Raw genomic sequence first — 57,671 nt, 5'->3', positions numbered from 1 at the left:
CTCTGTTCGACAGAGTCACGCTCTGAAGCGAGTAAACTAATAAGCGGATTCGCCCCGTAATTCCCTACAACATCCATGTACGAAGATATTCTGCTTCCGTTCGATGGAACCGAGGGATCGGCGGAAGTACTCCATCACGCCAGCGAAATTGCACACTGGAGCGATGCGACAATACACGTTCTCTACGTAGCTGACACCACTCGTGACAGCATCACTGTCGTCGAAGGCCATCCTGTGGATGCACTTGTTCAAGTAGGGCAAGCCATCGTCGAAGAGGCTAAAGAAACCCTTCGCACACTTGGTGTCGACTACGACTCCGACGTCGTCCAAGGAAATCCAGCGCCAACGATCGTCGAGTACGCTGAGCGCTACAATCACGATTTGATCGTGATGCCGACCCACGGCAGAGAGGGTGTCTCCAGATATCTCATCGGGAGCGTGTCCGAGAAGGTCGTGCGCCTGTCTTCGGTGCCCGTTCTCACGGCTCGGATGCAACCCGACGAACAGTTCGCGTTCCCTTATGAGAACATCCTCATCCCAACAGACGGCAGTACAAGCGCTACTTATGCCGCCCAGCACGGGATTTCACTCGCGGCAGCCCTCGATGCAACTGTACATGTCCTGTCCGTCGTTGACGACACGTCGCTCGGTCCGGACATTCGATCGGCTATCTCGAACCAGGAGACTGAGCAGGCAACGACCAAATTTGTGGACGACCTCCTTTCGGAGGCGGAGTCACACGGCATTACGAACACCGTTCGACACGTCGAATACGGGTCACCCATTTCGAAAATCCTAGGCTGTATCGAGACGAACGACGTCCACGCCGTCGTGATGGGCACGAAAGGAAGACGTGGAACCGACCGCATCTTGCTCGGCAGCGTCGCCGAAAAGACTGTACGCTCTGCACCAGTCCCCGTTATCACGGTTAGAAAAACAGAGTAGCGATACAGTGAGAAGATGTTTTACGGACGATAGTATATCTCTTACTACATACCACGGATTGCCGTTACTATTGCCGATGAGGCTACGATATCTGGTGCTACGTTCTCGTCTCATCTCGGTCGAATCACCAGAAAAGTGCCCGCTCTCGCCTTTGCTGACGAGAGATGAGAGCTATCCGGGGAGGAAAATGTTGATGAGTGCAACGACGATACCGGCGATTCCCATCCGAATCCCGGCGACATACCACCGCTGACGCGATATCGACGCCATGTACGCGCCAAAGGCGAACAGAACGCCGCACGCGATTGCAACCGAGAGAATGGTTGCGTGGAGCAATGAGAGTGCTGCGCCCTGAAACAGAAACGGAACGAGCGGCACCACGAGCCCACATAACGGGCCGAGACCGCTCATGAGGGCATTGATGACCTGGTTGCTGGTCTTATCGCGCTCAATCCGCGTGTCGCTCAGGTCGGTGAGCATTGCATCCTCCAAATCGTGTAGTTCTGCGCGCATCTCGGCGCGTTCGATCTCCCAAACGCTCCAGACACCTGAGGTCGTCAGTCCGACAGCGCCACCGAGTCCGATCGCAATGACCTGAAACCCATCCGAGACACCGGAGAGATACGCGCTGACGGTAACACCGACGCCAGTCAGAGCGCCGTCAAATCCATTCGAGACGAAGTATCGTCTCGCGATGGGTCCAATCCTATCATCGATACGTTCCAAAAGGGACGTCGAGTTTTCCGCCCCCATCAGTCCTGAGGCGTGGGTGCATCTTCGACGAGGTGCTCTCCACAAACGACCTGATCGACCGAGTGGATCGTTCCTCCTGCATCTTTGACAGACGTTCTGACATCGTCGTACACGATTCCATCGCCTTCGAGCGTAAGTTTCAAATTTTTAACTTCTTGGTCAAGTTCGATGAGTGTCGCGTTGACAGCAGCGACGTTGCTCGTCCCAGCGATGTGTTGAGCGAATTCGATTGTCGGCGGTTCGTGCGGTTTCAGTACATCGATAACCAGTCGCTTTACAGGTGCCATCATACTATCTTACAATGCACAGTTTAAAGTTCATTTGGTGGACGAACATCGGAAAAATTGGATGTGAATCGATACTTCAGGATAATTCGGCACTATTAGCGTTCTGTGTGAGATCAGTGAGACAGGGATGTTAAGCAAGGCTACGTTCGAGATATTCCATCGCAAGGAGGCGATTTCCATCGAGGTCCACATAGGAGAACGCGTCAGTACCAGCGGCGACATGTGCACTCGTAGGGATCCCCATAGCACTTTCGAGCAGACAACCGATCATGAGGTCTATATTTGCACCTTGAGCAATAGCGATAATATCCGCAGCAGTGAGCGATCCTGACTTACCTATTTTTATATTTGTGATATCTGGGTCATACTGGACTTCGACTTGGATTGCATCTTGTGGCGTAAAGTCACTCCCGTCAGCAGCGATGGGAACATTGACTGCCTCTCGAAACAATCTCTTGACTCTGCCCTCGTGGAGCTATTGCACCTCGTAGGTTAGAACCGCGAAAACATCGCCGAGTTTCTGCATGCTAGCCAGTTTCAGAGGCGGAGTGGTAATCTCACGCGGTAATAGTGGTGCACCTGAACCGAGCGTGACGGGAGCAACACTGAGAATGATCTCGTCGAGTAGATCGTGATCATAGAATTGCCCGACAAGTTCACCCCCACCGACAAGCCAAATATTCTTGCCGTCTGCGGCTTTCACCATATCCGCATGGACGGGTGCAACATCTCCCTGCACGAAGTGAATGTCTGCGCCATCGACCTTCGGTAAGTTCCGACTGCTGAATACCCACGCTGGAATCTCATACGGCCACTTTTCCGGGTCCTCGCGTACGTTTTCATGCTCGATGATCCACTCGTATGTCGTCGAGCCCATAGCCAAGGCACCAACCTGCTCTACGAACTGTGAGAAGTCCTCATCCACGCCGTCGATTTCCTCTATTTCTCCAAATTGGAACAGCCAGTCGAGTGAGTTATCCTCATCGGCGAGATACCCGTCGATGCTTGTTGATGTATAGTATTGGGTCTTCATCGCTTCAATCGCCGTTTAGAAAGCGATCTGGCAACATAAAGACTACCTACCATCAGCCAACCACGTATCATCTTACATCACCATGAGTGTCACACTGACGGAACGGCATCTGCGGTCAGCTAACCGAAATCACTTTTGCCACTTCATGTGGTCTTTTTGCTGTCTACGGCAGCCAATCGGCATAGCACGGAAGATTAGATCTGGTTAGAGTCCCGTTAATCGATTACCCTCGATCAATCGATGGCTCAAGCGAGATTGACGGCGTGGACCTCGTGGGTTGACGCACCGTATAGAACTCTCATCCAAAAACCGATCCACTACGATTCTTCTAGTGTATCTATCCAACTAATACTAAAAAAGAGCAGTCGGAATATTCTGCTGTATTATAAACTTATTTATCCCATCTCGAAAGAACTCGACTATGTCCCTCAATCATTCGATTGGCGCGCTTCTGGTTCGCTTGGCGGTTGGCAGTATTATGGTCGTCCACGGTGCTGGAAAAATGTTCTCGGCCGGTCCAGCCGCGATGCCGATGACTCAGTTTACGGGATTTCTCGCCAATCTCGGTATTCCTGCACCATCTGTCGTCGCATGGGTCGTTGCACTCGTTGAACTCGTCGGCGGTCTCTGTATTCTGGTGGGCTTTCTCACGCGGTTTGCCGCACTCGCGGTTGCGATCAATATGTTCGTTGCGACGTTCCTCGTCCATCTTCCGGAAGGATTCTCCGACTCAGAACTCACGATCGTGCTATGTTTGGTTTCGTTGGCTCTCATGTCGATTGGGGCGGGTAACCTATCGGTAGACGAAACCGTGGTCGATGACCGGTCGACTTCGATGTTACCGATCGGTGAATAACTGATCGATTAGTCTCTTTTACCGGATTCTGTACGCCGAATCCCATTTCTAGTGGCTCGAATTGCTAAGGCCACAACCCCCGTGCTTCGTGAGCTTCGGCGATTCGTGAGAGGGCGACAATATAGGCTGCATCGCGCCACGTGACATCACGCTGTTCGAACTCCGATCGAACCGCATTCCAGGCAGCTTCCATTTCCGCTGCGAGTTCGTCGTTCACCCGTTCAAGCGACCATGCTCGGCGATTGATGTCCTGAAGCCACTCGAAGTAGCTCACCGTGACTCCGCCAGCATTGGCGAGAATATCGGGCACAACTGCGACGTCGCGCTCGGCGAGAATCGAATCGGCCGTGGACGTCGTCGGACCGTTCGCACCCTCGACGACGAAATCCGCGGCGATCGCTTCCGCGTTCTCCTTCGTGATCACGTTTCCAAGCGCGGCTGGAATGAGTACGTCGACGTCGAGGGTGAGCAACTCGTCGTTCGAAATGACGTCGTCCGCGTATTTGGTGACGGCCTCTGGCTCTTCGTCGTGAGAGGGAACCGAAGCCGTATCGATTCCCTCTGGGTCGTACATCGCACCGTTCACGTCACTGACTGCGACGACAGTCGCTCCCCAGTCGTCGAGTAGTCGTGCAGCATTCGCACCGACACTCCCGTAACCCTGAATCGCGACTGTCGTTTCATCGAGTTGGCGGTCGTAGTGCTCGCAAACCAGTTGCGTGATGATCGCCACACTCCGTCCCGGAGCTTCTTCACGGCCTTCACTGCCACCGACGACTGGTGGCTTGCCGGTGACGACACCCGGTGTCGTTTCGCCTTCCTGCATCGAGTAGGCGTCCATCAACCACGCCATCGTTTGGGGATCCGTCCCCATGTCTGGGGCTGGGATATCCTGGTTGGGGCCGATAACGTCCCGAAGTTCCTGTGCGAACCGTCTGGTGAGTCGCTCTTTCTCCGCCGAACTCAGCTCCTTGGGGTTAACGGCAACACCACCCTTGGCACCACCGAACGGGAGATCCATGACAGCGCACTTCCAGGTCATCCACATGCCGAGTCCGACACACTCGTCCCGGGTCACTTCGGGATGGTATCGGAGCCCACCTTTGAATGGCCCTCTGACACTGTCGTGTTGTGCTCGATAGCCGGTGAACACCTCAACAGTTCCGTCGTCTCGTTTGATCGGAACCGTTACTTCGTGAACCTTTTTTGGAAACTTGAGTCGTTCGACGATACTGGGATCGATATCGAGATAATTAGCAGCATGATACAGCTGTCGACGGGCCGTTTCGAGTGCGGATTCGGATGTGGATGACCCTGACGGCGTCTCTCCGGACTCGTCGTGGCTGCTATTGGATGTCGATGCCATCGTTATTCAAGGGGTGTCTGTCGATTTCGCATCGGTCCGCTGCAGTCTGGGCACGAGACTGGGTTGCTATCAACAATGATGATATTCCCACATTCGAAGCACTCGTACGGACGTTCCGCGTCTGGATTGGTTTCGACATCTCTCATAGTAGATCAAGAGCACCGACAGGCGTTCTGGGGCACTCTACAAGAGCGTAATAAGTGTATGAGGGAATATTCGGGTGTTAATTACCAAACTCTCCACAGAGGGAGTGGTTTGTTATTTAACCTGCCCTGAAGAGGGCGTGACGGCGAGGTTATTCTCTTCGAAGAGTGTCGTAAACAGTTTGCGCTGAACTGTGCGTGCATGCGTATAGAAGGCAGGTGGAGAGATTCCAAGTGTTCTCGCGATATCCTCTCCCGTGCTTTCGCGTGGCGACTCGAAGAAGCCACTGTAGTAAGCTGTCTGAATCACCTCGAGCTGTCGCTCGGTCAGCTTTTCGAGAAACTTCGAGTAGAGGTCGTGTTCGATCGCTTGGTCGAGAGTCCGCTTGGAGAGGAGTTCGACACTGGAGAATGACTCACGGACGAGTCGTGTGATCGTTCTGACGTCGATACTATCCGGGATATCGATGACGAGCGTTGTGGTGGTCGAACCGGCAGTCGCCTCTCGGAAGACAGCACCGTGATCGGCTAATTCTAAGGCGAGAAACGGCTGTGTGAGCCGCAACCGAAGGACGCCACCCGTACCATCTGCACTGATTTGCTGTACGTCGTCGATTGCGACCAGCTGTGATGCGGCTTTAGCGACATCCTCCGGAGACGCATCTTCGACCGTGACGAACACGTAACTTCCCTCGGTGGATTGCTGAACACCACCTTGATACGAGAGAGTGCACGCCGTGTCCTTCGCAAGTCGTGAAAGGATGAACGTCGAGTCGTCGATGGCGAACTCGACGCGGGTCATCGACGTCGTGAGCAGTGCGTTCTTCCGTTCGATCGCACTGAGTGCCGACGCGATGGTTTCGCCGAGCTCGGCTAGGACGGCCTTTGCGGTGTCGTCGAACGCCTCTTGTGTCGGTGCATAGACCGTCAATACGCCGTGTCTGAGCTCGTTGTATACGAGCGGGATACTCAACACCGAGAGATAGTCGCGGGTGAGTGCGTCCTTTCGCCATGCTTCGTCGCGAAGGCCAGCAGCGACGTTAGATATCATCGTCACGTCGCCGGCAGCCGCGGTTTGTCCGGCGGGGTCCGTCCCTGAGGCTGCGACAGTGAATCGCTGGCTATCCAGATACCCCTGATTGACCCCTGCCCAGGCTCGAGGGTCGACGGTGTCGGTCGTTGGATCGACCGTCCCGATCCAGGCGAACCTGAATCGATCGTCGGCGGTCAGCAGCTCACAGACGGTATGGTCGATTTCTTCGCGTGTTTCAGCCTGTACGAGGGCTTGATCGATCTCTCGAATCGTCTCGTTGATGCGATTCAAGGCAGTCAGTTGTTCGTTTTGTGTCTGGAGTGTCCGGTCTTGCTCCCGGAGCCGTGATTCCCGCGTGATGCGGTCGAGGGCTGCTTCAGCAGTCGCCGCGATCAAATCCGCCAATTCTCTGGTCACATCGTCAAAGATCCCGACTTCGTTCGAGCCCGCGATGAACACACCGTGGTTCCCAAGTGGAATGTAAACCGCACTTCGGAGGTCTGTCGCCCGATTTTCGAGCCGGTCAGCGTCGTGGACGTCGTCGAAGAATAGCGACTCGTCCTCGACGAAACTGTAACTCGGGAGGGTTTCGCTGTTGGTATGTATGGTTGGGAGCGGTCCATACAGTTCTTTCATCCGCGCGGAACGTGCTGCAGGTCTGAGCTCGTTGGCATCAGCATCGAAGAGATAGACGGCACTCGCATCGAAATTGAGCACACCGGGCGTGTCATCGATAACGTGCTGGGCGATTTCCTGGTGGGTTTCGGCATACAGAAAATCCCGGGCAGTCTCGTGGAGTGTTGCAAGTGCCTCCTCCCGTTGCTTGCGCTTTGTGATGTCTCGACAGCTAATGAGGAGGGTTCCGTCCTGAATCGAGACTTCGCGAACGTTGACCAAAAGCGTGTGTTCACGACCGGCTTTGTCCGTCGCCGTCGTTTCGATATTCTTGAGGACGCCTTTCTTTGCGAGTTCGTCGCGGTCGAAAAGGTCCTCGCCGAGGAGTTCGTCGATGGGGCCTAGTTCACGAATCTCTGCAGCCGTGTACCCGAAGATGAAGTGAACGTTGGGACAGACGTAGGTGTATTCCCCGACTTCGTCCGTAATGAGGACGGTATCGGTCATGTTGTTGAGCGTTACTCGGTGGAGTTCCTCGGATTGACGGAGGTCCCGCTCGAGATCGACGCGATCCGTGATATCGACGCCTTCAACGACGATTGAGACGAGATTGCCGCGTTCGTTCTCAACCGGACGAACGGAGAGATCGATCACGCGCGAGTCGTCGATATAGGGCGGCTGAGAGACGACGACATTACCGAATGTACCGTCACGTGCGTTTTCTACAATCTGTCGGACTTCCACTTCTGTCGCGTCGGTCTGTGACCACCATGGAAGTGTCCAGAATGGCTCGCCGACGATGGTTTCGACGTCCTCATTTATCATTTCCCGTGCCGTCTGGTTCACCCGGGTGAGGGCGCCATCCGTATCGAGCACCCACGTCGCCGTCCGCGAATCGCTGAAGATCGCATCGAACTGTCTGGCGCGTTCCCGTAAGGTGGCCGATCGCTGTGCGGATCGGACTGCCCGTTCGGTTCGATCGAATAGCTCGTCAACCATCTGTTCGGTTGAATCCGTCCGTGCGATGTAGTCAGTGACCCTGGCCCCGATAGCCTCGCTAGCGATGGCCTCACTTCCGGACGTCGTGCCGAGGATCACTGGGAGTGCGGTGGTCTCCTTACGGATCGCTCTGAGGAGTTCGATGCCGGTCGTCTCTTTTAGCGTGTATTCGCTGATGAGGCAGTCGATGGTCTGCGACTGGAAGACCGCAAGCGCCTTCGATTTGGTCTGAACTCGTTGCGTAGTTGCATCGGTTCGTGTTTTGAGCAACGTAGCGAATCGTGTGATCCACTCGCTCGTTCCGACGAGCAAGACGTCCGATGAATCGAGGATGGTTGTGGAAGATGGCACTATTCGGTACCCACGTGTCTGCGGAAGGACGGTCGGATGCCGGTTCGGACCCAGCTTTGCTGTTTAGAAACGAGATACATATTCGACGCTTGTTAACTATCTAACCTCCCAAAGACAAAGACGTTTATTATACCCTCTGATGTGATTTCTCGCGATTGGCAACGATCGATCGGCTTTGAAGTTCGAAATCATCCTTAGGAGTATGCAATCGTTCCTTCGGAGATAATCGACGGATATGCATTGGACGGGATTTTTAACGTTTCGAGGTAGCACCTATGTTACCAGCAGACAGTTTCCAGTGGACGTTGTAATTCGCTGAAACGAAGTGAGTGGTGAGAACTAGTTTCATCTACATCGAAAGTAGCAGCTTACATTCTAAATACGCTTCAAAGACACTCTGTACCTGGCGTGATGTACTGCTAGTTTAGGATGTTTGCTCCCGTATAGGGGGTCAATATGACCACGAGTACCACCGAACGATCGGCGCAGACCGATGCTCGAATGAAAGCCGTCGTGGCCACTAAATACGGGTCCCCCGATGTACTTCGAGTTACAGAGGTCGCAAAACCGACACCCAAAGACGACGAGATACTGATTCGGATCAATGCAACGACGGTTAGCCCATCGGATTCCGCCTTTCGGCAAGGCAAGCCGTTTCTAGTGCGGTTCTTCAGTGGCCTCAGCAAACCGGACTCCATCCTGGGTGATGTACTAGCTGGGGAGGTCGAAGCAGTAGGTAGTGACGTCACACGATTTGCTGAAGGCGATCGGGTGTTTGGAACAGCTGCTCCCGACAGTGGTGCGCACGCTGAATACATTTGTCTCCCCGAAGACGGGGCGCTTGCAGCATTGCCGTCTAATATGAGTGATGGCGAAGCTGCCGCCGTCTGTGATGGAGCACTCACGGCAATGGGGTTTCTTCGAGATACGGCTGATATTCACCGTGGTCAATCGATCCTCATCAACGGGGCATCCGGATCGATCGGAACCTTTGCGATCCAGCTTGCCAAGCACTTCGGGGCGGAGGTCACGGGCGTCTGTAGTACGAGAAACAATGAGTTGGTCAAATCGCTCGGTGCCGATACGGTCATTGACTATACACAGACGGATTTCACGACGATGGGTGAAAAATATGATATCATATTCGACGCAGTAGGCAAGAGTTCGTATTCGCGGTGCAAAGAGTCGCTCACACGAGACGGAATGTACCTGACGACGGTTCCGTCATCTGCAATCCTGTTCCGGATGGGATGGACAAAGCTATTCGGCAGCAAACGGGCGGTCTTCACCGCTACCGGGTTGAAATCACCGGACGAAAAGGCCGCTCATCTTCGGTTCCTGAGAAAACTCATCGAGGCGGGAGAACTCCATTCCGTGATCGATAGACAGTATTCGTTGGACGATATCGCCGACGCTCACCGATATGTCGATACAGGGCACAAACGAGGGAACGTCGTCATTTCAGTTGGTGAGTAAGATATCAAATATGGATTCCGGAATCTAAAGAGTGGATCTGTACGCAGTACATACTCCAGAATATGATCCCCCTCAGGTAGTCGGGTGTCGATGCGAGAATTTTGGTTCCAAGGCTATGTTTTCTTCACTCTCGATCTTTCTGATCACCATCTGCGCGCAATTTATTTCAAAAATAAAAAATTTAAAATTAGTAAAAATTTGATGAATTAATCTATAGGGCGTTAATTCTGGATTCAAACGTCTGAATATAAGGTGTTAGCGCTATTCGAAATTTGTAATCCTCTTCCGATACTCGTCTCATACTAATCGATTAGTTCTCCACATATGGGTTATTATTAATAATATAGTTTCCACCATGCCCAAATATTTGGGAAGCTCTATTACATTTTAAATTTCTCGTTCTCACATATTGTAAACGGAGTTTTGATCTATATTCCATCTCAAATTCGCAATTTTCCATCGTAACGTTTCTTTTCGTCTACATTCATTGATTCACAAATTGTAAATACTGTGTATTGGTATCGTTTCCCTATGGTCTCTAGTTCTTCCCCAAGCCGACCGCTAAAAACGATTGAAACTGCTGTTGATATTGTTGACACGATTCAACGAAGGGAAGGTGCAGACATCCAAGAACTCGCTCAGGAGTTTAGCTTAGCACAGAGTACGATTCACGGGTATGTGAAGACACTCGAAAATCGTGGATACCTTACCTATGAAGATGGTGCGTACCACGTTGGTTTGGAATTTCTAAATAAAGGTGGACATGCTCGCAAACGAAAGCGTGAATATGACTTTATAATCAACAAGTTAGAGGATTTAGCTGAGCGAACAGGTGAACGGGTTCAATTTATCGTCGAGGAAAATGGTCGAGGATATTATATCCATACATCTATTGGTGAAAATGCTGTCCATGTCGATGCTCACATCGGAAAGAAAATTCATCTTCATGCAAGTTCAGCAGGTAAAGCAATTCTTGCACATCTACCTAAAGAACGAGTTCATCAAATTCTTGATCGCTGGGGAATGCCTGACTATACTCAACAAACGATCACGAATCGAGATGAATTACTGACCGAACTTCGGTCAATTCGCGATACTGGATATGCGACGAGCGAACAAGAATCAATAACGGGACTTCGTGCGGTTGGTACGCCAATTCAGCCACATGAAGACGAACCGATCGGAGCGATTAGTTTCTCAGGACCCGCACATCGTCTGACCGGGGATTGGTTTGATGAAGAAATTCCTAATATTGTGCTCGGTGTTGCAAACGAAATTGAGCTAGATCTAAAGTATCAGTAGCTCTTTTACGATATCCGAATTTTTATTATGTAAACATGTGTCTCAGTATGGGAAATCTTTAAACGTTAGTTCTCAATTGACCGTGGGTGTTGATGACTGGTACCAAGTACCCACTCTCACGGCGAAAATTTTTGGCCGGAACGGTAGCAAGCAGTACCTTCCTCGCAGGATGCTCAGGAAGTACTGGGAATTCGGAATTCCCGAGTAAAGACATGAACTATATTGTGCCATTCAGTCAAGGTGGTGGCACTGATACCTATGCTCGAAAAGTAGTCCCCGAAATCGGCAACGAACTCGGTGTTGGCATCGCAATCGAGAACGTCCCTGGGGCAGCCTCCCTAAAGGGATCCGGGGAAATTCTCAAATCAAAACCAAACGGTTACACGTTCGGTGGTTTTAATCCCCCCTCGACACCGATTTCGTATCTCGTTCACGATCCGAGTTGGGATATCACGAATCTCGTTCCAGTTGCAACGTACGCTCGGACTCCTTACGCGATTTTTGCACGTCCCGAACTCGAGATAGAGGGGTTGAAGGATTTAGCAAATCGGTATAAATCCGGTGACCTTTCCAAGTTTTCCGGGCTCGCTCGTGGTGGGATTGTTCATATTGCAGCCAATGTGATGCAACAAGAGTATAATCTGAACTACGAGAAGTATATCGGGTATGATGGTGGAGGTCCAGCCATCAAAGCCGCCATTTCTGGTGAAGTGCCTGTCGTAGCAACGACGGATACTGCTGCGATGAGTGCTGTCGAATCTGGCGATCTGGAACCGATCTCGATTTTGTCGAGTGAGGGAAGTAACGTCTTCAAGAATGCACCATCGCCATCGGACGAGGGGCTGCCGAGCATTGATTATATTGGTCAATTGACCCGCTGTATGTTCCTTCCGAAAGGGACTGATACAAAAAAGCGAGATACGATTGAAAACGCTGTAAAATCAGCCCTGCAGAGTGATTCGGTACAAAAATGGTCGGAAAACACTGGCAACGTAATCGAATTTGGTGATCATAAGGCGGCGAAGAAAGCACTCACGGAATCTATTGAAATCATTCCAAAGAAAGTGAACATCAACAAGGTAGCAAATGAATAACAAGATGAAACAAAATACTCCCACAAAAGATTACGATGTCGTTGTCGTTGGAAGCGGAACTGCTGGACTTGTTGCCGGACTTCGTGCAGCTGAACTGGATCACTCTGTTGCAGTGTTAGAAAAGGCGCCTGAGAAACACCAAGGTGGCCATACACGGTTTAGTGAATCTTTTCGAGTTCCATCCGTCGGGACGAAGCTGGAACAATACGGCTATGAATTCGCCGTTGACGATTACACGAAAGAGGATTTCTACCGTGATATCATGAACCAGACCAATGGAAAGGCAGATGATGAGTTGGCGACTGTCCTCGTCGAGAATGCTGGTGAGACCGTAGAGTGGCTAACTGCCGCAGGTGTCGATTGGCGAATGGAGCCACTTGCAGTGGGCTACACTGCTGCTCGAACGTGGTTTGATGGTGAAAAATATGTCGCGACACTCACCGAGGCTGCTGAAAATGAAGGAGCTGATTTCTGGTTTGAAACGGAAGCAGTAGCGCTTCATCGCTCATCAAGTGGGGAGGTCGTTGGGGTTACTGCACGGGGACCTGATGGCAAAATTAGATTCAACAGTAATGCGGTCATCTTAGCAGCAGGTGACTATGGCTCAAGCGATGAAAAACGCGTCCGCTATTATGGTCGTGGTTACGATGAAATGAATGTCAGGGGCAGCCGGTATAACACGGGAGAAGCCTTAATGATGGCAGAGTCGGCGGGTGCAAATCTCGTTGGCCAGTGGGGTGGTGCTCATATGGCACTCATTGATGCAGCATCTCCGGATGTAGAAGGTGGTGCTAATCGTGTTGACGGCTATCAATATGGTGTCATCCTCAATGATCATGGTGAGCGGTTTGTGGATGAAGGTGAAGACGCCCGAGCACACACGTACGCGAAATTTGGTCGTCTCATCTTCGAACAGCCGAATCATGTCGCTTACATCGTACTTGACTCGAAAATCCATGATCTAGTACGAGCAACCGGCCCATCAAATCCGATTCGTGCAGATACCTTCGAAGAGCTTCTCGAAGCCACTGGATGTAGCGATCCGAGAACCGGTGTCGAAACGATACGCGAGTTTAACGATTCGTGTAACCCTGACGAGTTCGAGCCAAAGACGCTTGACGGAAACAGTACCACTGGACTTTCGCCGGAAAAGTCGAACTGGGCAATCCCAATCGATGAGCCACCATATTATGCGTATGCCGTAACTGGAGGTATCACCTTCAGCTTCGGCGGTGTGAAAATCGATACTGACGGGACCGTTATCGACACTGCCGATCGATCTATCCTCGGCCTGTATGCTGCAGGAAATAGCACTGGTGAATTGTTCTATGACAACTACCCCGGTGGGACAGCGCAAACGAATGCAGCAGTCTACGGAAAGATCGCTGCAGAATCAGCAAGCCAGTACATACAGTCATGAGCAACGAAGAAAATACAAAAATAATCGAACGCAACCCGGTGACACCTATCGTAGATGTAATCCAGGCGATTGATGGCGAACCAGTGTTCTTCTGGTTGCTCATTGGTACTGCTGGATACATGTTCGTCGCTGCTGGGGATTTTTCCGCTTCAGCGCGTCTATTTCCACGTCTAACGGCCGGAACAATACTCATTGCAGGCGTACTGAAACTGGTGGTGACTCATCTCGGCATTGGCCTGAAGCGGAGTGAAAAAGTAGTGCTCAGTGGAGGCCATTCCGAATCGGAATCCGATGAGGAGATATCTATCGAATCGATGGTTGTCCTCGGCCTCTTGATCGGAGGCTATGTGCTTGGTGGATTCGTTGTAGGATTGTTTTGGATGACGCCACTCTTCGTCTTCCTATACCTCCTGTACAATAAACAACCTCTCTGGAAGGTAATCGCCCTTACAGCAATCATGACCAGCGTCGCTTACGGATTCATGATCATAATGAATCTAGACCTCATGACGGGAGGATTCTGATGGCTGATATTGGTCTTCTCGCCGATGCGACGAGAATGGTCTTTAGCTGGCCAAATATCATGCTCATTCTGCTGGGCGTTCTCATCGGGATACTCGGTGGTGCGCTACCGGGCGTTGGTGGCGCACTGACCGTTGCTATCGCGATGCCATTTACGCTGCAGATGCAGAGTACGAGTGCAATCATCTTCCTCATGGCGATCTATAACGGGGTAATGTATGGGGGCAGTATCTCGTCGATCCTGTTCAACGTCCCTGGTGACTCGTCGGCGGCTGCAACGACGCTTGAGGGTTATCCGATGACAAAACAAGGGCGTGCAATCGACGCGCTCACGATCTCGGCGCTCTCATCTGGGCTTGGAGACCTCTTTGGTGCGATTGTGATCATTCTGCTGATGCCAGTGATGGTCACCTTGGTGTTGATGTTCGGAACACCGGAGTACTTCTTGGTCGCAATATTCGGGCTGTCACTCATCATCGTCGTCTCTGATGGATCGTTCCTCAAGGACATGATGGCGGGTGGATTCGGCGCCTTGATAGCCACCGTCGGTGTTGCACCGATGTCGGTGACCGAACGATACACCTTCGGAATGCTCGGTCTCTATGATGGCGTCAATTTCGTCGCCGCACTCATCGGTATTTTTGCCATTTCCGAGATGCTCCGCCTCAGTCTTCGAGATGGCAGTATCTCTCGGGAGGGTGATGTCGATGTCAGCGGAAGCGTGAAATCAGGTGTCAAAAAAGTGATTTCACATCCAATTACGCTACTCAAATCGTCCAGTATTGGGCTATTGGTTGGTGCAATTCCTGGTTCCGGTGGCTCTGTTTCGACGTTCATCGCGTATGGTGAAGCAAAACGGGCTAGCAAGGATCCGGACGAGTTCGGAAGCGGTGCCGAAGACGGCGTCATTGCCACGGAGTCAGCCAACAACGCAACCGTGAGTGGCGCATTGATACCAACTCTGACGTTTGGAATCCCTGGGAGTACGACAACCGCGGTACTCATTGGGGCGCTCATGTTACATGGGTTGCGTCCAGGGCCCGCGCTGTTCGACGAACAAATTGGACTTACCTATTCAATCTTCACGACGCTCATCCTCTGCGGTTTCGTGATTATCGTCTTCGGACTTCTCGTGGTACGATGGGCAGGATACATCACGACGATCAACACCGATCTGATCATTCCGATTATCGTTTGTCTGTCGCTTTTGGGCACCTACTCCCTTCATTCGAACTACATCGACGTCTTTGTCGTCTTGATAATGGGCGTTGTCGGATATCTGATGGAGTCCTATGATTACTCACTCGTAGCATTCCTCTTAGGGCTCATCCTCGGGCCAATCGCCGAGGAAAACCTGTATCGGTCACTCCAACTGAGTGGAGGAAGCTTTGAAATTTTCTTAGCAACCCCGCTCAGAATCGCGCTCGTCGTAATGATTTTGCTCGTAATCGCTGGGCCCTATGTGCGACCCTTATTCGATCAATTGCATCGGCAAACAACTAATCAGTAATTCAACAATAAATCCTCTTTCGAACGATAATAACAATGTCTCAAGAGACAATTCGCTGTGCGTTGGTACGGGGCGGTACAAGTAAGGGAGTCTTGGTCTCTAGTCGTGAACTTCCCACGACGAACCACGATGAGGCGATACTCTCGCTCTTCGGGAGCCATGAACCACGACAAGTCGATGGTCTCGGTGGTGCTACTTCCACGACATCGAAACTGATGATCGTTTCCCCGAGTTCACGGCCTACTGTGGACGTCGACTACACCTTCGGGCAAGTCGGTGTTACGGAGCCACTGATCGATTACGGAGGCAACTGTGGCAATATGACGACAGCAGTCGGGCCGTTTGCGTACGACGAAGGGCTCATCGAAGCAGTTCCCGACGATGATGGGCGTGTATCGCTCTCGCTCTACAATACGAACACAGAGACGGCACTCGAACAGTCGTTTCCAGTTCACGACTCAAAAACAGTATCGTCCGGTTCGTTCTCTATCGAGGGTGTTCCCGGAAACGGTGCCCGTGTCGATACGACGTTTCTCGATCCAGGTGGATCGAAAACAGGATCGCTCTTTCCACTTGGAGGGCCGACGGTACCGATCGAAACCGCATTCGAACGAATCGAAGCAACGGTACTAGATGTGACGACGCCCGTCGTTTTCCTTCAGGCGTCTGACCTCAATCTGAGTGGAACCGAAGCGCCAGAACAAGTGGACAACGATCAGCAGCTTCTCGAACGAATCGAACGGATTCGGGCCCACGTTTGTGCTGAGCTTGGACTCGTCGCTGACCCCGACGACGCAACACAGGAATCCCCTGGTTTTCCGAAGCTTGCATTCGTTTCTGAACCTCAATCGTATGAAACAGAATCTGGACGCGTTGTCGACGATCAAATCGACGTTAGCGCCCGTATCATGAGCATGCAATATCTCCACCCAATCTATGCAGTGACTGGTGCGGCATGTACGGCAGCAGCAACGTTGCTTCCTGGAACAATTCCGAATACAGTTGCGACACCAGCAGGAAGCGAAGTGGTACTCGGTCATCCACAAGGGACTATGTCCGTCTCAGCCACTGTTGAAAACGGAACAGTTCGGTCAGTAACTATATCGCGGACACAACGACGTCTTATGGAGGGGACAGCGTTCTATACGGTCAGAAAGTAATTTTCACACGCTGTGATGGTCGTTTGCTAATACGATAGCCATCGCTTTTGTCCGTACAGCCGTGGTGGGTCACCACTTTTCGGTAGCTGGGCTATGCGACCATTACATCATTAGTCTGATAACCACCGATCGTGTTAGAAATGCCAGACCCTCATTCATAGACGCACTCGTAGCGAACTCGGACGAGGTCAATAATATCGCGGTGTGTGGGTAGCTAATTTGAGAAGCACCATTGCTAGTTCCTGTTGGCTAGTCCATCCTGGTAGTACGTTCGCGCTCGATTCATTCGCCAGCGATCCACTAATCGAGTGCAATTTCGTCGCTGATGAATCCAACCTCTGCGATCCGCTGGATTGGGGTTGTATGTGATTGCTCCGGGATATTGTATTCCGCTCACTTCTACGTACAATAGGATTGTACGCTCGATCGCCACGAAGGATGTCTCAAATCACAACCCACTCAGAAGTAGCAATACCGTATAGACCGTTCCGCCAGTCACGAAAGCCCGAAACCGAATCTTACGCTCCCCCGGAAGTCCCTCTCTGGTCACGTTAAGAACGACACCGCCAGCCAAAAAAGCAAACAGAATTGCAACCACGGCATCATTGAATTTAACCAAAACTCCAATCGTCGCTCCAATCGCTGTTGCTACTGCCAGTATCCACCGGCCGATATGATCATATAATTCGCTATGGATTTCGCGGAGGCCATAATCGGTTTCCATGAAGTGAAGCCCCATCGCGATAGCGAAGAAGACCAGACTGTCCAGACCCGGCTGGTGCCGGTGGAAGAGTAGATATCCAATAAGACAACTATAGAAGGCAAAGGGACCCAATTGTACCCAGAAGGTACCTGCATTCCCCTGACCGTTCTGGCTGTCGCCAAAATGTATGGGTGAATCTTGAACATATTGTTCGAGTCCATAGAACAGGGTAAACCCAGCAAGAGCAACAACATAGACGTGCTGTTCAGAAATCACGTAAAACGGGTCTGCTTGCTTTACAGTTCGGCTCCCCTCACTGAGTTCAGGAAATACGTGAACAAATACAAACGCTGCCGAAGCACCACCTGCAAATGAGAGCCAGCGGCTTCGGGAGAGCATATCCAACAGATTGAGTCGGCTTATAAATAGCGGAATTAGAACTAATAGAAAAGCGCAGAACGATGGACGAACGACTGTTTCAGGGGGCAGTTCGAACATCGAATACCGTCCATACGTCGTTCCATATGCCCTTCATAGCTTCCCATCTCGTGGGCTATCCTCTAGTAAAGACTTGATATGACTTCTGATTGAATAAGCGATGGATCGTGTATCAAGTAGTACAGCCAGCGTTCGACCCATTCTGTAGAATTCGAGGTATGTTATGCCACCGTGCGCGTCTGATACTCAGATAATGAGATCTGAGCCTCTGTCCATACTGAGCAAGGATAGCTGAATTAAGAACATAGATAGAGCACGTTGAGTGTTTTGCGACCGGCCCATGCCAGTCTTTCTTTCTAATGTAGCGTATCCTCGTCACTGTTTGTGGAGCTGCCACCGCTGAAACAGCATACTCACTCCGTCATCGTCTACGTGGAACTCTACCGGCACCTGTTTCCCAGTGTCAGTGATAAATGAGTACTGATAGTCGTCCGATTGTAGCCGCTTGGGATAGACGTAGTGATCGGCTGACCACCCTGGATCGTCGAACGAAATATTGAGGCCGCCATCGTTCTTTGAGACGGTTGCCGTTCGAATATCATGATACGATGCATATTCTCCGAGCAACGGTTCTGCTTTCTGCTCAAGCATATACGTTGGTACCACTGCTGATGGCGGTTCATCCTGTGTAATGGCGAGAAGCGCCTTGCCTAAATCAGAGGGACGTTTCTCGGGAGCGGTATTGCACATCGTTACGACACCGATCCCAGTGTCGGCTAGATAGCCAAACCAGGCTGTCGTCGTCCCCATCATCCCACCGTGGTTTACCAGTGTATCGTCAAGAAATGCCTCGACGGCGACGCCATACCCGTATCCCTGTTCACGCTCGTCAAGATATTCCTCACGTGTTGCATATGGCTTGGTCATCGAGTCGATCGATTCCGATGAGAGTATCTCTTGATTGTCGAACGTTCCTTCCCGAAGGAACATCTGGAGATAGTTCGCCATCTCCGTGACCGAACTAATCATTCCGCCCGCGGCATACAGTCGTTCATCGAACGCTAGCTTACCCTCGACGGCTGTTCCATCCTCCCGGTTGTATGGTGTCATTCGATTTTCTACTGCCTCGAAGTCCGTTTTGGAAAACAACGACCGAGTCATCGCCAATGGTTCGAGGATCCGATCACGAATATACCCTGCATACGATTGCTCAGTGACTGATTCGATGACTTCGCCGAGGAGATAATAGCCCGTGTTATAGTAGAAAAACCGGTCACGATCGGTCAGTCGTTCATCGACGGATCCCTCGATATGTCGTCGAAAATCGTCATCACTGCTTAATGGCTGATTTGGATCCTGCTCACTGCGGCCTGTGAGACGTGTGATGAGGGCTGAAAGACTGCCGTCACTGGGCATTCCCGACGAATGTGTGAGTAGCTCATGAATCGTGATTGGGTCGGCGTTGACTTCACGGAGGTGGGGTAGATAGGTATCGACGGAATCATCGAGTGTGAGCTGTCCGTCTTCAGCCAACTGCAAGATCGCTACAGTGGTAATCGATTTCGTGCAAGAACCGATACCATAGAGCGTCTCTGGCGTCGCTGGTGCATTTGTTTCCAGGTTCCGTGCCCCAAACCCGTTGGTATAGAGGACATCTGTCTTGTCGACAATCGCCACGCTTACACCCGGAACACCTTCGTCACGAACCCACTGACTTACAAATGATTCGACGTCGCGGGTGGTTTCTGCTGAAAGGGGAGTAGTTGCCATCGTTTGAGATGGACGTAGTGGTCATGTAAATCATTAGCTCGAAGCAAACGACGTCGATACAAATGGTTCCCCTCTGCGGTCATAGCCGCCGAGATGATAGCTAATTATCCCCTCTGAAATGCGTTCGCAGGCAAAGTAATGACTGCAGAATGTCGACGTGGCTCCGAAGTTTCGATTTAGAGAAACGCGTTGGGGTGGAAATTTCGTCCTTGATACTTCGCTACATCGTTGTCATTTGTCGATATCGACGGTAGTCGATTATAACGGTAAATAGAGGGAATCGGAGAGTGACATTATTAATAACTTCTCGAATTCGTATAGTAGTAGTTATTAACTAGAAGATCAACGTTAACAACGAATCAATGACGACACTCACTCGAAGACGTGCTCTTGAGATCGGAACTGCGATGATCACAAGCGGAGCCGTTTCTGGTTGCCTCGGTGCCTCTTCCGGCAACGATACTGAGAGTCAGACGACGGTTCGAACATCATTTTTTGTTTTGACTGATTTCGCGCGAAATGTCACGGAAGACGCCACGACCGTCGAAAGTTTGGTTCCAATCGGGCAGCACGGCCATGGGTGGGAGCCATCGGCGCAAGTGCAGAGGGACGCACTCCAATCCGACGCCCTCGTCTACATGGGTGAGGGATTTCAGCCGTGGGCCGACAAGATGGTGGAGAACGTGAAATCCGAACGCCCCGAAAGCACCATTATCGAGGCCAGACACGACATCGACCTCCTATCTCCGCCGAGCCATGAAGAAAAACAAAGCAAACACCACGAGGAGGAAGGCGGACACAACGAAAACCACGGGGACGAAACTGACTCCGGAACGGACGAAGGAAACCACGATCATGGGACAGACGAAGAGAAACACAACCATGGGACGAGTGACCCCCACTTTTGGCTCGACCCGCAACGGGCGAAAGAGGCAGTTACAACGATCGAAGACGGTCTTTCGAAAGTAGACGGCCTCTCCGATGATGTGCTCGCCGAAAACGCGACGAACTACCGAAATCAACTGGACGAACTCGATGCAAAATTCCAATCCGAACTCGAATCGAGGAAGCAAGGCACAGTTCTCGTCGCAGGACACAACGCCTTCCAGTATCTCGGCGAGCGATATGACTTCGAAATTCATGCGCTAACTGGACTCGCGCCGGATGCCTCGCCGAGTCCTGCGGACGTTCGACGTGCGCAAAAACTCGTTGAGGAACACGGCATCGAGCACATCCTCGCGCCGGTGTTCGAGTCTAACAGGGCCGCGAAACAACTCGTTTCGGAAACCAACGCAAAAGACCACTTGCCAGTTACGCCAATACCCGGTGTCACCGAGGAATGGAATAAGAAAGGATGGGGCTACATCGAAATCATGGAACGGGTCAATCTCCCCTCTCTGAAAACGGCCCTTGGTGTGAAATGACGGCCATCGAAATCGAAGAGATGTCGTTCGGATACGGTGATCGCCCCGTGCTTTCGAACGTTTCGTTAGTGGTTGAAAACGGCGAGTTTCTCGGACTCGTTGGACCGAACGGATCGGGAAAGAGCACGTTGTTGGAACTCGTCCTCGGCCTATACGAACCAGACGAGGGGTCGGTTCGTCTGTTTGGCCAGCCGCCTCAAGAGGGACGAAAGGATGGACGGGTCGGCTACGTCGCGCAGGACGTGGCGGCGGTTTCGGGAATGCCGGTGACGGTTAGAGAGATCGTCGCCGCAGGTCGGAGTTCTCACCTCGGGTTCGGTTTCGCTGGGGAGAAAGATCGAAGAGCCATCGAACACGCCTTGGAAATTGTTGGAATCGCCAACCTCGCGGATCGTCGGGTCGGCCGACTCTCCGGCGGCCAGCAACAGCGTACATTCATTGCTCGCGCGGTGGCTGCCGACGCAGAGATTCTTGTGTTGGACGAACCAACCGTCGGTGTCGATGCCGAATCTCGCAAGGAGTTTTACGCCCTTCTGCACGACCTGAACGAGGACGGCTTGACAGTCATTCTCGTGGAGCACGACATTGGCGTCGTCACCGAACACGCGGACAAAGTTGCCTGCCTGAACCGAATGCTATACTTCCACGGGAACACGGACGAGTTCGAAGCCAGTGACGTGCTGACCGACGCGTACGGTGCAAATCAGCGCCGACTTCACCACGACCATGATTGATCTTGGGGAGATGCTGAGCTATCGGTTCATGCGCCTTGCGCTTGTGGCCGGACTTTGTGTCGGTCTTGTTGCACCTCTCGTGGGCTCATTTCTCGTCCACAGGGGAATGGCCCTCATCGGCGACACGTTGGCTCACTCGGCCTTTGCAGGAGTTGCGGTTGGGCTGTTCCTTGGAAGCCTGAACGTCGTTGTGTCACCGTATCTTACCGCGCTGGTAGTCTCGGTGGTTGCGGCATTGGCAATTCAAGCGCTCGCGGAGCACACCGACGCGTACGGTGACGTATCGATGGCAATTGTGCTATCGGCTGGATTCGCCCTCGGAAGCGTCCTGATCAGTGTATCTGACGGTGGTATCGCGGTGGGTATCGACCAGTATCTGTTTGGCAGTTTGGCGACAGTCACGTTCAAAAACGTCCAGGTGATGGTTGCGCTGTCGGCGTTGGTGGTCGGTGTCGTCAGCGTGACGCGGCGACAACTGTTCGCCGTCACGTTCGACGAGACGGCGGCCCGTGTGTCCGGAATTCCGGTACGACGGTACAATCGATTGCTCGTCGTGTTGACCTCGTTGGTCGTCGTCGCGGCCATGCAGATAATGGGTGTCATCCTCGTTGCGGCGATGCTGGTCGTTCCCGTTGCTGCCGCGGCGCAGGTCGCACAGAGTTTCCGCCAGTCGATTGTCCTAGGCGTAATCATCGGCGAAATCGCCGTTATCATTGGAATCACGCTCTCGTATGCCTACGGACTGGCTGCTGGCGGAACGATCGTGCTGGTCGCAATTTTCGTGTTCGTGTTGATGGTTCTCATCTTTCGGTGACAATTCTTCAGTCCCTGTCTTGGGAAATCACGTGTCGATTGGGGAGGTCGCATGGTGCGAATGATAGACGGATATCGTGATCTAGAAGCTGTCTGTGAGGGATTGTGATCGTGGGTTGATCGGCTAGAACGTTGGGCGGTTGATCCGAACGAGTTGGTGATCTCGAATCTTTGAATTGGGAAGTAATCGAGAAAGTTGAATAGATATCCCGCTATTGGTTGCGTTCGATTTGGGCGAGCATTTCGAGACGTTCTTCAGTTGGTGGGTGAGTTGTAAAGAGCCAGCGACGGAACCGATGGAGGCGTTTTCGGAGCCACCAATACGACGGTTCGATGTCACCCTCCGGCCCGAGCATTACTTTTTCCAATTCTCTCGGTTCGAGTGGGAGAATCGACAACGACGAAACACCTGAAACTTCTCGGAGATCGCGCTCAGGCGTTTCACTGATTTCCTGATCGAGTCGCTTGAGTGCACTGGCTAAGGCAATCGGAGATCCAGTCACCTCGACAGCTGACCGATCTGCCGCTAGCTCTCTGGTTCTGGAAAAACGAGCCATGATTGCTCTTCCAACCGTCCAGACAATATTCGACAGAAATGCAAGAGGGATCGTTATGATTGCGCCCCATCCCATGTCCTTTAGCTGCCCAAATCGTGTATTCAGACCGTCAGTAAGGATTCGCGATCGCAATCCATCAGCGAGAACAATAGGGAGCGACACGACCGTTATGACCATTGCATCCCGGTTTTTCACATGAGCAAGTTCATGTGCAATTACTGCCTCCATCTCCTCTTGTTTGCTTAGTGTATTGATGGCTCCAAGTGAAAGTACTAAATGGATATTTTCCGGTCGGAAGCCGACGGCTAGTGCCTCGGGAGCAGTACGCTCTGAGATAGCGATTGTCGGCACAGGAATATCGAGTTGAGCAGCGACCCGTGTTGCCGTTTTGTATAATTCCGGTGCCGTTTCTCGATCTACTGGTTGGGCATCTGCAAGCCGCTCGATTGTCTCGAGATGTGTGTACTCGAGATAGCCAATTGTCAACAGCGTCATAACAGTAATACCGAACGCTATCTGCATGGCAGACGCCATGTCCAACAAAACGAGGATGCCGTAGAAGACCGCCCAAACTCCCATGAGGAATCCACCTGTGACGAGGAACAGTCCAACGATGGCGGCGATCATTCCTGCTTGAAGTCTGGTCGGTCTAGAAATCACGGTAGCTAAATGCAAGTCGTAGTTCTAAAATATTCGTATTTTCACGTCCATCAACGATATAGCTCTTTGTTGACATATGATGACAGCGAGACGCGAACTGCTGCGGATGCGTTTTCTCGATTGGTCGTTGCTCGGTTGTACATTACCCCATTGATCGTTGCAAAGATGTGTTCCGCAATTCGTGTGGCATCGACGTTTCGAAATTCGCCTTCGTCAATCCCTCGATCAATGATCTTTTCGAGGTGGTCTACGATTCGGTCATCGATCTCCGTAAACTGTTCACGGAACTCCTCGTCTTTTACTGCCTGTGCACGGAGTTCGACCATTGCAGCTCGTAGTTGGCTCTCATCATCGTCAAGTTGTAACGGAAGAAGCGTCTCTATGAATCGTTCAAGTTCCTGACTTGGAGGTTCGTCATTATCCGTATAGATATTCGATTCTAATTGATCGGTTACGTACTCCAGAAATGATAGTAAGAGGTCCTCTTTCGAGTCATAATGATAATACAGGGAGGCTTTCGATTGGTCCAATTCGGAGGCTATCCGCGAAATAGAGAGTTGTGCATACCCATATCGGAGTAGTGCACGATGCGTTGATTCCATAATCCGTTCTTCGGATTTGCTCCACTCTCTTCCAGATGAATCCGATGTCATCATTTCGCCCACACTTTCATCGGTATCACTTTTTCTTCTATCTACCGAATGGGTATTTGATGGCAAAAACACTTCGCTGGAACGGCGAGGGGGAGATTACCTATTGATAATTTGTAACAGCTGTTTATGACTCGAGGAGAAATTCACACCGTTACATTCAACCTTTGTTGTACCTGCGTTTGACAGTCTAACGAAGACAAATCCCGGATACCGTCTTTGCTGAACGGTCGGTAAGTAGGATATGAAAGATCGAAATCCCCAATTCGACGTGCGACCTCCAAACGAACCTAGATCAGTCGAGCGACGGTGCCATCGCGTGAATACTGATGTATTGGGCTTACAGAGCAACTGTTAGGTTTCTATTTCTCTAGATAGCAGGGGAGGGATTGGAGACCGAATGGAGTCGCTTGAGGAGACAGATCAGAGAGATCTGGTTCGACGACTTCGAATCGATCGAGAAGCCTCTCAAGAGCGATATCCGCTTCTAATCGAGCGAGGGGTGCCCCTAAGCAGATGTGAATGCCTCCCCCGAACGAAATATGACGATTCGGTTTTCGCTCGGGACGGAACTCCTCAGGAGCATCAAACGTTGCTGGGTCGTGGTTTGCAGATCCGGTCCACGCAGTAACCAACTCGCCTTTTCGAATCTCCTTGCCGCCGATTTCCACGGGTTGCGTCGTTCTTCGTACTAGAGACTGCGCGGGAGACCGGTAGCGAAGGACCTCCTCGATCGCTTGCTTTCGATCGATTGCCCCCGAACGGATATCGTCGATTAGATCGAATTCTTCGAAACACCAGAGGGCGTTCGTGATGAGGTTGATCGTCGTGACGTTCCCCGCGACGAGGATTCCGTGGCAGAAAGTAACCTTCTCTTTGTGACTCAAGTCGTCGTTTGTCGCGGCAATCGTAATCAGGTCGCTGCCATCCCCGTCGGCGCGTTCATGAACTAGTTCTGAGAAATATTGACTCATCTCCCGAATCGCCGTTTCCTGCTCTTCGGGGGTTGCCATCTCATCGTCATCAGTTCGAGGGGGCACACGTAAGGACGCGTCGGACCATTCGATGAACTGTTCGTAGTCTTCGATCGGAAGCCCTAGCGACTCCGCAATAATAGTGACTGGATACGGATGTGCGAACTCCGAGATGATATCGACGTTCCCCGGCTCGATCTCATCGATAAGCTCGTCAGCGATCTCTTCGAAACGTGGCCGTTTTTCTCTCAACGTGCGCGGAGAGAACCAATTACTCGCGAAATTACGGAGGCGTCCGTGTTCGGGTGGATCCTCCGTAAACATCGACTTCCCTTCGGTGGTATTGCCAAAAGTAGTGGTATACGTTTCGTGATCGCGAAGGATGGCATTGACGTCTTCATAACGGAATACGTCCCACCGATTACGCTCCTCATCGTATCGCACGGGTTGTTCTTGACGCATCTCGGCGTACCAACTCGGTCTACGGAGCTGTGCCTTATCTGTGGACAATTCTTCAGGCTGCGGCTGGTGCAATGGATCCTGAATCACACCGTCTTGGTCTGAGGATGCCATGTGTTTACTGAACGTTCGGTAGAATATCAATCCATTGGTTAAATAACAAATGTATAACTAACGTATTTTATGTGTTACATCTATTTTAGATAGCGTCTATAATATATCCCACTCTCAACTGTGTATCTCTCATAGTGATACACGATCAATTCCCGCAAAAATGGTATCTTCGCAGTCATTCCTCAGTGAACCAGTTCTAACGTTACTACACAACCATAGTGGGTTACAGCCTCTCGATAGCCAAGTCGTGTGACCATCACGTCATTCGTTTTGGCGTTCTTCGCGTGCCCGAGGGCATTGCAGGTACTTGCCCTCAACGTGCTGACTCTCAGAACGCTTTTCACGGATATTCACGAGTTCGGTGTTCTGTTCCGAACATTATACAGTTTCGAAGGTCTGCGTTATCTCAAGAGAAAAACTGATTTAGGCCACTTTGTTGCATTCACAAATGCCGCTCAACTCTATCGACAGTGCTCGATGTCCCGAGTGTGATAGCACGATTACGACTGATGACGACGTCGGGTTTCTCCAGACCAGTGAGACGAAGAACGGGTCCTCTGGACTGGTCGTTTGTCCCCACTGTGATCGTGTCATCGGTGGTGTTGCATCGGCTTCCTACGATAGCATCCTGTTCTAAATCGAGTTCCCAATCCAGCGTCATCGGGCGTGGGATCCTCTGTCGTTTACCGCGGGGAGAGTTTCACGTGCTACTATGTTGCTGGAACCACTGTGCCAACTCCTGTTGAAACCGCTTAAACTACAGAATATCGTCTTGAAGGACGTCAATATAGATCACTGAAAGGTGGATCTCTCCTGTAACATCTCGTGAGTAGATGATGTGAACAGTGTCGTTAGAACCAAATCGCGCTCTCCAGACGGTGACTTCTCGATCGACTCGATCACATAATTCCGATCACAGATGCGGTAGCCGACCGCGGGTAGTTCCCCTCGCCGTCAGAAAGGATTATGATAGGAAGTGGTGACTCCATTTCCTAGGCCGTCTGGTATACGAAATTGAATGTATACCGAGGGATTCAGGGAGGGGTCAACCGATGGAACCCACCACCGTCGGTTCCGATGGCAAGGACGTATACTTCGCCATCGTTGTCACGGCCAAATGACAGGATGAGATCCAGCTTGCTTTTATCTTCGTCAGCTACTTCAACCAATTCTGTTGGCCACATACCGCCATCTTCGGAACGCGTCGCGGCGAACAACCGGCCGTTCGCCAGATAGTCACCAAAGATATATGTCCCATTCAACAGCGGAAAGTCCGACCCACGATACACGTAGCCACCAATAACCGAAACTCCGCTAACATCCCTACCAAAATGCGGATACTCTATGATCGGGTCGATGAGGTGTTCGTCACCTCGAACATTTGTGGGTACGGTATCTGAGCAGCCGTCTTCAAGGCAGTCCGTACCCTCCTTGATCTTCCAACCGTAATTGCCACCGTTTACGACCAAGTCTACCTCCTCGTATTGACTTTCTCCGACATCTCCGACAAAGAGGTCGGACCCATCGAACGACATTCGCCACGGATTTCGAAATCCCCACGCATAGTACTCATCACGACCGCTTGTGCCGACCAATGGATTATCTTCGGGAATCGTATATTCCGTCGACGTATCTCGACCATCGACGTCGATACGAAGGATACTCCCAAGAAGATCCTCAGTCACATTTTGACCTGTACTCTGAACGCCGATACCCCCACCGCTACCTCCACCGTCACCGACCGCCACGTACAGATAGCCGTCCGGTCCGAATCGAATACAACCCCCGTTATGATTGCTCGCTGGTTCAGGAATTTCCAGAACTGGGCGTTCAGAGTCACGGAGGGCTTGCGTGCCATCGGGGTTTGCCGTGAACGAAGCAAGAACGAATGTGTGACTATAGTCGGCCGGAGTTCCTGGTCGTCGTGGTGCGCTGTACCGGACAAACAACCGACGGTTCTTCGCGAAGTCAGGGTGAAGTGCGATACCGAGGAGTCCCTTTTCACCCTCGAACTCGATCGCGTCTCGCAAGTCAAGAAACAGCTTGTCGCGGAGTCCGTTCGATTCGTGTACATAGATTCGTCCATCCTGATCAGCGATATATCGCCGATCAGCATCCGGCGCAAAAGCGACATCTATCGGAGCTTGCATCCCGCTCGCGAGCGTTTTGAGACTGACCGAAATAGGCTTGATCCGGTCGTTTACGTTTCTTCCGTCAGTGCCGCTTGTGTTATCCGGACGGATTTGGGCTGTGGCAGCGACGGATTGCTTGCTTCCAATAATTCCCGCCGTGACACCTCCAAACACGGTTTCAAGGAACCCCCGCCGTTTCATGGATATGGTATGCGTTCAAATAGCAAAAGCAGATTGGTGGCCGTAATTACGGGGAAATTCGTGTGCTTACGAATATTGTCGAAAGCACGTTTGATTCGCCTAACAAGGCGATTTGAGGCTCAACAGACTAAGTCGATCCGGGCTGGGTCGGGAAGGGCTCGAGTTCCCCCACCGACGATCGTTCACTTACTGACTTTTACTCATTATGTCGCTGTTCATCAAACTCATCGAGACCCATCTCGATCGATTCCTGATTGCCCATCGTTGGCGACCCGGGATCGTGACGGGTGATCGCATAGAAGACCAATCCTAGTCCGACTGCTAACAAGACGTTTTTTCCGGATTGGAGGAGCAACCGTTGGGAGGCATTCAGTTGATAGTCATTCCGTATGAGAAGCCGATACACTGGACTCACGATCCCACCCAGAACGACAATTCCGAAGCCGGTTGTGGCATATCGATAGGATTTGGATCGTGGGTTTTGGTAATAGGCGAGAAAACTCAGCGCCAGCAAGATACTTCCACTGATGAATAACAGTGCATTGGACAGAATGAATGCCCACAACTCGGGTGATTTAGCCATGGGTGGAATCTCTCCAAGACGTTGGCCAGTCAAAGGGATCAGCTGTCTGATTGCTCGCCTTTGTATATGTCGTTAGCAATCCTCCTAAGAACTGATCTAACTTCGTGACGATTCGGGTATACGGTCGGTGAAAATGTGTGATTAGCTCTTCAAGCCCTGAATGTTCGGTGTATACTGCGTGCCCCGTGGCTTCGTTGTATTCGACAATTTCGGCATCACTCAGCAGGGGGAGGTGAACGTGAGACAACATCACAACGAGCTCCTTGGTCGCTGTTTGAGTAGATTTTGACCCTTCGTTGTCTCGTTGATGGATTTTTTGAGCCAGTGCTGTCTTCGACATCGATTCCTGGGTGTCTCGAAGGATCGCGAGGAGAAGCCGTCGATGTTTGTTTGCCAGCCCAGCCAACGCATCGTCTACCTCGTCGTGCTCTATTTCGAGGAATCGCTCGAACTGTGGGTCTTCGAACGCACGATGATCCGTCGTGGTTACGGTTCCTTCCTCTTGGTTCCATTCGATGAAGCCGTTGTCTTCTAACAGTGGTAGTTGGGCGTGGTTGAGATTCGTATGGATGGTTTGTATTTCGGGGGTAACATCTGTTTCTGGAACTTTTTGATCACCTTCTGCAAGCCTGAGTGCGAGTTCTTGCTCGGACATCGCCGCGTCCTCATCATTCAGGGTTGCAAGGATTGACCGCCGTTGACTCGTTCCTACTGCGGAGAACATCGAGTTATGCCTTTTTCGTCGGATTGTGCGATGTTGAGCTTCCATTCGTCTGCTTGGGTTCGTTTAGATGGGTATAGACAGAGGGGCTAAATACAGAGGTGTAGCATGATTTCCCCTACCACATTCAGGATTCAGAACATAAAGTACTGTGCGGACGTTCAATACGCCGTGCTCATCAAACGACACCAGCAGTACGGTGTGAATCTTGGGTGGTGGCTTGGTTAATGAGAAGGTTCTGCGCTATTCCTGTTCAAAAATCAGCCGTGTTAGGCGGCAGGACGTCCAGCGGTGGCGTCCTCACTGCTCGTCTGACCAAACTCCTCATCGTCACGCGAGGTAAGTTCAGTGTAGGCTGTTGCGAGCACAGCAGCCGAGAAGACCGTCGTGATCGCGCTCGCAGCCTGTGCGAACACTAAGGCGACGATATCGCCAGCGAAGCTGCCACTTGCCAGGTCTCCGAGACCAAAGACCAGATTGACGAGTACTGTGAGGAGCACGACTGCGACACCCAGGAACAAGAGGTTGAGGCGGTAACCCCGCGTCAAACTCCAACTGCTGCGGAACGCTGTGATGAAGTTCTGATCTTCGACAGCCACGTAGACCGTCCAGAACGCCAACGTCACGAGCAGGAAGATACCTGGAACGACCAACGCGACTAAGCCTAGTCCGACAACGATTCCGTAGACAATCATCCCGACGAAGAGATTGACCCCTGCCCACACAATATTTCGAGTGAAATACTCTTGGGGAAGGTGTTCGGTTTCATCGCTCACGAACACGCGAATGGCCGCGATGCTTACCACCAGTAACGCGATGCCCAGCACGAATGAGACGATACTCGCACCAAGGGGTGGGACGAGCAACGACGGATCCGCCTGGACACCACTGGGTGTAAACTGCTGTCTGGTGACCCATCGGTCAACACTGAGTCCTACTACGCCGTTGAGGACAGAAACGACGAAGATAATTCCCATGAGCATGAGCCCATTTCGTTTGGTACTGCGGCTGTAGCCTTGCTTGAGCATGCTGGTGATGTTAATCGGCATAATCACCTATCTAATACGTTATGTGAGATGATATAGATATCGATCGATACCTCTCAGATAGATGTAGTTTGGTACTACTTCTAACAGTTCACTGTGTCGATTCAGAGCGTCTGTATCCATGCTATATTAGCGTTCATGAGAAGATAGTGCGCTGCTCGTGAGAGGGGGTTCGCCCTCCAAATTAGTATCGATGTGACGAAAACGAGCTATCCGGTCGAGATCGTCTGTGCTTGGACCGTATCGGTCCCAAGTCGTCGTTCGATAAAGGCAAAGAGTAGGTCCAGTCCGATTGCGATCAGCGCGCCCGGAATCGCCCCGGCAAGGAGTTGTGGCGTATCGAAGAGGGAGATGCCGGTGATCACCCAAACACCGAGTCCGCCACCGCCGATGAAGAATGCGAGGTAGGCGGTTCCAACGTTGAGAACCGCACTCGTCCGAATCCCGGCGAAGATAACGGGCAGAGCGAGCGGTACCTTGATTTTTCGCAAAATCTGATTCTCGGTCATTCCCATACCACGGGCCGCCGCGACCGTACTCTCATCGACGTCTTCGAGACCGGTGACAGTGTTCGTGAGAATCGGCAACAACGCGTAGGTGAACAGACCGACGAGCGACGGGAGGAACCCAAGGCCGAGCAGCGGGAATACCAGAGCGATGATCGCGAGTGTCGGTACCGTCTGTGCAACGTTTCCGACACTCATCACTACACGTTTCGCGTGTTTGTTTCGAGTCGCGAGGATGCCTAATGGGATGGCGACGACGATGGCGAGGGCTACCGATATGAGGACGAGCGCGAGATGCTCCCGCAACAACGAGAGAAACGTATCGGAATGCGAGAGGATGTACGTGAGCGCTGCATCGAGTGTTCCGAGAACGCTCATACTACACACCCACCTCGGTCGTGGACCGATAGTCACGGATATCCCGTTCGGTGACCTGCCCCACGACATCGCCGTTTTCGACCACATGGAGAGCTTCGGTATCCGTTTCGATCATCCGAGAAAGCGCTACCTCGGCACTATCGCTCGGCGACACGTGAACGTCCGCAACTGATACCGTCTCGGTATCAGTCCCACCATCGACTGCGGTCGCCTGCGTTTCCCGCTCGACCGTTGCTGGGCGCATGATCTCCTCGACACGGGTGATTTGTAACTCTTTGAGCGCCCGATTGTCGCCGATGAACTCCCTGACGAAATCGTTCGCAGGGTTCTCCAATATTTCCCGCGGTGTTCCGTACTGAACGAGTTCGCCAACGTCGAAGACTGCGATTTTATCGCCCATCTTCAACGCCTCGTTGATATCGTGAGTGACGAAGAGGATGGTCGTGTCGATGCGTTCCTGAATTTCGAGGAATTCGTCCTGTAGTTCGGCCCGCGTAATCGGGTCGAGTGCGCCGAACGGCTCGTCCATCAAAATCACGTCCGGGTCGGCAGCGAGCGCACGTGCGACGCCGACTCGTTGCTGTTGGCCACCAGACAGCGCGTTCGGGTATTGGTCGCGGTACGTCGCAGGCGGGAGGTCCATCAAGTCGAGGAGTTCGTCGACACGGCTATCGATGCGGGCTTCGTCCCATCCGCGGAGTTCGGGCACCGTCGCGACGTTCTCGCCGACGGTCATGTGGTCGAACAACCCGATCTCCTGGATGACGTAGCCGATGTCCCGTCGGAGGTCGACCTTCTCTAGCTCTTGGATGTCTGTTCCATCGTAGTAGACTGCTCCCTCGGTCGGCTCTTCGAGTCGATTGACTAACGTCATCGTCGTCGTCTTCCCGCATCCGGAGGGTCCGACGAAAACCGTCGTCGTCCCTCGTTCGACCTCGAACGTGATGTCCTCGATTGCGACCGTATCGTCCGGGTAGATCTTCGTGACGTTTTCGAATGTTATCATACTCGTTGCCTCCTGTTTGGGCTCATGTGTATCGTTCATGCTATCGACCGCCGAATGATGCGCGTGATAAGCGCTTGTTCAACGTCCTCACCGTTTCGAAGCCGGAACAACTGTTCCAGCACGCCGAAACCGTAGTCGAACGCGAGTGCGAGCAACGAGACCGCTACAGTCGAGACGACGATTGCCGCCGGATAGGCCTCGCTGATACCGTTGAAAATCGGGTCTCCGAGGTTGTTCGCCCCGATAAATGCGCCGATTGCGGCGATACCGACGAGAATGACCACCGCGTTGCGGACGCCGGCCATGATGACGGGTATCGCTTGCGGGAGTTGGATGCGCCGGAGACGCTGTCGTCGAGTCATTCCCATTCCCCGTCCGGCCTCGACGGTCGCCGAGTCGACTTGTGTGAGACCGACGTACGTGTTGCGAACGATGGGAAGCTGTGCGTAGAGCACCAGCGCAATGACGACCGGAATCTTGCCGATTCCGACGAACGGGATGAGGAGGCCAAACAGGGCGATGCTCGGCACAGTCATCAACATCCCTGCCGTCCAGAGAATGGCCTTCCCGAGTCGATCGTCGAGTGTAGCGACGATTCCAAGCGGAACGCCGATGACCAGCGCCAGCCACACTGAGTCGACGACGACGATGATATGGTTGATGAGTAGCTCCCAGAGGAGTGACTGGTTTTTCGCGATATACTCCATGTAACTATCGAGCGCTAGCGGCGTGACCCCGTGTGAGAGCGTAAGGTGACTTTCGAGCATTGATTCAGATAACCTCCTTCCGTTGCAGATATTCCTTCGCGACCGTCTGGGGGTTTTTCTTCTCGATAGCCACCTGCTTATTGAGGCGTCGCATCACGTCAGTCGTGAGCCCGTTGCTCGCCTCGTTCAGCGGCGGTCGGATCGACGGATGGTTCTCCAACGTTCCGCTGTTGACCAACGGAGCTGCATTGTAGACCGGGAAGTATCCCTTGTCGTCACTCAGCACGTGGAGATTGAACTGAATGATTCGTGGGTCGGTGTTAAAGCCGACGCCGACGTCGGCAGACCCGTTGCCGATGACTTGGTACAACAACCCAGAACCGATGTTGTTTACAGTGACGTTCCCGAGGTCGTCAGCGAACCCATAATGTTTGCTCAGTCCCGGCCAGCCGTCGGCTCGACTTTGAAATTCGGCGTTCAGTGCGACCGTGAGATTCGACCCGTCGTTTTTGACGAAATCGGAGAAGTCGGATAGCGTCTTTACGCCCGTCTTTTTCATCCAGTCTGGGTTCGCCAAGATGACGTACGTGTTGTTGAGTTCTGCACGTTGGAGGAACGTCAGCCCGTGTTTTTGCTTGAACTCTGTCTTTACCTTTCGATACAGCTTCTTCGGGTCCGAAATCACTGTGTCGTGCTGCGGTGGAAGCGTCTGCCACGCGGTCCCGGTGTACTCCCAATACAACTGTACTTCGTCGGTATCGAGTGCACGAAAATTGGTCGTGGTCCCGCCGAGGCCGACTTGGTCGTTGATGGTCAAATCGGTGTTCGCAGAAAGCGCCTCGTATGCGATGTAGCCCAGGACCTCCTGTTCGGTGAACCGCTTGGAGCTGACTTTAATCGACCCACCCCCGAGCTCAGTGGCGAGAGTGAGACAGCCCGAAAGCCCTCCGAAGCCGGCAGTAGCGGCTAAACCACCTCCTGCCGTGAGGTACCTTCGTCGTGTGACTGACTGTGGCATACCCCGTCTTTGGTGAAAGAGGGGCCTAACAGTTGACCCGTATTAGTTCATCATTTATAAGACAGAACGATAACTCCCTATCTGGTAGCGCTCGCTGGAATCATGGTGATCGGAACGGTGGCATCGAACAGAATTCTTTGCAGCGTACTTCCGACCACAGCCTTTCCGGTTGGACGATGCTTTCTCCCGGAGAGATACAGGTGCTCGACTCCCGTCCCATCCACAACGGTGCGGATGCTGTCCGCCGCCGTCTCATTCTGTTTTCGTCCACGAATTTCGACGAAGTCGATTCGTCACACATGGTCGGTTGTCAAATACTCATAGAATTCGACGATGAGTGGACCACAGACAACTACTCCGACCGCATCGAGGTACGATCCCTACTCTCTCGGACCGGGTTCTTTCGACGCGCTTCCGAGAGTGTCCTCGATGAAACGGCAGCAGAAACAGCCTCGTTGCCGTCCGTCGCCTTCGCGACGATATCACCGCGGGGTCCCGCGATACAGCTTTCCCCGCCGTGACGACGGCCAGCCTGTGTTCCGACGTGATTCGACGCTACGACGTAGCAGGTCTCATCGAGTGCACGTGCGCGACACAGTAGCCGCCAATCGCGTTCGAACGATTGCCGCCATGCCGCACTCACTGCGAGCAAGTCACAGTTCTCCTGTCCATATTCGAGTGCCAGTTCGGGGAAGTTCAAGTCATAACAAAGCAGTAGTCCGAGCGTGCCGACGGACGTCTCGACAGTGACTGGACCGATTCCCGCCTGAAAGTGTTTCGCCTCCTCCCCCCAGAGGCGACGTTTTCGATAGGTTGCCAAGACACCGCTTTTATCGACGTACACGAGTGAATTGTACACCGTATCTCCGTCCGCTTCCGGTAGTCCGACGACGAGTGCAACCCCGGAGTCGCGTACCACGGTCGAGAGCCGGTCCGTTATCGGTCCCGGAACTGGAGTGGCGACACTCGAAACGTCGGTGAGGTCGTATCCGGTCACACAGAGTTCGGGGAAGACGGCGAATTCGACGGTATTCGGCAATTTTCGTGCCAGTTCCGCGATCGACTCGATATTTGCGGTCGTCTCGCCGAGACTCGGTTCGAACTCGCACGTCGCGACCCGTGGGGTCGTCATGGTTCCATCCCCGTACGGAATCTTTGCATAGTTGTTCGAAGCGAAGCCATCACAGTAGCCCTTCGCACCTACATCTCAAGGGCTTTTAGCGGAGCGGCGAATCCGGAAGGGGTTATATATCCGTTACAAGTTCGCCCTGACCTATAACGGGATTTCCCGAGTTGCTATTTCCAATCGATGACCAGACGACGAACCCAACGGTCCACCGATGGCGCACCGACGCTCATCGACTGTGACATCCATCAGCGGTGGAAAGACGAATCGGAGGTTATCCAGTATCTCCCCGACCAGTACAAAGACCGGGGGTTACAGGCACCAGAAATCCTCTATGACAACGTAGCGGAGTTCTCCCGGCGCGATGCCATTCCGGACGACGGGAGCAATCCTGGGTCGGATATCCCGAAGATGAAAGACCAACATCTCGACGAGTTTGGGGTCGATTATGCGATTCTGACGGGCAATTCGTACCTCAACCTTACCGCGCTTCCGAACGACGATTACGCGGCCGAACTCGCCGTCGCAAGCAACAAATGGGCCATCGACCGGTGGCTGTCTGAAGGCGGCCCGTTCGTCGGGTCGTTGCTGGCAGCACCGCAGAAACCGAAACGAATGGCGGAGATGATTCGAAATCTCGGCCAACATCCACGCGTCGTTCAGGTCGTGATGCCGATGGCCGCACAGCTCCCCTACGGTCACGAGTACTATTGGCCGATGTACGAGGCGGCCGAAGAGATGGGGCTTCCGATCGCGCTTCACCCGTACACTGAGGGCCACGGTGTCACCCGACCACCGACCGGTGCCGGATATCCACGGACATACTTCGAGTGGCATACGCTCTTGGGTACCTACGCAATGGGCCAACTCGTGAGCCTCGTCGCCGAAGGCGTTCTCCCGTCGTTTCCGGACCTCGACTTCGTCGTCGTCGAGGGCGGCCTCAGTTGGGTGCCCCACTTCCTTTGGCGGATGGACAAGGACTGGAAAGCGCTCCGCGCCCAGGTACCGTACCTCGAAAAGCCGCCGAGCGAATACGTCAAAGACCAGGTTCGGTTCACCACACAACCAATCGAAGAACCGGACGACCCTCAGCACCTTCTGCAAATTCTGGAGATGATGAACGCATCAGAGACGGTTATGTTTGCCAGTGATTATCCTCATTGGGACACGGATTCACCGCTCTATGCGATCCCACCGATGCCCGAGGAGATGGAAGCCGGCGTAATGGCTGGAAACGCACAGGAACTGTACGGACTCCCAGACGACCCGGCGAGTCTCCCCGCCAAGTGAGGTGTCACGTATGAAAAAACGATTCGAGGTCTGTCCGGCGGCAGAGCTTCCACCTGGAGAGCGAACGATAACTGACCTGAACGGCATCTCAGTTGGCGTGTTCAACGTCGATGGCGAGTACTACGCGCTGAAAAACGACTGCCCACATCAGCGAGCGCCTTTGTGCATGGGGAAGGTGACCGGCACGACGTCGGTCGAGCATACCGGCGCGATAAACTGGGAGGACAACGGCCATATTCTGCGCTGTCCGTGGCACGGCTGGGAGTTCGATATCGAAACCGGCCGTTCCGTGTTCAATCCCAACAAAGTCCGTGCCCGGTCGTTCGAGACCACGGTCGAACCAGCCGATGAAGAGCCCACGGAAAGCGAAGCCGACTGTTCGTCCATCCCTGACGAATGCGACTGTGGTTCGAGCGCCGACGAACCCCCGGTCGCCACCTATGACGTGACCGTTGAAGACGAAATGGTCGTTGTCTATCTTTGAGATGACCATGGACACGATAGACACGACCGATGCGGTCACATTCGTCCACTCGGCCTCACTCCGTGAGCTTCCATTGTCGGTCGAGCGAGCAGTCCGAATCAGGGTTCTGGACACGCTTGCTGCGATGACGGCTGGGTATCGGCAGGACGGAGTCGATATCGTCCGCCAGTATGCACTCGACCGATTCGGCGGTAATTCGACCGCGACACTGTTCGACGGCAGCGGAACAAGCGTGCGGTCGGAGGGTGCGACGCTAGCCAACGCGACGGCGGCGAACGCCCTCGACATCGATGACGGCCACCGAGAGGTCAAGGGACATCCAGCCGCAGTCGTCGTTCCGGCCGCACTCGCTACAGCGGAGTCGGCCAATGCGACGGTCGAAACGTTGCTCGATGCCGTCTACGTCGGCTACGAGGTCGGCGTCAGAGCCGGACTGGCGATGCACGAAATCGACGGCGTGTACACCGGAACCGGATCGTGGGGTGCGGTCGGTGCTGGCGCGGCCGTCGCCCGAATACGTGAGTTTTCGCCCGAACAGACGGCTCATGCGCTTGGCGTCGCCGAGTATCACGCGCCTCGGACACCCATCATGCGTGGGGTCGAACGTCCAGGTATGACGAAGGACGGAATCGGGTGGGGATCGTATGTTGGCATTGTATCCGCCCACCTCGCCAAATCGGGGTTTACGGGGTCAGGAACGGTCTTCGACGAGGACGATACCGGCAGTGTCGCCCCATTTGGCGACGTCCATCACGTTACGGAGGCGTACCTCAAACCCTATCCGTGTTGCCGATGGGTGCAGCCCGGCGTTGCGGCCGCCTTATCGCTAATGAAGACAGCCAATATCGACTCGACGGCTATCGAGACGGTTCGTGTTCATACTTTCGAGGAGGCAACACATCTCAAAACGCGGAATCCTGAAACCCCTGAAGAGGCTCAGTACTCCTATCCATTCCCGATAGCGGCGGCACTCGTCCGTGAGCAGTTCACGCAAGCAGAACACGCATCGGACGTGCTGTCCGATCCCGACATCTTGGCACTTTCCGACGCCGTAGAACTCCACGTCGATGAGACACTCGATGGGCGGTTTCCGGGCGAATGTCTCGCCCGTCTTGAACTCGACACCGGGAGCGAAACGTACGACTCTAAAGTCACACGTCCACCGGGGGCTCGGGAACAACCCCTCGCCGCCGACGTGCGACGTGAGAAAGCTCGTCGGCTTGTTACACCGACACTCCCGATGTCCGTAGTTGAAAGAACGGAACAACGGCTCTGTGATTCTGTCTCGGTTGGGACCCTCCTTTCCCCGTGGCGAACATGACGGACTCCCCGTCTCTCATGCGGTTTTCGTCGTCCGACTAGTACAGGAGATTGCCAAATGGTAACGAAGAGCACTTATAAAGTCGGTACAGTGTCCTCAGTACGATGTTGACTTCTGAGGTGCGAGTCCGATACGATGGCGATTGGACTGCCCAACTCGCAGAATATGATGTCTTTGGTGAATTCATCGCATCGACGTTTCGCAACCACCGGTATATCGGAATGCTGGCGCTGGAAACGACCGACTACGAGGAGACGCTAGACGTCATTCGGTCCCACGAGATGGTGGACAGTATCGATGTCGTCGAACGGTATGACACGTCCGAAGGTCGATCCGCGGCAACCATACTGCTCCGTGGTCGTCTTACCGAACTCACCCCCTTCCAGGCACTCATGTACGAGGGATACCTTCCGATCGGGCCGACGAGACTCAAAAACGGCTGTGAGTACTTCAATTTGCTTTTGGGTGACCGCGAGGAACTCGCGAAAGCCATCGAACTCCTCTCGGATTTCGGAACCGTGTCGGTGGAACGTATCACTAGGGATTTCCGTCGGGAAATCATGCCGAGCCGTGCCGAGTGGCAGGAACTATTCGCATCGATTCCACCACGACAGCGTGAGTTTCTGAACACCGCAGTCGAGAAAGGGTATTTCGAAATCCCTCGGGAAGTGACGCTCGAAGAACTCGCCGAAGAGATGGGCATTACGAAGACAACCGCATCGAATCACCTTCGAAAAGCCGAACACACTCTGATTACGTTCGTTCTTCCGTACATCAATCTCGCTGTCACCGACGACTGATGACGCTGGTGTTCACTCGTTGTGTTCACTGCTGAACCTCAGCACAGTATCTCATATTGTGAAGTTATTGTTCATATTGAAACGAAGCAAATACCGGTATTTACTGGTTCAATAACGTCGTCTATACACCGTCGGTGATTTCTTCCGGTGAACGCTCTTCTGCTTCAGTGAGTTCCTTGTCGAACGAGACTAATGTCATGTCTTGGCTCTCGGCACACGCCAAAAAAGCCAGTCCATCGACCAGACGTGGCTCTCGAGCAGTCACGGGATCTGGGTGTCCCGCTCCGATCACTAACGCGGTGGCCGGTAGAAACTCTCCCGCTGGTTTGTAACTGATAGATGCCGATACAACTGCCGTACTCACAAGTAACCGTACCACGTCTGCTCAGAACTGTGTCAATTCGGGGCGTCCTTTTGCGCAAGATTTCCATAGTGATTCGCAATTTGATCGTCTTTCTCCTCACCCTGCTATTCAAGATCATTAATTCGCCCGGTGGGTTACAGGGTGTGATTAGCGAGGTCGTCGATAGCAGTGGAAGACTTACTATCTACATTTTGCATTATTCACTGTGTACCCGTCATCGTCGCTCACCCAGTGGTGTGAGACCGAGGTCTTCCGGATGAAGTTCTTTTAGTCGTTCCGCCGGTGCTGGTATTCCATCGGTCTCTGGATCGTAGATGCCGTGGTGAATCAGCCACGTGCGGGCAGTCGATTCCGAGATACCGAAATGAGACGCGGTTCCGGCAATCGTTCCAATTCGATCGTACGTCTCCTGGAGTCGGTCTGGATATCGATACGAATAGTCACTCGATTTTATTGGCGTTGTATCGTCGTCTCCTGCAGTCGTTGTTCGGTCTGGCGTGTTGGACCTCCACTGTGGATGTCCATGCTGGCGGTTTTGTGGCAGGGAAGCTTTACAACAGTCTATCTCGAAATTCAGATTGCTCTGGGACATGCTTGTATGGCAGGTACCAGAGGCGACCGGTGCACCCGCGAACGAGTGATTAGAGCCCACTAATGTTCGCGGGATTTTGCACACCAGCGACTTCGTAACCAAGAGCCATGGGTTCGAAACGCAGTCCACGGCATTGCGTGTCGAGTTGGCCCAATGGTAGGCGGCGGAAATCGGCCTCCGGTGTGGCTATCGCTACTCAGTTAGGTGTATTATTTGCACCGCCGTTTACACCGTAAAAGTGTGTGGAACACTGGAAAATAAGTTCTCATATTTTCGAATACACATCAATGTATGAATGTTTGGAAAATGGCTGTATTTCACATCTATAGCCTGCTTAGATCTACTTCCGTAGCGGGGGTGGCATCTGCGCGATAGGATTCATACAAATCGATTCCCCACTCGACCAGTCTATCATTCGAGCTTACAATCATCGCAATGTGATTTCCGGTGCCAGATTCGTTATAGGCACCAATCGCGACTCGACGGTCGTCGTAGATTCCGATACCGAGCGTGTGCGACTCTTCCAATACAAACGATTGGTAATTACTATACCGTTCATTTTGAACTGAGTACCGAGTGGCGGAGTTGTCAGCCGCTTTCATAGCTGTCGGCCAATCTAAGATCGCCTCCGAGTCGACACCGAGTTCGAACAAGCCACGGTAGGCTTGAAAAAGAACAGGATTATACACAGAACAGAGGCATCGGAACTGACTGATATTCCGATCATACAACTTTAGACACGTCGAAAGAACCGATGCAGGACTACGAGGATTGGAAACGACGAGTTCAGCGCTGGTGAGCGTTGATAATGGGAATGTGGCAGCCTCAATTGGAAGACGCTGAAGCCACGGTGCTTTCTTGATGAGTTGCTCAACAACAGCGACCAATTCTCTATACGCTGATAATGCATTGTTTCCGGTAGGGGTAATCCGGTATGTCCCACTGTCATCCGTGATCCAACCATGATCTACAAATCCCGAGAGAATGCGCCGAATCGTCGATTGGGAGGGCAAATTGCTCGCAGCAGTCTGTAACTCACTTAGTCGATATGCTTGCTTCGAAAGCTCTTCTAAAAGTACGAGTGGATGAACAGATCGGGTCAAATAGGAGAGCCCTTCGACTGAAGCATTCTGCAGGCAGTCATTGATTGCCTCTACAAACAAGAGGCCTCCAGCGGTAAGTTCGGCTCCCTTATTATCGCGATTTACAAATCCTCGATCATGAAGGGTACCAAGGTGCTGAGAAACAGCCTGTCGGGAGACGTCGGCGTGAGTTGCGAGATTCGTACTTGTCGTTGTGCTTGGAAGCTGCTTAAATGCACATAAGATATCGAGACGTACAGAGTCTACCGTCTCGTTGATGACGGTCCGAATCTCCAGTTCTTCCTCTGTGAGGGGATTGCGTGCTGTAGCAGTCACGATTTGGTATAGATGGTGCTTCTTCGATTCTTCGTTATAATATAGAGTGTGGTTTCATTTGGAAAGATGAGTTCTGGGAGAACTATTCGAAGCAAATACTCAATTCAAAATATTATTCTGGTTTTTCTGTAGATTATCTATCGTTGTACGTGACAATATTGCAGTTCTGAGGATCGGGTGCAATGGCTTTATCTGACTCCTGCATTGTTCTGATAGTATGACTCCGGAACCGCAGCACCCACCCACCCCATCAGGCTTGCCGGTGCTCGGACACACGCTCGAATTTGCACGGGATCCGTTCGAGTTCACGTACCGTGCAATCGATGAGTGTGGGAATATCTATCGTTTAGTGCTCCCGACCACTGAGATCTATGTCTTAGCACACCCAGACTATTTCAAGCAGGTTCTAGTGACGGACGTTGACGAATTCGAAAAAACAGATGACTTCGAGAAAGCGTTTGGCGAAGGCGTAATCGCAACCGATGGAAATCAGTGGCGTCGACAGCGGAACGTCCTCCAGCCGCTCTTCCATCGGGATCGCGTCACGGGATATGGAGACTACATGGTCAATGCGACACAGCGTCGTCTCGATACGTGGTCATCGGGCGAGGTTCGGGATATCGAATCGGAAATGCAGGATCTTACGTTAGAAATCCTCTTCGCGACGCTCTTTGGCCGCGAACTCCCACCCGGTGACGGAGAAGAGCTTCGGACCGCATCTGATGGTCTCAACAGATGGTTTGCACCGACGTCGTGGATGTTACCGAATTGGGTGCCAACACCCTCCCGACGGGAGTTTTTCGACTCAAAGGAACGGCTCCGAACGGAAATTCAACGACTCCTCGTAGAACACGATGAGAATACACTGTCTGCGGATCTGCAGCGGGACACGCTCCTTTCTAAGCTCGATGCGGCACGCAATGCAAGTGGCCAAAATCATCTCAGAACTGAAGAAGTCGAAGGGCAACTACTCACGATGCTCTTTGCGGGCTATGAAACGACGGCCGCTGTTCTCGGATTTGCGTGGTACGCACTGGCGGTAAATCCCGACATTCGGCGGGCATTCCACGAGGAACTCGACACTGTACTCGATGGAACTCCACCGACACACGAGGATATCGACGAGCTAGACCTCACATCTCGTATCGTTACTGAAACACTCCGAATGTATCCGCCGGTGCATACGCTTCCTCGTCAGACGACGCAAGCAGTCGAAGTTGGTGGCTACCACATTCCGGCAGAAACGCAAGTTCACCTTCCCGTATTGGCCGTGCATCGTAACGAGCGTTTTTACGATGATCCCGACTCGTTCCGTCCAGATCGGTGGACTTCGGAATTCGAAAACGAACGTCCGGAGTATGCATTCGTTCCCTTCGGCGGTGGTCGACGGACATGTATTGGCCGGGATTTTGCACGTCTCGAAGCGACACTTGTGTTAGCGACGATTGGTCAACAGTGGACGTTAGAGTGGGCAAACGAGGACACTTCGCTTTCGTTCGGGCCAGAGATTACGATGCAGACGAAGGATGGATTGCCGATGCGGCTTGCGTCGCGATAATCACGTTTGAACTGTTGGCTGCGCCAGTCTCAGTTACGAGAAGGTAAGGAGAAAACCGCATTGAGGAACGTACGCCCCTCGTCGGTCAGTCCGTAGAATTTCCAGGGATACACCTGTCGGCGTTGGCCATCCGGCAGTGCGGCCTCCTCTCCGATCCCTGCGTCGATCAATTTTTGGATGTGTTTATAGACTGTTCCCTTGCTGACGCTTGGATTGAGCTGCTCAAGCTCATACATCGAGAGAAGTTGCTGTGGATGCTGAAGGATATTGACGATAAGTGCAATCCGCGTCTGCTGAGTCACGAAGTGCACCAATTCGCGGTTGCTGCCGTTCGTTCCCAAGCCAGTACTCATACTCAAAAATATGTGCTAATGCGATAAGTGGTCTACTCTAGAGAAAATACCCGTGTAAATCACTCCCAAGTGACGGAAAATCAGTAGTCCATTACTCGTTCTTTCCCACGAACTACTGACACCGTCGTCAGAACCAACTCATGCACCACTGTCCTCTCTTTAACCGCAAACCAACCGCAAAACAAGACATACTTGGGAGTAGTCGATAGTTGGTTACAGTGCTTCGTGTCGTGTTGATTAGGTTCGTGTTAGAGTTGTAACCCTCTCGGGATGAGTGTGCTGACGGGGGTGGCTACGTGGTTACTGACGACGCTGTCACATCCGCACTGGAGGGTTGTGCAGACGAGAACTTCCGGTGTTGTTTGAGCATCCACCCGTGTTTGTCGTGCTGGAAGAACGTGAGACGCCCCTTCGACAGCTGTTCGACGCGACGGCAGGCGCGGTACACCTGCTTCCACGCGAGATGCTCATCCGTTGCTGTCGACAGCAGCGACTTGAGGCTGTCACTCGTCTTCAAGAGGTTTCCCTGCGGAGTCTTGGTTGACCACTCATCCCAGTGTTCGAACAATGTGACTGCACGCCTATCGCTCGCCGAGACGTGCTCGTCTAATGCGTCGTCACCAATTATTGATAGTCGCTCGAGTGGCGTCCAGTCGTCCGCTGGTGTATTACTGTCGCTGCCGTCGCTGTCCGTAGCGTCAATACGGTCTTCGAGCTCGGCGATATCGTCGTTGGCACTCGCGATACCGGTGCCAAGGGCGTCCATACGTTTGTCGTGTGTGTTGTGGTCAGCTTCGAGATTTTCGACCTGTTGTTCGAGATCATCAATTCGCTCGTCTTTCGTGGCGACTTCTTGTTCGAGGTCGTCGATGCGGCCAGTGAGCAATTGGATATGCTCTGCGAGCTCGTTGATCGAAATGTTGTCTCCATCGAGAGTACTGGATACTTCGGAAATCGTGGTGTTACTCATCGACAGACACCTCCGTATTGACCGCAGTGTCGTCTGTTGGCGTCGAGAGGTGTGGGAAGTGTGCGATAGTGGTGAGCGTGCCGATACAGTGAGTAGTCGTGTCAGTGGCGGTGTGGGTGTGCTCGAGAACAGTCATGGGCGAGTCGGAGTGACTGATGCAGTGGAAGGTGGCTTGGTGGAGAGCGTGCTGTGCGGTCGTGGTGATCGGCGGTGCGGTGAGAACGAGTAGTGGCGCGTCGCTTGTCTGTGGGTTCGTCTCACTGACCGTGCAGATCGTCCGCGGCAGATCGGTCGTCGTGATGCGAACGCGGTCACCCGGCAAGAGACGTTGAGTAAGTGTTTCCGGATCGCGTAGATTCAGTGGCTTTGGAACGAGCGAGTGCTGGTCGGTACTCACGCCTGCTCACCCCCTTTTGGGTTGGTGATGGTCTCTATACGCGCACCAGTCCGAACCCAGGCATATCGGCCGGTGGGTGTCAGATCGTATCGTTCGAGTTTCGCGTCGGTATGCTCGATTTCGTCGTAGTAGGTGTACTGGAGTCGGTAGCAGTCGTCCGTTGGTGTGGCGACGTACAGGACGTGCTCGCCGGGATCAGGGCCGCGGCAGGTGAGTTCGGGTTCTGAATGGTCGCACTGGTAGACGACACCCGTGAGCGTGCGTTGCTCGGTGTGGATTTGGATTGGGTCTGCACATTCGAGTGCGAGAACAGTGTCTCGGTCGGTCATTACTCTCCCTCCTGTTTTTCGCGAATGCGTTCGCAGCGCTGGCAAGGTGCGAGGAATTGCTCGTGGGCGTGCTCACGAGTACGTGTGAGGAACGACTGGTCGGCACCGAGCGAACAGAGGGGTGTGTCGTCGCTATCGGGTTCGTGGTAGGCGTACGTGTCGTGCCGTTTGTGTTTGCGGATGAGCACCGGATCGTCGTCGGGGAAGGGGCTGGCCTCAATGCGACGGCGGATCTCCGGTTCGTCTGCATGGGGCTGGTAGTCGGCTGGGATGCAGGAGTGTGACCCATTGCACTGAACGATATACGTGCCACAATGGGGGCACTGCTCGAACGTCTCTTTGATCTCGGCTTCGGTGATTTTGTCGTCTGGTGACCACTCGCTGTGGTCGTCTCTAGTGGGCGTGTGCGGTGGCTCACAATCGTGGGCCATTACGCTCGCCTCCACTGGTATGGGTCCACGTCAGGTGTAAGGGGGGACGTGTGTTCGCTGGGGTCGTGGGTGGGCTGGAGTTGTCGTCGCTTGCTGGGGTTCCGGGATGTGAGTTTCATGGGTGGGAACCAAGTGTGGAATTGCCGTTGGCTGATGCTCGTGGAGTACGGTACGATATCGCCGCGTTTGGGCCGATAAGGACTCGCTCGCTGGCGTTTCAGGCTGTTTTGCCTTGGTTGCTGGTTCCCGACTAGGGTCAAATAGTTTACGCACACCAGTGGGTTTATTTGACACGACATGCCGCAGTTCTTGGGTGGTTCGTCGTGGGCTCGGGTGCCGATAGCTAGCGCTCTTTGGGGAGGGCGTTCAGTGAGGTGCATCTACGCGGTCACCTCGGTTGTGGTGGTGTGGGTGGTGGTGTCGATGTCGTAGCACTGTTTGAGGATGCGCTGGTAGTGCCTGCGGGTTTCTGCGTGGGTTTCACCCGGTGGTGTCGAGGGGAGGTTTGGATTGCCCGTTTTGGTGGTTGCGACCGACCGGTAGGTGTCGGTGTCCTCGGGAATCTGGAAGCCCTCCTCGCCGTAGTCGATCGGTAGTCGACGTTCGAAGAATTGCTGGCAGTCTTCTGTGGCGTAGACGCAGTACAGGTAAGGTTCTTGGCCGGTGGTCTTGGTTCGGGTTTGAAAGCCCACGCGGAGTTCGACGAGGTACGCGCGAGTGATTGACTCGTCGGTAGTGGGAGTGGGTTGGTCGGGGTCTTGTGTGGCGGTGTCGGGTGTGGGTTCGAGGCGCTTGACGGGGTGGAAGACTTTTGCGCCGAATTGGGCCTTGAGGGAGAGTGCGCCGCCGTTGGGTTTCTCGTCGAAGGACGCCATTAGTGGAGTCCTCCGAGAGCAAGTGGTTGGTAGTCGATGCGTTTTTCTACGGAAAGGGTTTTGCTAGTCATGCTTCTGTATCCCAGAAGCGCGGTCGGTGTCTCTAGCACCGACCTTTCTGTGAAGGCAATCCGCGCTTCGTAGTTACGTCTACATACTGCACCCACTTATATTTGTGCATGCTGCACATCTATTCAAGATGGTCAAACAGACAGTTCTAAATGCCCAGATGATGTCAGTATGCATATGGTGTTAGCACAACAAACCTCGACTGAAATCATGGACGCCGGCGATCTCACAAAAACTGACCGAGCTATCCTCGACTGTCTAAAACAAGGTTGCAATGGTGACGAACCATGGGGAATTGCTACGAAAGGAAGACTTGTCGACGAAACTGGATTTAGCAGAAATAGCGTCTACCAACGCTTGGAAGTCCTAAAAGCAAGTAATCACGTTGAACTCATTCACGAGCCGACTCGTGAATTTGCCTTCATTAGTGATCCTCGTGATAATGAACCTCTTGAGTAGTCAGATCGCTTTACGAGGTATCACTAATTAAATTTCTATAAGAACTGGGGGTTGTAGAACGCAAGAAACGAATTCGCGAAACTGCACACATCCATCGCGAGCGTCGTGTGCAAAATTGAGCCGATCGCGAGTGGCGCAACACTGCTTCGGTGAGGCAAATTGAACAGGTCTCGGAATCCACATATATGATTTGTGTTTCAGTTACCTAATAAACTTAGGTTCCAAGAGATGTGTGCAAAAATATTGGTCTAGGCGATAAAATACGACAATGATTATTTCGACGCAACCCTTGTCTATTTGCTGAATTTAGTCAATTCTTGGTTGAGCTTCTCATTTTCCTCGTAGAAGAGCGCGTGACCACTCTCCTCGAAGCGAACGAGCTCAGTGTCTTCGATTCCGTCGTGGAGCTTCTCTGCCGTCAGCTCGAAAGGACAGGCTTCGTCGTGCACACCGTGACAGATGAGTGTCGGAACAGAGATGTCCGCGAGATCGGACCGAAGATCCATCTCGCCGACCGCTTCGATCGAATCGGCCATGGCCTGTGGCGACGATTCCATACTCATATTCTGGAGCCAATCTTTCAACCCGGGACTTGGTGCAGAATGAAACATCGAGTCGCCGAAGTCACTACTGACCTCCGCCCGATCCTCATAGCATCCCTCGGCAAGTCCCGTAAATGCGGCTCCATCGACGCCTTCCGGAAAGTCCGGTTTTTTGGCTAACACGGGACTCGCAGCACCAAGTAGCGCCAATTTTGCCACGTGGTCTTCGTTATGGCGGCTCATATATCGGGTGACGACCCCGCCGCCCATCGAAAAGCCTGTGAGAGTTACATCCTCGACATCGAGTTCGTCGAGAACCGCCTTCAAATCGTCAGCGAACATGTCGAAGTCATACTCACTCCACGGTTTACTTGACTGCCCGTAGCCACGAAGGTCGATACCGATACATCGGATATCTTCCCTGGGGAGCTGAATGTACTGATATTCGAACATCCGGTGGCTCAGCGGCCACCCATGAACGAACACGATTGGTGTACCCGATCCCCAGTCCTGAACGAACAATTCCACCCCGTCCTCAACTTCGATTCGGGTCATGCTGACCAATGGCTGGTCAACTGATGTGCATATATACAATTTGGAAGTATTTCAGACTAATTGACTGCTTTATCTCTTCCTAAATTGTATGTTAGAGTAATTTCACAATTTTCGAGTTTGCTCCGCTTTTTCATCGATGTCTGAAAGGATGACAAGTAACATCCCGCAGTACTCCGATATCGAGCTGTTCACTGATGTCAATCGAATACAGGCTATCCCTTCTGAAGGAACATTTGACGACATTGATCTTCTCATGAGGATGGCTGAAGACGTTATACGCCGATCGCCGCGAACACCCAAGTTCGTCCGCGATCTCGCTTGTCATATAGAATTCGAACGATTCGATAACTTTGCGTACATTTACGCACTAAACATTTTCACATAAATTGCCTGGGTGCTTGTATGGATAGTTTGCTTGTCAAAGCGGCAATGATAGACATTCCTTAGTCAATGTTTATCAGTAATCAGGTAGCAATTCAACTTATCCTATGAGTGATATTGGACTTATCGGTGTCGGTTACATTGGTAAACTGTTCGTTGAACGACTATGCGGCGCGGGATACTCGCTAACGGTGTTTGATGTGGACAACGAACAGGTTAAGTATGCTCTCGATCGCGGAGCAACAGCTGTCACTTCACCAAATGAAGTCGGAGAGGTTGCTGACGTCATACTAATCGCAGTTCCTGGCTCGTCGGAGGTTGAAGAGACGATGGAGAGCGAAAGCGGTTTGCTCGAAGTATTAGATGACGATAAATTAGTAATCGATGTGACGACAACACACCCAGAAATCTCGATTAAGTATGAAAAGCGGTGTGCTGACCGCGGTGCTAGATTCATCGAAGCCCCAATCACGGGTGCAGCACCCCGTAGAGGATATCAGATGATGATTGGCGGAACTAATGAAAACTATAAAGAGGCAGTTGACATCCTCGATGTGATTTGTCATGATCATATCCGTGTCGGTGAAATTGGCAAGGGAACCATATTCAAACTCGGATTGCAAATGCGCTATGCTGGTCAGAATGCCCTTGATGCGGAAATAGTCGAGTATGCACGCGACAATGGGGTAGATCCCAAGCTATTTAATGACTTTTTTGGGATGGACATTTGGGAACAATATTTTACCGGCGACTTCAGCCAAGATATCGAAGGCATGGGTGGCTTCTCAATCTGGAATAAGGATATCGGCTATGCCCGCGATGTTGCCCACAGAAATGGGACGGCGCTCCCAATCAACAATGTTGTCCATGAGGCGTACAAGGCAACTATGCGCCAGACTGATGAGAACAAAGGTCATGCGGCAAGTTTGATCAAATACTGGCAACTACTCAATAATTCAAGATAATAAACGCTTTTATCCGTGTAATTCAAGCCCTAGGGTTACTATTAGTACGTTCAATGTATAAACAAAGAACCAGACGGTAACTCCTTTGGTCTGTAAAAATTCACGTTTATTATCATGTATTAGTTTAAGACGCACAGAAATGGACGGCCGTTTCATTGCAACCGTATCTGCGACCCACAGAGCGGTCATCGCTGAAACTTGGATTTGCGAATTATTCAAAGGCAATTGTCAACATTTCTTCTGCATACTGATTGCAGTTGACGAGTATACTGGCAGAGTTAAAACGGTGTTACCGTGGACAGCGCAAAAACAGATCAGTACTGCCGCCCCAATTGATTGCTGCTTGATCGAGTTCCCATCCATCCCGTGCAAGATGGTTAAGATGTGCTTCAGTCGCTCGTCAATCGGTTGCCATTCCGAACCATTTGGTCGACGTTTGACCATTTTGTAGTCATAGTGAGCAGTCATAGTAACCAACTACTGAAAAGCAAGCATTAATCTTGAACTTATTTGTTTCCGCTATCGGGTCGTTCTTCCCAGTTTTCGCCCTTGTATCCCAACTATCTTTCCAGAACTGTCTAAATTGACAGGGCGATGCTCCGCAAACACAGCAATGTCCTTCGGGAATTCCTCGGTAATCCGCTTACTTACCCGATAGACGGCCTGATTACGCTGTTGGTTTGAGGAATCACTCTCCCAACTAATACGCTCTCGATGGTCTTCGTCATGATCGCTCGGTATCAGCTTATTGCCTGTAGAGTTTATATCTCCTATTTAGGGACCACAAGCCCTTTGCGACATCTCAGAGTAGGAAATATAATGAATCACCGCCGTCAAGGTACCTGGCTCGTCGCAATCGGTGTCATCCTTTTCGTATTAACTGTCGTAGTCAGTGGGGCCCTTGCGCCACAGATTGGTTCCGTAGGTGATAGCGATAGCCGCCGAACTTTGGTGGGATCACAAGGTGGCGGGGCTGGTTGGCACGAGTATGGAAGTGTGTATCTTTTGACTGGGCGGAATATGACATGGCGCGAAGCCAGTGCAGGTAGCTATTTCGACGTGACGAAGACAAGCAATGGAACGGTATTGGCAGGATTTATGGATGGGGGTTATCAGAAATGTGCCCCGTATGGGTCTCCATGTTCACGCTCAGGATTTCGTGTGATTGATCCTACATCTTCCCCCCATGTCATCTCGGAATATAGTTTCCCAGTTCGTGATAAAAAGGATAGTGAAGTCCACGATGTCGAGATCCTCCCGTCAGGGGAATATCTGATGACCGATATGGAACACGAGCGCATCTTTACGGTGAAAAATGGAGCAGTCACGTGGCAATGGAATGGGCGTTCATTCTACGACGCGCCAAGTGATCCAACAAAGTCGGACTGGCTGCACATCAACGATGTCGACGTCATTGGTGATGGTCGATATCTGATTTCGGTACGGAACACAAACCAATTATTGGTCATTCAACGAGGCAAAGGTGTTGTCGAGGTAATCAACAAGGATACTCCAACGAGCTCTGATGAAAGCTGTGAACGATCGGGCCAGTTAGCAGATTATGACAATGATGGCGACGTTCGCTGTGGAGATCCCTCTGTGCTTAATCATCAACACAATCCACAGTGGATAGGAAACGGTGCTGTACTCGTTGCCGATAGTGACAATGACCGAATTGTTGAACTTCATCGCACAGAGAGTGGGGAATGGCGCCCTGTTTGGACGGTAGGAAGTGCTAGTGGCGTCGAATTTAATTGGCCACGTGACGCTGATCGACTGCCAAATGGAAATACGCTCATCACCGATACGCTAAACAGACGGATCGTCGAGGTGAATTCTAAAGGCAAAGTCGTATGGAGTACAAGAACACCACGGATCCCGTATGAAGCGGACCGACTCCCGGTGGGCGAAGCAGTCGGTGGACCGCAATACAGTTCAGATACGTCATCAATCGTTACGCCAGGGAATGACATCCCGATCCTCTCGTCGATCCTCGTTCTCCTTCGAGCGATTGTCCCAGCGACACCGTTTTGGTTCGGTGTTCCTCAGTTAGCTTTGTCACTGATCTCACTTATCTTGATTTTTATTGGTGGTGTTCAATATCTACGTCATTGATAATTGAAAGTCCTCAAGTTGTAGATGGACTGGCCGCCGTTCTATCCAACTGTATCTGCAACCCACCGAGAGGTCACAGCGAAAGGGAGGAGTAGTATATCGAGATTTTACTTCCGTGCCATCTGACAACATGGGGCTTATTCCATCCTCCGTTTTGTAATGTACAAACAACAAAATTCTAAATATAGATCTGATGTAATTATTCTCGATGAACCAATGATACGATCTGGAGTCGATATTGGTGGTACGTTCACAGATGTTATCATCTTTGACGACAAAACTGGAGAAATTGAAATAGCGAAGACCCCATCAACACCGACAAATCCGGCAGAAGGCGTCATTGATGGCCTGACAAAAGTTGAAACGGGTATCGGTGAATTGGAATTTTTCTCGCATGGTTCAACGGTCGGTACCAATGCTCTCATCGAACGGGAACTCCCTCGGATCGGGTTGATCACGACTGAAGGGTTCCGTGATGTGCATGAGATTCGAGATGCGACGAAAGACGAGCTGTGGGATGCATATGAAGATGTCGCAGATCCATATGTTCAGCGACGTGACCGACTTGAGGTTTCCGAACGCATCGATACAGACGGGAACGTCGTTACGCCACTTGATGAGGAAACAGTTCGCGAGGCAACTCGTATCTTCAAGAAACGTGGTATCGATACTATCGCTGTATCGTTGATCAACGCCTACGTCAATGGCGAACACGAACAACGAGTCGCTGAGATCGTCGACCAGGAATATCCCAGTGCGTTCGTCTGTACTTCCCATGAAATTCTTCCGGAGATGTTCGAACACGAGCGAACCAGTACAACGATCATCAATGCAGCGTTGGTTCCAGTCGTCCGTGAGTACTTAATCGATCTCTCAACACAACTCAGCGAGCGAAATTACGACGGTGACGTCCTCGCCATGCACTCTGGCGGTGGTGTAATGACAACAGAAGCTATCGCCTACTATGCTGCTCGTATCGCTAATTCAGGGCCTACTGCAGGCGCAATTGCGAGTCAGTACATCGCCGAACAATGTGGATTCGGGAACGCGATCGGCTTTGACATGGGTGGAACCAGCGCCGACGTCTCGCTCACTTTTCAAGGCAACATTGAGATGACTGATGAATGGTCTGTCGAATATGGCTATCCAATCATGTTCCCGTCGACAGACATCGAAACTATCGGCGCGGGTGGTGGCTCAATCGCCTGGATTGACGACGGTGGATCCTTACGCGTTGGACCGAAGAGTCAAGGAGCGGATCCTGGTCCTGCCTGTTATCTCCGAGGTGGGGACAAGCCCACAACGACCGATGCCAATGTCGTTCTCGGCTGGGTCGATCCTGACAAATTCCTTGGTGGCGATATGGATGCCACTGCCGACCCCGCTCGTGAGGTTATTGAACGCGACATCGCTGATCCGTTAGGGCTTGATCTCACCGAGGCTGCTTCCTCTATTGAGCGGATCGCGGTCGCTAATATGTGTAATGCTGTTCGTCTGGTTTCGACGAGCAAAGGATATGATCCACGGGATTTCGCATTGGTTGCCTTCGGTGGTGCTGGTCCAATGCATGCTGCCCACGTAGCGAAAGAAATGAGCATTCCAAAGGTCATTGTCCCTCCCTATCCGGGGATCAATTCGGCACTCGGCTGTCTACTAGTCGATGTTGAACATGACCTCTCACAGACGTTCATCGCCGACGCGTCAGGGGACGTCGTAGATGATATTGGGGATGCCTTTGCAAAAATGGAGAATGAGATTCACGACCGCCTTGCAAAGGAGGGTATCGACGATGAGCAAATGCGAATGGAACACGAGATAAAGATGCGGTATGTCGGTCAATGGCGCTCGTTGGAAGTGACCTGCTCACGGCCAATCGATAGTATTGAATCCATCAGAGAGCGGTTCCATCGTCAGCACGAACAGACCTACGCCTACTCTGATGAAGATCAATCCGTCGAGATATATGGCCTCCACGTCACCGGCAAAGGGGTAGTTGAAAAACCTTCGTTCCCAGAGATCGATCGAGATGATTCTACTAACGCCCGCCAGGGCACTCGTGAAGCGTACTTCACAGAAGTTGGGGAGTATGTAGACACGGCCGTCTATGACCGTACAGCACTTGGTTCAGGTGCTACCTTCGACGGTCCCGCGATTGTCGAACAGATGGACTCAACTGTCGTGATTCCACCTCAGATGGCAGCCGAAGTCGACGAAACTGGAAACATCATCATCACCGTCTAACCATGTCAGATACACAACCACAGCAGGAAATCGACCTCGATCCAGTCACGTTCGAGGTACTCCGAAGTTCGTTCACGAACCTCGTTGATAGAATGGCCGAACAGATACAGCGAACCTGCTACTCGTTCGTAATTTACAATCGTGACTTCAGCAACTGCTTGAACGATGCAGAAGGCAATACAGTGATGCAGGGTTCACAAGACATCGCCGTCCACGTTGGCACCCTCCACTACACCTGCAAGGAAACCCTCGAATACTTTGAGGGAGACATCAATCCCGGCGACGTCTACATCGTCAACGATCCGTATCTTGGTGGGACTCATATCAATGACGTTCGCATTATGCGTCCTGTGTTCCACGATGGTGAACTCATCGCCGTTACCCAATCGAATGGTCACTGGGCTGATGTTGGTGGTCCAGCTCCCGGTTCGTTCAACATTAGTGCAAACGACCATTTTGCTGAAGGGCTGCGCATTCCACCGCTGAAAATCTGGGACCGTGGCGAATTCCGAGACGATGTCGCGAACCTTTTGACGACCAATATGCGTCTCTCAGAGGATCGAATGGGCGATATGCGGGCACAAGCCGAAGCGACACGGATTGCTGAAGAACGTCTCCTCGAGCTTGTTGAGAAGTATGGTGCCGATACGGTGATGACCGCGTTCGATGAGTCGAAAGACTACGTTGAGAGAATGATGCGCAAGCAGATTCATGACTTGCCCGATGGCACTTGGCACACTCAAGACTACATTGATGCCGACCCCAACAAGGAAGAGGGATTCGTCACTGTTGACGTCGAAATGACCATCGATGGAGACGAAGTTCATTATGATCTTTCGGGGTCGGACGAGTACGTTGGTAACTTCCTGAATTCGACATTTGGAACTTCCTTTTCGGCAGTCATCGCAGGGACGAAGATGTTTTTCCCAGACGTGCCACTGAACTCGGGGATGTATCGAGTTGTCAGTGCTGAACTCCCGGAAGGAACAGTAGTAAATGCTCCAGAACCCATTCCAGTCACAGGATCAGTTGCCGGTGCATATGAGAAAGTAATGAATGCGATCTTTGAGCTATGGTCGGAGGTCTTGCCGGAGCGCGCTATGGCTTGTGCATTCAACCTCGAGTATCTACTTGCCGGTGGTCAAGATCAGCGGCCAGGTAGAGACGGCAAAGAGTTCGCTTGGTACGATTGGATGGCTGGTGGGTGGGGAGGCCGTGACGGCAAAGATGGCGCTACCGCTACAGCGCCAGTGTTTGGTGCTGGCCTTGCTGTCCAATCCTTAGAGGGTCAAGAGCGGGACACACCACTTTTGACGAGTGAACATTCCATCGTTACTGATTCTGCTGGCCCAGGGGAATATCGTGGTGGGTTTGGTGTTAGAAAAGGTGGCCAAATATTGGAATGTGACAATAGTGTCATCTCGTACTGCTCTGATCGTGCCCGGTCGATCACCTGGGGAATCAACGGTGGCCTTCCAGGAATCCCTCACGGTGTTACCCTCACAAAAGATGGGGAATCCGAAGATATGGGCACGGTCTTCTCAAGTATACCCATCCAGGAGGATAACGAATTTGTTCGTCCCTCCTCTGGCGGGGGTGGATTTGGCGACCCCCTTGACCGAAGTCCTCAGGATGTGTTAGTGGATGTTGAGGATGACTACGTGTCTATTGAGCGTGCAGCCAAGGACTATGGTGTAGTCATTGAGGAAATAGACCCAGATCGATGTGAGTACGAGATCAACCAAGAAGCAACGGAACAAAAACGCGACTATATCCGTGAAAACCGGAGAGAGTGGTTGCGTGAGGACCCCGAGATAGTTGCTAAACGCTACAATGAGGGCGAACTTGATACACTCGATCTCATCCGACGCTACGGTGTCATCCTCGATTGGTCAAGTGGGGAATTACTAAAGCGGACTACCGAGGATTTCCGAGAGATGCTAAGTGAACGCGCTGTTAGCGAGTGGTCGTAACTCCTAGTTTTTGATTACCCACTACTATCAGATAACTATCTGCGAACTCAACTTTCACTGTTCAGGAAGTACTTTGGGCCGCTGATGTACTGGCCGCTGCTTCATCCCAACTGTATCCGCGCCCCATCAAGCCGTCACCGCTGGGAACTCGGATTCACGAATCATTCGAAGAAGATCGTCGTCACTCGCTTTTTCCACAAATCGTCCCTGCTCGCGCACTCACTTTCGTTCTCGGTCAGAGCACATACTAAAGCTATCACGGAATTCCGATATGCCGATGCCGAAAGAATAGATAGAGGCATGCAATCGGAACATTGAGCAGCGGAATGACCATGAGATAATAGAGTATGGTTGGCTTCCACACAGAGTGATTACGGACATACTGCCGGTCAGAATACACAGCAGGCAGGGAGAGCAGTGCAGCTGCGTAACTCATGAGGATGATTCCTCCACCAAGATACGTCGTCAAATACCCTGAGACGTTGAGCGGGACAAATCTGGTGATACTCATCGTGATGATCGTTACAGTAAGCCAAAGAGCAAAAAACACTGGAATTGCGAGTATCACGAGCCACCATCGTCCAGAGTGAAGATACCGCTCGAACGACGACCTTGAAGAGAGTTCTGTAGTAACCATAGATCTTGTATTACTCCCTACAAGTAAATCCATTCCTAGAGTGATGAGAACAACCTGAATCCACCGGCTGATTCAAAACATCACTGAAAAAGCAATTCCACCAAGAAACACGATTCCAAGAGCCCCAAAGAGCTGCATGAGCCGCCGATACACAGTCGGTCGCTCCAACGAATCACCGGTAACTGCCCCAATCGCCCACACAAGACAGCCGAGACTGACTGCTGTGAATCCTCCAACAGTTGCGATAGCCCCACTACTCTGCCAATTGATCCCACTCGTCCAAATTGCATACAGCGACCAAATGGCCCAGGCCCCGACCAGCAGGCCAAGTGGGATACGCGGTGATCCGTATTCGAAGTTCGTCATTAGTGAGGATGACACGCTATGCGATAGAAATACTTTCTACTGATTTTTAACAGATTATTAACTGTTATTCCGTCTGTTCACTACTACTGTAGCCACGGCTCACTCCGGGAAGTGAATATTCGCAGGAACCCGAGTCTGCCCAAATGTCGTGAAATCCCGATCGAAGGCAAAGATATAGCCAATATCGTACTCACTTGCCAGTACCGCACTCGTGTGATCAACGAACGTAATCTGCTTGCTCATCAGCATGCCAAGACACGATTCAATACTCAACCCATCTTTATCGACCTAACTGTGATTAGCTATGGTTATTCGGAGACGCTATTCCCATCAGTGAGACACGATTCAAGCCACGAAATCTGGTCTGCAAGCGCTTCTCGGCCCGAATCTGTGACAGAATATTCGTTTGTTCGGCGATCCAACTTTCTTTTCTGTAGGTACTGAGCTTCAACGAGCGCGTCGAGATGGCGATAGAGTCGGCCGTTGTTAATCGTGTCCTCGTAGGCTGTTTCAAGAGCCCGCTTCGCAACAAGCCCGTTTACTGGCTCTTCACGAGCGACGACGGCGAGTAAATCACATCGAAAACTCGGAACATCGGTGA

The 57,671-nt window shown here is 52.2% G+C and carries 56 protein-coding genes and 1 pseudogene (1 of these 57 running past the window's edge); 23 read left to right on the top strand and 34 right to left on the bottom strand.

Annotation, left to right across the window (positions count from 1 at the left end; all coding sequences use genetic code 11):
• Positions 1-75 precede the first annotated feature (75 nt).
• Positions 76-945 (top strand): universal stress protein, encoded by an 870-nt coding sequence (locus tag OOF89_RS21425; RefSeq protein ID WP_266081863.1) that lies wholly within the window; start codon positions 76-78, stop codon positions 943-945.
• A gap of 171 nt (positions 946-1,116) precedes the next feature.
• Here the strand turns inward: OOF89_RS21425 and OOF89_RS21420 are convergent, their stop codons facing one another.
• The 4 genes from OOF89_RS21420 to OOF89_RS21410 all read right to left on the bottom strand — a co-directional run bounded on the left by OOF89_RS21420 (position 1,117) and on the right by OOF89_RS21410 (position 3,018).
• Entirely contained in the window at positions 1,117-1,698 is a 582-nt protein-coding gene (locus OOF89_RS21420) for a VIT1/CCC1 transporter family protein (RefSeq protein ID WP_266081860.1), read from the bottom strand.
• Entirely contained in the window at positions 1,698-1,985 is a 288-nt protein-coding gene (locus OOF89_RS21415; protein ID WP_266082808.1) for a DUF211 domain-containing protein, read from the bottom strand. The genes OOF89_RS21420 and OOF89_RS21415 overlap by 1 nt, the downstream gene beginning before the upstream one ends.
• Positions 1,986-2,115: 130 nt before the next feature.
• Entirely contained in the window at positions 2,116-2,436 is a 321-nt protein-coding gene (locus OOF89_RS24580; RefSeq protein WP_328517204.1) for an enolase C-terminal domain-like protein, read from the bottom strand.
• A gap of 24 nt (positions 2,437-2,460) precedes the next feature.
• Entirely contained in the window at positions 2,461-3,018 is a 558-nt protein-coding gene (locus tag OOF89_RS21410) for a dihydrofolate reductase family protein (protein WP_266081858.1), read from the bottom strand.
• Between the two features lie 421 nt (positions 3,019-3,439).
• On the opposite strand from OOF89_RS21410, the gene OOF89_RS21405 reads away from it, so the two are divergent.
• Positions 3,440-3,874 carry a DoxX family protein gene (locus OOF89_RS21405; RefSeq protein WP_266081856.1) on the top strand — a complete coding sequence of 145 codons (435 nt, stop codon included), beginning with the start codon at positions 3,440-3,442 and terminating at the stop codon, positions 3,872-3,874.
• Positions 3,875-3,938: 64 nt separating this feature from the next.
• On the opposite strand, the gene gdhB is transcribed toward OOF89_RS21405, so the two are convergent.
• The 3 genes from gdhB to OOF89_RS21390 form a co-directional block, all read right to left on the bottom strand.
• Positions 3,939-5,246, bottom strand: coding sequence for a glutamate dehydrogenase GdhB (gene gdhB, locus OOF89_RS21400; RefSeq protein ID WP_266082806.1), 1,308 nt, complete (start codon positions 5,244-5,246; stop codon positions 3,939-3,941).
• Positions 5,243-5,386, bottom strand: a complete 144-nt coding sequence (locus tag OOF89_RS21395) for a rubrerythrin-like domain-containing protein (RefSeq protein WP_266081854.1) — start codon at positions 5,384-5,386, stop codon at positions 5,243-5,245. The genes gdhB and OOF89_RS21395 overlap by 4 nt, the downstream gene beginning before the upstream one ends.
• Positions 5,387-5,498: 112 nt before the next feature.
• Positions 5,499-8,381, bottom strand: coding sequence for a bacterio-opsin activator domain-containing protein (locus tag OOF89_RS21390; protein ID WP_266082784.1), 2,883 nt, complete (start codon positions 8,379-8,381; stop codon positions 5,499-5,501).
• Positions 8,382-8,837: 456 nt separating this feature from the next.
• Between OOF89_RS21390 and OOF89_RS21385 the strand changes: the two genes are divergently transcribed.
• The 7 genes from OOF89_RS21385 (at position 8,838) to OOF89_RS21355 (ending at position 16,865) form a co-directional block, all read left to right on the top strand.
• A complete protein-coding gene (locus OOF89_RS21385) occupies positions 8,838-9,857 on the top strand; it encodes an NAD(P)-dependent alcohol dehydrogenase (protein ID WP_266082782.1) in 1,020 nt (339 codons plus the stop codon).
• Between the two features lie 531 nt (positions 9,858-10,388).
• On the top strand, positions 10,389-11,159 hold the full coding sequence (locus OOF89_RS21380; protein ID WP_266082780.1) for an IclR family transcriptional regulator: 771 nt from the start codon (positions 10,389-10,391) through the stop codon (positions 11,157-11,159).
• 212 nt (positions 11,160-11,371) lie between these two features.
• Positions 11,372-12,253, top strand: coding sequence for a Bug family tripartite tricarboxylate transporter substrate binding protein (locus OOF89_RS21375; protein WP_266082778.1), 882 nt, complete (start codon positions 11,372-11,374; stop codon positions 12,251-12,253).
• Positions 12,246-13,673 carry an FAD-dependent tricarballylate dehydrogenase TcuA gene (gene tcuA / locus OOF89_RS21370; protein WP_266082776.1) on the top strand — a complete coding sequence of 476 codons (1,428 nt, stop codon included), beginning with the start codon at positions 12,246-12,248 and terminating at the stop codon, positions 13,671-13,673. Before OOF89_RS21375 ends, tcuA begins: the two co-directional genes overlap by 8 nt.
• On the top strand, positions 13,670-14,197 hold the full coding sequence (locus OOF89_RS21365) for a tripartite tricarboxylate transporter TctB family protein (RefSeq protein WP_266082774.1): 528 nt from the start codon (positions 13,670-13,672) through the stop codon (positions 14,195-14,197). Before tcuA ends, OOF89_RS21365 begins: the two co-directional genes overlap by 4 nt.
• On the top strand, positions 14,197-15,705 hold the full coding sequence (locus OOF89_RS21360) for a tripartite tricarboxylate transporter permease (RefSeq protein ID WP_266082773.1): 1,509 nt from the start codon (positions 14,197-14,199) through the stop codon (positions 15,703-15,705). The genes OOF89_RS21365 and OOF89_RS21360 overlap by 1 nt, the downstream gene beginning before the upstream one ends.
• 35 nt (positions 15,706-15,740) lie before the next feature.
• Positions 15,741-16,865, top strand: coding sequence for a PrpF domain-containing protein (locus OOF89_RS21355; RefSeq protein ID WP_266082770.1), 1,125 nt, complete (start codon positions 15,741-15,743; stop codon positions 16,863-16,865).
• Positions 16,866-17,313: 448 nt separating this feature from the next.
• Here OOF89_RS21355 and OOF89_RS21350 read toward each other — a convergent pair whose 3' ends face one another.
• Entirely contained in the window at positions 17,314-18,066 is a 753-nt protein-coding gene (locus OOF89_RS21350) for a hypothetical protein (protein ID WP_266082768.1), read from the bottom strand.
• A 315-nt stretch (positions 18,067-18,381) separates the two neighbouring features.
• Complete coding sequence (locus OOF89_RS21345; RefSeq protein ID WP_266082766.1) at positions 18,382-19,776, bottom strand: serine hydrolase; 1,395 nt, start codon at positions 19,774-19,776, stop codon at positions 18,382-18,384.
• A gap of 362 nt (positions 19,777-20,138) precedes the next feature.
• On the opposite strand from OOF89_RS21345, the gene OOF89_RS21340 reads away from it, so the two are divergent.
• Genes OOF89_RS21340 through OOF89_RS21330 form a run of 3 tightly spaced genes read left to right on the top strand, consistent with a single transcriptional unit; the run spans position 20,139 to position 22,748 of the window.
• Complete coding sequence (locus OOF89_RS21340; RefSeq protein ID WP_266082763.1) at positions 20,139-21,200, top strand: metal ABC transporter substrate-binding protein; 1,062 nt, start codon at positions 20,139-20,141, stop codon at positions 21,198-21,200.
• Entirely contained in the window at positions 21,197-21,934 is a 738-nt protein-coding gene (locus tag OOF89_RS21335) for a metal ABC transporter ATP-binding protein (RefSeq protein ID WP_266082761.1), read from the top strand. The genes OOF89_RS21340 and OOF89_RS21335 overlap by 4 nt, the downstream gene beginning before the upstream one ends.
• Complete coding sequence (locus tag OOF89_RS21330; RefSeq protein ID WP_266082759.1) at positions 21,927-22,748, top strand: metal ABC transporter permease; 822 nt, start codon at positions 21,927-21,929, stop codon at positions 22,746-22,748. The genes OOF89_RS21335 and OOF89_RS21330 overlap by 8 nt, the downstream gene beginning before the upstream one ends.
• A gap of 211 nt (positions 22,749-22,959) precedes the next feature.
• Here the strand turns inward: OOF89_RS21330 and OOF89_RS21325 are convergent, their stop codons facing one another.
• From OOF89_RS21325 to OOF89_RS21315, 3 genes are all read right to left on the bottom strand, one after another.
• Positions 22,960-23,931, bottom strand: coding sequence for a M48 family metallopeptidase (locus OOF89_RS21325; protein ID WP_266082804.1), 972 nt, complete (start codon positions 23,929-23,931; stop codon positions 22,960-22,962).
• A gap of 83 nt (positions 23,932-24,014) precedes the next feature.
• Positions 24,015-24,617 carry a TetR/AcrR family transcriptional regulator gene (locus OOF89_RS21320; protein ID WP_266082757.1) on the bottom strand — a complete coding sequence of 201 codons (603 nt, stop codon included), beginning with the start codon at positions 24,615-24,617 and terminating at the stop codon, positions 24,015-24,017.
• A gap of 359 nt (positions 24,618-24,976) precedes the next feature.
• Positions 24,977-26,161 (bottom strand): cytochrome P450, encoded by a 1,185-nt coding sequence (locus OOF89_RS21315; RefSeq protein ID WP_266082755.1) that lies wholly within the window; start codon positions 26,159-26,161, stop codon positions 24,977-24,979.
• 448 nt (positions 26,162-26,609) lie between these two features.
• Between OOF89_RS21315 and OOF89_RS21310 the strand changes: the two genes are divergently transcribed.
• Complete coding sequence (locus tag OOF89_RS21310) at positions 26,610-26,798, top strand: hypothetical protein (RefSeq protein WP_266082753.1); 189 nt, start codon at positions 26,610-26,612, stop codon at positions 26,796-26,798.
• Between the two features lie 397 nt (positions 26,799-27,195).
• On the opposite strand, the gene OOF89_RS21305 is transcribed toward OOF89_RS21310, so the two are convergent.
• From OOF89_RS21305 to OOF89_RS21265, 9 genes are all read right to left on the bottom strand, one after another.
• Entirely contained in the window at positions 27,196-28,494 is a 1,299-nt protein-coding gene (locus OOF89_RS21305) for a PQQ-dependent sugar dehydrogenase (RefSeq protein WP_266082751.1), read from the bottom strand.
• 196 nt (positions 28,495-28,690) lie between these two features.
• Complete coding sequence (locus tag OOF89_RS21300; RefSeq protein ID WP_266082749.1) at positions 28,691-29,077, bottom strand: hypothetical protein; 387 nt, start codon at positions 29,075-29,077, stop codon at positions 28,691-28,693.
• Positions 29,070-29,801 (bottom strand): DUF7344 domain-containing protein, encoded by a 732-nt coding sequence (locus tag OOF89_RS21295; RefSeq protein ID WP_266082748.1) that lies wholly within the window; start codon positions 29,799-29,801, stop codon positions 29,070-29,072. The genes OOF89_RS21300 and OOF89_RS21295 overlap by 8 nt, the downstream gene beginning before the upstream one ends.
• A gap of 266 nt (positions 29,802-30,067) precedes the next feature.
• Entirely contained in the window at positions 30,068-30,847 is a 780-nt protein-coding gene (locus tag OOF89_RS21290) for a hypothetical protein (protein WP_266082746.1), read from the bottom strand.
• A 206-nt stretch (positions 30,848-31,053) separates the two neighbouring features.
• Complete coding sequence (locus OOF89_RS21285; RefSeq protein ID WP_266082744.1) at positions 31,054-31,728, bottom strand: ABC transporter permease; 675 nt, start codon at positions 31,726-31,728, stop codon at positions 31,054-31,056.
• 1 nt (position 31,729) lies between these two features.
• The gene (locus OOF89_RS21280) at positions 31,730-32,734 is read right to left on the bottom strand and encodes an ABC transporter ATP-binding protein (RefSeq protein WP_266082802.1); all 1,005 of its coding nucleotides are present in this window, start codon (positions 32,732-32,734) and stop codon (positions 31,730-31,732) included.
• Between the two features lie 35 nt (positions 32,735-32,769).
• Positions 32,770-33,501 carry an ABC transporter permease gene (locus OOF89_RS21275; protein ID WP_266082742.1) on the bottom strand — a complete coding sequence of 244 codons (732 nt, stop codon included), beginning with the start codon at positions 33,499-33,501 and terminating at the stop codon, positions 32,770-32,772.
• A 4-nt stretch (positions 33,502-33,505) separates the two neighbouring features.
• The gene (locus OOF89_RS21270) at positions 33,506-34,459 is read right to left on the bottom strand and encodes a glycine betaine ABC transporter substrate-binding protein (protein ID WP_266082740.1); all 954 of its coding nucleotides are present in this window, start codon (positions 34,457-34,459) and stop codon (positions 33,506-33,508) included.
• A 352-nt stretch (positions 34,460-34,811) separates the two neighbouring features.
• Entirely contained in the window at positions 34,812-35,591 is a 780-nt protein-coding gene (locus tag OOF89_RS21265) for a carbon-nitrogen hydrolase family protein (protein WP_266082738.1), read from the bottom strand.
• Positions 35,592-35,768: 177 nt separating this feature from the next.
• Between OOF89_RS21265 and OOF89_RS21260 the strand changes: the two genes are divergently transcribed.
• The 4 genes from OOF89_RS21260 to OOF89_RS21245 all read left to right on the top strand — a co-directional run bounded on the left by OOF89_RS21260 (position 35,769) and on the right by OOF89_RS21245 (position 39,480).
• Positions 35,769-36,875 carry an amidohydrolase family protein gene (locus OOF89_RS21260; RefSeq protein WP_266082736.1) on the top strand — a complete coding sequence of 369 codons (1,107 nt, stop codon included), beginning with the start codon at positions 35,769-35,771 and terminating at the stop codon, positions 36,873-36,875.
• A gap of 10 nt (positions 36,876-36,885) precedes the next feature.
• Positions 36,886-37,359: a Rieske (2Fe-2S) protein gene (locus OOF89_RS21255; RefSeq protein WP_266082734.1), complete on the top strand. Its 474-nt coding sequence runs from the start codon at positions 36,886-36,888 to the stop codon at positions 37,357-37,359.
• Between the two features lie 7 nt (positions 37,360-37,366).
• Positions 37,367-38,680 carry an MmgE/PrpD family protein gene (locus tag OOF89_RS21250; RefSeq protein WP_266082732.1) on the top strand — a complete coding sequence of 438 codons (1,314 nt, stop codon included), beginning with the start codon at positions 37,367-37,369 and terminating at the stop codon, positions 38,678-38,680.
• A gap of 104 nt (positions 38,681-38,784) precedes the next feature.
• On the top strand, positions 38,785-39,480 hold the full coding sequence (locus OOF89_RS21245; protein ID WP_266082730.1) for a helix-turn-helix domain-containing protein: 696 nt from the start codon (positions 38,785-38,787) through the stop codon (positions 39,478-39,480).
• Positions 39,481-40,058: 578 nt separating this feature from the next.
• Here OOF89_RS21245 and OOF89_RS21240 read toward each other — a convergent pair.
• Positions 40,059-40,436 (bottom strand): hypothetical protein, encoded by a 378-nt coding sequence (locus OOF89_RS21240; RefSeq protein ID WP_266082728.1) that lies wholly within the window; start codon positions 40,434-40,436, stop codon positions 40,059-40,061.
• 323 nt (positions 40,437-40,759) lie between these two features.
• Positions 40,760-41,854, bottom strand: coding sequence for a transcriptional regulator FilR1 domain-containing protein (locus OOF89_RS21235; protein ID WP_266082726.1), 1,095 nt, complete (start codon positions 41,852-41,854; stop codon positions 40,760-40,762).
• A gap of 217 nt (positions 41,855-42,071) precedes the next feature.
• On the opposite strand from OOF89_RS21235, the gene OOF89_RS21230 reads away from it, so the two are divergent.
• Positions 42,072-43,412 carry a cytochrome P450 gene (locus OOF89_RS21230; protein ID WP_266082723.1) on the top strand — a complete coding sequence of 447 codons (1,341 nt, stop codon included), beginning with the start codon at positions 42,072-42,074 and terminating at the stop codon, positions 43,410-43,412.
• Positions 43,413-43,471: 59 nt separating this feature from the next.
• On the opposite strand, the pseudogene OOF89_RS21225 reads toward OOF89_RS21230, so the two are convergent.
• The 6 genes and pseudogenes from OOF89_RS21225 to OOF89_RS21200 form a co-directional block, all read right to left on the bottom strand.
• Positions 43,472-43,765 (bottom strand): annotated as a pseudogene (locus OOF89_RS21225) (PadR family transcriptional regulator); the annotation flags it as partial.
• Between the two features lie 292 nt (positions 43,766-44,057).
• Positions 44,058-44,735 carry a cell division protein ZapB gene (locus OOF89_RS21220; RefSeq protein WP_266082721.1) on the bottom strand — a complete coding sequence of 226 codons (678 nt, stop codon included), beginning with the start codon at positions 44,733-44,735 and terminating at the stop codon, positions 44,058-44,060.
• Positions 44,728-45,132, bottom strand: a complete 405-nt coding sequence (locus OOF89_RS21215; RefSeq protein ID WP_266082719.1) for a hypothetical protein — start codon at positions 45,130-45,132, stop codon at positions 44,728-44,730. The genes OOF89_RS21220 and OOF89_RS21215 overlap by 8 nt, the downstream gene beginning before the upstream one ends.
• A complete protein-coding gene (locus tag OOF89_RS21210; RefSeq protein ID WP_266082717.1) occupies positions 45,129-45,461 on the bottom strand; it encodes a hypothetical protein in 333 nt (110 codons plus the stop codon). The genes OOF89_RS21215 and OOF89_RS21210 overlap by 4 nt, the downstream gene beginning before the upstream one ends.
• The gene (locus OOF89_RS21205) at positions 45,461-45,892 is read right to left on the bottom strand and encodes a hypothetical protein (RefSeq protein ID WP_266082715.1); all 432 of its coding nucleotides are present in this window, start codon (positions 45,890-45,892) and stop codon (positions 45,461-45,463) included. Before OOF89_RS21205 ends, OOF89_RS21210 begins: the two co-directional genes overlap by 1 nt.
• Before the next feature lie 380 nt (positions 45,893-46,272).
• Positions 46,273-46,767 carry a hypothetical protein gene (locus tag OOF89_RS21200; RefSeq protein WP_266082713.1) on the bottom strand — a complete coding sequence of 165 codons (495 nt, stop codon included), beginning with the start codon at positions 46,765-46,767 and terminating at the stop codon, positions 46,273-46,275.
• A gap of 246 nt (positions 46,768-47,013) precedes the next feature.
• On the opposite strand from OOF89_RS21200, the gene OOF89_RS21195 reads away from it, so the two are divergent.
• Positions 47,014-47,295, top strand: a complete 282-nt coding sequence (locus OOF89_RS21195; protein WP_266082711.1) for a hypothetical protein — start codon at positions 47,014-47,016, stop codon at positions 47,293-47,295.
• Between the two features lie 293 nt (positions 47,296-47,588).
• Here OOF89_RS21195 and OOF89_RS21190 read toward each other — a convergent pair whose 3' ends face one another.
• Positions 47,589-48,392: an alpha/beta fold hydrolase gene (locus OOF89_RS21190; protein ID WP_266082709.1), complete on the bottom strand. Its 804-nt coding sequence runs from the start codon at positions 48,390-48,392 to the stop codon at positions 47,589-47,591.
• A 488-nt stretch (positions 48,393-48,880) separates the two neighbouring features.
• Here OOF89_RS21190 and OOF89_RS21185 point away from each other — a divergent pair, with 488 nt between their 5' ends.
• The 4 genes from OOF89_RS21185 to OOF89_RS21170 all read left to right on the top strand — a co-directional run bounded on the left by OOF89_RS21185 (position 48,881) and on the right by OOF89_RS21170 (position 56,067).
• A complete protein-coding gene (locus OOF89_RS21185) occupies positions 48,881-49,738 on the top strand; it encodes an NAD(P)-dependent oxidoreductase (RefSeq protein ID WP_266082707.1) in 858 nt (285 codons plus the stop codon).
• 819 nt (positions 49,739-50,557) lie between these two features.
• Positions 50,558-51,853: an arylsulfotransferase family protein gene (locus tag OOF89_RS21180; protein ID WP_266082705.1), complete on the top strand. Its 1,296-nt coding sequence runs from the start codon at positions 50,558-50,560 to the stop codon at positions 51,851-51,853.
• 216 nt (positions 51,854-52,069) lie between these two features.
• The gene (locus OOF89_RS21175; protein ID WP_266082703.1) at positions 52,070-54,094 is read left to right on the top strand and encodes a hydantoinase/oxoprolinase family protein; all 2,025 of its coding nucleotides are present in this window, start codon (positions 52,070-52,072) and stop codon (positions 54,092-54,094) included.
• A gap of 2 nt (positions 54,095-54,096) precedes the next feature.
• A complete protein-coding gene (locus tag OOF89_RS21170; RefSeq protein WP_266082701.1) occupies positions 54,097-56,067 on the top strand; it encodes a hydantoinase B/oxoprolinase family protein in 1,971 nt (656 codons plus the stop codon).
• Between the two features lie 256 nt (positions 56,068-56,323).
• Here OOF89_RS21170 and OOF89_RS21165 read toward each other — a convergent pair whose 3' ends face one another.
• The 4 genes from OOF89_RS21165 to OOF89_RS21150 form a co-directional block, all read right to left on the bottom strand.
• The gene (locus tag OOF89_RS21165; RefSeq protein WP_266082699.1) at positions 56,324-56,704 is read right to left on the bottom strand and encodes a hypothetical protein; all 381 of its coding nucleotides are present in this window, start codon (positions 56,702-56,704) and stop codon (positions 56,324-56,326) included.
• A 72-nt stretch (positions 56,705-56,776) separates the two neighbouring features.
• On the bottom strand, positions 56,777-57,070 hold the full coding sequence (locus OOF89_RS21160) for a hypothetical protein (RefSeq protein WP_266082698.1): 294 nt from the start codon (positions 57,068-57,070) through the stop codon (positions 56,777-56,779).
• 99 nt (positions 57,071-57,169) lie between these two features.
• Positions 57,170-57,313: a hypothetical protein gene (locus OOF89_RS21155; RefSeq protein WP_266082696.1), complete on the bottom strand. Its 144-nt coding sequence runs from the start codon at positions 57,311-57,313 to the stop codon at positions 57,170-57,172.
• A 65-nt stretch (positions 57,314-57,378) separates the two neighbouring features.
• On the bottom strand, positions 57,379-57,671 hold the 3' portion of the coding sequence (locus tag OOF89_RS21150) for a PadR family transcriptional regulator (RefSeq protein WP_266082695.1). The gene runs 19 nt beyond the window's last position; only the last 293 of its 312 coding nucleotides appear in the window; its start codon lies beyond the right edge, outside the window; it ends in the stop codon at positions 57,379-57,381.

This window comes from Haladaptatus caseinilyticus, assembly GCF_026248685.1.
In the GTDB taxonomy this organism is placed as follows: domain Archaea; phylum Halobacteriota; class Halobacteria; order Halobacteriales; family Haladaptataceae; genus Haladaptatus; species Haladaptatus caseinilyticus.
Note: the sequence above shows the minus strand (reverse complement) of the source record. Positions and strands in the feature narration are given on the sequence as shown.

Excerpts from the sequence above, each read along its gene's own strand:
- OOF89_RS21250 (WP_266082732.1), top strand. The coding sequence starts at position 37,367 with ATGGACACGATAGACACGACCGATGCGGTCACATTCGTCCACTCGGCC.
- OOF89_RS21320 (WP_266082757.1), bottom strand. The coding sequence starts at position 24,617 with ATGACATCGGATTCATCTGGAAGAGAGTGGAGCAAATCCGAAGAACGG.
- OOF89_RS21240 (WP_266082728.1), bottom strand. The coding sequence starts at position 40,436 with ATGTCCCAGAGCAATCTGAATTTCGAGATAGACTGTTGTAAAGCTTCC.
- OOF89_RS21180 (WP_266082705.1), top strand. The coding sequence starts at position 50,558 with ATGAATCACCGCCGTCAAGGTACCTGGCTCGTCGCAATCGGTGTCATC.
- OOF89_RS21360 (WP_266082773.1), top strand. The coding sequence starts at position 14,197 with ATGGCTGATATTGGTCTTCTCGCCGATGCGACGAGAATGGTCTTTAGC.
- OOF89_RS21155 (WP_266082696.1), bottom strand. The coding sequence starts at position 57,313 with ATGAGCAAGCAGATTACGTTCGTTGATCACACGAGTGCGGTACTGGCA.
- OOF89_RS21315 (WP_266082755.1), bottom strand. The coding sequence starts at position 26,161 with ATGGCATCCTCAGACCAAGACGGTGTGATTCAGGATCCATTGCACCAG.
- OOF89_RS21350 (WP_266082768.1), bottom strand. The coding sequence starts at position 18,066 with ATGTTCGAACTGCCCCCTGAAACAGTCGTTCGTCCATCGTTCTGCGCT.
- OOF89_RS21355 (WP_266082770.1), top strand. The coding sequence starts at position 15,741 with ATGTCTCAAGAGACAATTCGCTGTGCGTTGGTACGGGGCGGTACAAGT.
- OOF89_RS21305 (WP_266082751.1), bottom strand. The coding sequence starts at position 28,494 with ATGAAACGGCGGGGGTTCCTTGAAACCGTGTTTGGAGGTGTCACGGCG.
- OOF89_RS21365 (WP_266082774.1), top strand. The coding sequence starts at position 13,670 with ATGAGCAACGAAGAAAATACAAAAATAATCGAACGCAACCCGGTGACA.
- OOF89_RS21160 (WP_266082698.1), bottom strand. The coding sequence starts at position 57,070 with ATGACGAACTTCGAATACGGATCACCGCGTATCCCACTTGGCCTGCTG.
- OOF89_RS21330 (WP_266082759.1), top strand. The coding sequence starts at position 21,927 with ATGATTGATCTTGGGGAGATGCTGAGCTATCGGTTCATGCGCCTTGCG.
- OOF89_RS21385 (WP_266082782.1), top strand. The coding sequence starts at position 8,838 with ATGACCACGAGTACCACCGAACGATCGGCGCAGACCGATGCTCGAATG.
- OOF89_RS21270 (WP_266082740.1), bottom strand. The coding sequence starts at position 34,459 with ATGCCACAGTCAGTCACACGACGAAGGTACCTCACGGCAGGAGGTGGT.
- OOF89_RS21375 (WP_266082778.1), top strand. The coding sequence starts at position 11,372 with ATGAACTATATTGTGCCATTCAGTCAAGGTGGTGGCACTGATACCTAT.
- OOF89_RS21310 (WP_266082753.1), top strand. The coding sequence starts at position 26,610 with ATGCCGCTCAACTCTATCGACAGTGCTCGATGTCCCGAGTGTGATAGC.
- OOF89_RS21195 (WP_266082711.1), top strand. The coding sequence starts at position 47,014 with ATGGTGTTAGCACAACAAACCTCGACTGAAATCATGGACGCCGGCGAT.
- OOF89_RS21220 (WP_266082721.1), bottom strand. The coding sequence starts at position 44,735 with ATGAGTAACACCACGATTTCCGAAGTATCCAGTACTCTCGATGGAGAC.
- OOF89_RS21170 (WP_266082701.1), top strand. The coding sequence starts at position 54,097 with ATGTCAGATACACAACCACAGCAGGAAATCGACCTCGATCCAGTCACG.
- OOF89_RS21190 (WP_266082709.1), bottom strand. The coding sequence starts at position 48,392 with ATGACCCGAATCGAAGTTGAGGACGGGGTGGAATTGTTCGTTCAGGAC.
- OOF89_RS21340 (WP_266082763.1), top strand. The coding sequence starts at position 20,139 with ATGACGACACTCACTCGAAGACGTGCTCTTGAGATCGGAACTGCGATG.
- OOF89_RS21425 (WP_266081863.1), top strand. The coding sequence starts at position 76 with ATGTACGAAGATATTCTGCTTCCGTTCGATGGAACCGAGGGATCGGCG.
- OOF89_RS21275 (WP_266082742.1), bottom strand. The coding sequence starts at position 33,501 with ATGCTCGAAAGTCACCTTACGCTCTCACACGGGGTCACGCCGCTAGCG.
- OOF89_RS21335 (WP_266082761.1), top strand. The coding sequence starts at position 21,197 with ATGACGGCCATCGAAATCGAAGAGATGTCGTTCGGATACGGTGATCGC.
- OOF89_RS21405 (WP_266081856.1), top strand. The coding sequence starts at position 3,440 with ATGTCCCTCAATCATTCGATTGGCGCGCTTCTGGTTCGCTTGGCGGTT.
- OOF89_RS21200 (WP_266082713.1), bottom strand. The coding sequence starts at position 46,767 with ATGGCGTCCTTCGACGAGAAACCCAACGGCGGCGCACTCTCCCTCAAG.
- OOF89_RS21205 (WP_266082715.1), bottom strand. The coding sequence starts at position 45,892 with ATGGCCCACGATTGTGAGCCACCGCACACGCCCACTAGAGACGACCAC.
- OOF89_RS21290 (WP_266082746.1), bottom strand. The coding sequence starts at position 30,847 with ATGCCGATTAACATCACCAGCATGCTCAAGCAAGGCTACAGCCGCAGT.
- OOF89_RS21185 (WP_266082707.1), top strand. The coding sequence starts at position 48,881 with ATGAGTGATATTGGACTTATCGGTGTCGGTTACATTGGTAAACTGTTC.
- OOF89_RS21410 (WP_266081858.1), bottom strand. The coding sequence starts at position 3,018 with ATGAAGACCCAATACTATACATCAACAAGCATCGACGGGTATCTCGCC.
- OOF89_RS21280 (WP_266082802.1), bottom strand. The coding sequence starts at position 32,734 with ATGATAACATTCGAAAACGTCACGAAGATCTACCCGGACGATACGGTC.
- OOF89_RS21175 (WP_266082703.1), top strand. The coding sequence starts at position 52,070 with ATGATACGATCTGGAGTCGATATTGGTGGTACGTTCACAGATGTTATC.
- OOF89_RS21395 (WP_266081854.1), bottom strand. The coding sequence starts at position 5,386 with ATGAGAGATGTCGAAACCAATCCAGACGCGGAACGTCCGTACGAGTGC.
- OOF89_RS21265 (WP_266082738.1), bottom strand. The coding sequence starts at position 35,591 with ATGACGACCCCACGGGTCGCGACGTGCGAGTTCGAACCGAGTCTCGGC.
- OOF89_RS21210 (WP_266082717.1), bottom strand. The coding sequence starts at position 45,461 with ATGACCGACCGAGACACTGTTCTCGCACTCGAATGTGCAGACCCAATC.
- OOF89_RS21230 (WP_266082723.1), top strand. The coding sequence starts at position 42,072 with ATGACTCCGGAACCGCAGCACCCACCCACCCCATCAGGCTTGCCGGTG.
- OOF89_RS21380 (WP_266082780.1), top strand. The coding sequence starts at position 10,389 with ATGGTCTCTAGTTCTTCCCCAAGCCGACCGCTAAAAACGATTGAAACT.
- OOF89_RS21325 (WP_266082804.1), bottom strand. The coding sequence starts at position 23,931 with ATGATCGCCGCCATCGTTGGACTGTTCCTCGTCACAGGTGGATTCCTC.
- OOF89_RS21245 (WP_266082730.1), top strand. The coding sequence starts at position 38,785 with ATGTTGACTTCTGAGGTGCGAGTCCGATACGATGGCGATTGGACTGCC.
- OOF89_RS21300 (WP_266082749.1), bottom strand. The coding sequence starts at position 29,077 with ATGGCTAAATCACCCGAGTTGTGGGCATTCATTCTGTCCAATGCACTG.
- OOF89_RS21255 (WP_266082734.1), top strand. The coding sequence starts at position 36,886 with ATGAAAAAACGATTCGAGGTCTGTCCGGCGGCAGAGCTTCCACCTGGA.
- OOF89_RS21165 (WP_266082699.1), bottom strand. The coding sequence starts at position 56,704 with ATGGTTACTACAGAACTCTCTTCAAGGTCGTCGTTCGAGCGGTATCTT.
- tcuA (WP_266082776.1), top strand. The coding sequence starts at position 12,246 with ATGAATAACAAGATGAAACAAAATACTCCCACAAAAGATTACGATGTC.
- OOF89_RS21260 (WP_266082736.1), top strand. The coding sequence starts at position 35,769 with ATGACCAGACGACGAACCCAACGGTCCACCGATGGCGCACCGACGCTC.
- OOF89_RS21420 (WP_266081860.1), bottom strand. The coding sequence starts at position 1,698 with ATGGGGGCGGAAAACTCGACGTCCCTTTTGGAACGTATCGATGATAGG.
- OOF89_RS21295 (WP_266082748.1), bottom strand. The coding sequence starts at position 29,801 with ATGTTCTCCGCAGTAGGAACGAGTCAACGGCGGTCAATCCTTGCAACC.
- OOF89_RS21415 (WP_266082808.1), bottom strand. The coding sequence starts at position 1,985 with ATGGCACCTGTAAAGCGACTGGTTATCGATGTACTGAAACCGCACGAA.
- OOF89_RS21345 (WP_266082766.1), bottom strand. The coding sequence starts at position 19,776 with ATGGCAACTACTCCCCTTTCAGCAGAAACCACCCGCGACGTCGAATCA.
- OOF89_RS21285 (WP_266082744.1), bottom strand. The coding sequence starts at position 31,728 with ATGAGCGTTCTCGGAACACTCGATGCAGCGCTCACGTACATCCTCTCG.